This window comes from Rouxiella silvae, from assembly GCF_002093625.1.
In the GTDB taxonomy this organism is placed as follows: Bacteria; Pseudomonadota; Gammaproteobacteria; order Enterobacterales; family Enterobacteriaceae; genus Rouxiella; species Rouxiella silvae.
In genome coordinates, this window is sequence record NZ_MRWD01000047.1 from 1 (window position 1) to 47,222 (window position 47,222).

The 47,222-nt window shown below is 49.5% G+C and carries 50 protein-coding genes and 1 pseudogene; 12 read left to right on the forward strand and 39 right to left on the reverse strand.

Annotated features, from left to right (window positions below):
- The first annotated feature begins 163 nt into the window (after positions 1-163).
- Complete coding sequence (locus BS639_RS17760) at positions 164-1,123, forward strand: NRAMP family divalent metal transporter (protein WP_084983829.1); 960 nt, start codon at positions 164-166, stop codon at positions 1,121-1,123.
- A gap of 656 nt (positions 1,124-1,779) precedes the next feature.
- Here BS639_RS17760 and BS639_RS17765 read toward each other — a convergent pair.
- Entirely contained in the window at positions 1,780-2,538 is a 759-nt protein-coding gene (locus tag BS639_RS17765) for a GntR family transcriptional regulator (RefSeq protein ID WP_226951069.1), read from the reverse strand.
- 174 nt (positions 2,539-2,712) lie between these two features.
- Positions 2,713-3,816: a sugar phosphate isomerase/epimerase family protein gene (locus BS639_RS17770; RefSeq protein ID WP_084983830.1), complete on the reverse strand. Its 1,104-nt coding sequence runs from the start codon at positions 3,814-3,816 to the stop codon at positions 2,713-2,715.
- 626 nt (positions 3,817-4,442) lie between these two features.
- Here BS639_RS17770 and BS639_RS17775 point away from each other — a divergent pair.
- From BS639_RS17775 to BS639_RS17805, 7 genes are all read left to right on the forward strand, one after another.
- Positions 4,443-5,555: an ABC transporter ATP-binding protein gene (locus BS639_RS17775; protein WP_084983831.1), complete on the forward strand. Its 1,113-nt coding sequence runs from the start codon at positions 4,443-4,445 to the stop codon at positions 5,553-5,555.
- Between the two features lie 25 nt (positions 5,556-5,580).
- Entirely contained in the window at positions 5,581-6,630 is a 1,050-nt protein-coding gene (locus tag BS639_RS17780) for an ABC transporter substrate-binding protein (RefSeq protein ID WP_084983832.1), read from the forward strand.
- Positions 6,631-6,640: 10 nt separating this feature from the next.
- The gene (locus tag BS639_RS17785; protein WP_084983833.1) at positions 6,641-7,468 is read left to right on the forward strand and encodes an ABC transporter permease; all 828 of its coding nucleotides are present in this window, start codon (positions 6,641-6,643) and stop codon (positions 7,466-7,468) included.
- Positions 7,461-8,285: an ABC transporter permease gene (locus BS639_RS17790; protein WP_084983834.1), complete on the forward strand. Its 825-nt coding sequence runs from the start codon at positions 7,461-7,463 to the stop codon at positions 8,283-8,285. Before BS639_RS17785 ends, BS639_RS17790 begins: the two co-directional genes overlap by 8 nt.
- 46 nt (positions 8,286-8,331) lie before the next feature.
- Positions 8,332-9,756, forward strand: coding sequence for a M24 family metallopeptidase (locus BS639_RS17795; RefSeq protein WP_084983836.1), 1,425 nt, complete (start codon positions 8,332-8,334; stop codon positions 9,754-9,756).
- A gap of 1 nt (position 9,757) precedes the next feature.
- The gene (locus BS639_RS17800) at positions 9,758-10,432 is read left to right on the forward strand and encodes a flavin reductase family protein (RefSeq protein WP_084983838.1); all 675 of its coding nucleotides are present in this window, start codon (positions 9,758-9,760) and stop codon (positions 10,430-10,432) included.
- Between the two features lie 116 nt (positions 10,433-10,548).
- On the forward strand, positions 10,549-11,622 hold the full coding sequence (locus BS639_RS17805) for a porin (protein ID WP_084983839.1): 1,074 nt from the start codon (positions 10,549-10,551) through the stop codon (positions 11,620-11,622).
- A 256-nt stretch (positions 11,623-11,878) separates the two neighbouring features.
- Here the strand turns inward: BS639_RS17805 and BS639_RS25150 are convergent.
- Together BS639_RS25150 and BS639_RS17815 are read right to left on the reverse strand one after the other, a co-directional pair.
- Positions 11,879-12,085 (reverse strand): annotated as a pseudogene (locus BS639_RS25150) (PLP-dependent aminotransferase family protein); the annotation flags it as partial.
- A gap of 24 nt (positions 12,086-12,109) precedes the next feature.
- Positions 12,110-12,697 (reverse strand): TetR/AcrR family transcriptional regulator, encoded by a 588-nt coding sequence (locus BS639_RS17815; protein ID WP_084983840.1) that lies wholly within the window; start codon positions 12,695-12,697, stop codon positions 12,110-12,112.
- A 110-nt stretch (positions 12,698-12,807) separates the two neighbouring features.
- Here BS639_RS17815 and BS639_RS17820 point away from each other — a divergent pair, with 110 nt between their 5' ends.
- Positions 12,808-13,557 (forward strand): SDR family NAD(P)-dependent oxidoreductase, encoded by a 750-nt coding sequence (locus tag BS639_RS17820; RefSeq protein WP_084983842.1) that lies wholly within the window; start codon positions 12,808-12,810, stop codon positions 13,555-13,557.
- Positions 13,558-13,590: 33 nt separating this feature from the next.
- Positions 13,591-15,030, forward strand: a complete 1,440-nt coding sequence (locus BS639_RS17825; protein WP_084983843.1) for an MDR family MFS transporter — start codon at positions 13,591-13,593, stop codon at positions 15,028-15,030.
- 614 nt (positions 15,031-15,644) lie between these two features.
- Here the strand turns inward: BS639_RS17825 and BS639_RS17830 are convergent.
- Together BS639_RS17830 and BS639_RS17835 are read right to left on the reverse strand one after the other, a co-directional pair.
- A complete protein-coding gene (locus BS639_RS17830) occupies positions 15,645-16,541 on the reverse strand; it encodes an SDR family NAD(P)-dependent oxidoreductase (RefSeq protein WP_084983845.1) in 897 nt (298 codons plus the stop codon).
- Between the two features lie 51 nt (positions 16,542-16,592).
- Positions 16,593-17,330 carry an SDR family oxidoreductase gene (locus tag BS639_RS17835; protein ID WP_084983847.1) on the reverse strand — a complete coding sequence of 246 codons (738 nt, stop codon included), beginning with the start codon at positions 17,328-17,330 and terminating at the stop codon, positions 16,593-16,595.
- A gap of 144 nt (positions 17,331-17,474) precedes the next feature.
- On the opposite strand from BS639_RS17835, the gene BS639_RS17840 reads away from it, so the two are divergent.
- A complete protein-coding gene (locus tag BS639_RS17840; RefSeq protein ID WP_084983848.1) occupies positions 17,475-18,413 on the forward strand; it encodes a LysR family transcriptional regulator in 939 nt (312 codons plus the stop codon).
- A gap of 258 nt (positions 18,414-18,671) precedes the next feature.
- On the opposite strand, the gene BS639_RS17845 is transcribed toward BS639_RS17840, so the two are convergent.
- The 4 genes from BS639_RS17845 to BS639_RS17860 all read right to left on the reverse strand — a co-directional run bounded on the left by BS639_RS17845 (position 18,672) and on the right by BS639_RS17860 (position 22,886).
- Entirely contained in the window at positions 18,672-19,313 is a 642-nt protein-coding gene (locus BS639_RS17845) for an NAD-dependent epimerase/dehydratase family protein (RefSeq protein WP_206601166.1), read from the reverse strand.
- 41 nt (positions 19,314-19,354) lie between these two features.
- The gene (locus tag BS639_RS17850) at positions 19,355-20,515 is read right to left on the reverse strand and encodes an ABC transporter substrate-binding protein (RefSeq protein ID WP_139804134.1); all 1,161 of its coding nucleotides are present in this window, start codon (positions 20,513-20,515) and stop codon (positions 19,355-19,357) included.
- Between the two features lie 65 nt (positions 20,516-20,580).
- Entirely contained in the window at positions 20,581-21,600 is a 1,020-nt protein-coding gene (locus BS639_RS25310; protein WP_084983851.1) for a zinc-dependent alcohol dehydrogenase family protein, read from the reverse strand.
- A 26-nt stretch (positions 21,601-21,626) separates the two neighbouring features.
- The gene (locus tag BS639_RS17860) at positions 21,627-22,886 is read right to left on the reverse strand and encodes a serine hydrolase domain-containing protein (protein WP_084983852.1); all 1,260 of its coding nucleotides are present in this window, start codon (positions 22,884-22,886) and stop codon (positions 21,627-21,629) included.
- Between the two features lie 131 nt (positions 22,887-23,017).
- Between BS639_RS17860 and BS639_RS17865 the strand changes: the two genes are divergently transcribed.
- Positions 23,018-23,905: a LysR family transcriptional regulator gene (locus BS639_RS17865; protein WP_206601167.1), complete on the forward strand. Its 888-nt coding sequence runs from the start codon at positions 23,018-23,020 to the stop codon at positions 23,903-23,905.
- 159 nt (positions 23,906-24,064) lie between these two features.
- On the opposite strand, the gene BS639_RS17870 is transcribed toward BS639_RS17865, so the two are convergent.
- From BS639_RS17870 to BS639_RS18005, 29 genes are all read right to left on the reverse strand, one after another.
- The gene (locus BS639_RS17870) at positions 24,065-24,442 is read right to left on the reverse strand and encodes a hypothetical protein (RefSeq protein ID WP_084983855.1); all 378 of its coding nucleotides are present in this window, start codon (positions 24,440-24,442) and stop codon (positions 24,065-24,067) included.
- An 8-nt stretch (positions 24,443-24,450) separates the two neighbouring features.
- Positions 24,451-24,768 carry a hypothetical protein gene (locus tag BS639_RS17875; RefSeq protein ID WP_139804135.1) on the reverse strand — a complete coding sequence of 106 codons (318 nt, stop codon included), beginning with the start codon at positions 24,766-24,768 and terminating at the stop codon, positions 24,451-24,453.
- A 98-nt stretch (positions 24,769-24,866) separates the two neighbouring features.
- Positions 24,867-27,047, reverse strand: a complete 2,181-nt coding sequence (locus BS639_RS17880) for a hypothetical protein (protein ID WP_084983858.1) — start codon at positions 27,045-27,047, stop codon at positions 24,867-24,869.
- Between the two features lie 44 nt (positions 27,048-27,091).
- Positions 27,092-30,154: a host specificity factor TipJ family phage tail protein gene (locus tag BS639_RS17885; protein ID WP_084983859.1), complete on the reverse strand. Its 3,063-nt coding sequence runs from the start codon at positions 30,152-30,154 to the stop codon at positions 27,092-27,094.
- Positions 30,151-30,531: a nitrite transporter gene (locus BS639_RS17890; RefSeq protein WP_084983860.1), complete on the reverse strand. Its 381-nt coding sequence runs from the start codon at positions 30,529-30,531 to the stop codon at positions 30,151-30,153. Before BS639_RS17890 ends, BS639_RS17885 begins: the two co-directional genes overlap by 4 nt.
- A 9-nt stretch (positions 30,532-30,540) precedes the next feature.
- Entirely contained in the window at positions 30,541-31,032 is a 492-nt protein-coding gene (locus tag BS639_RS17895; protein WP_084983862.1) for a DUF1833 family protein, read from the reverse strand.
- The gene (locus BS639_RS17900; RefSeq protein WP_084983864.1) at positions 31,029-31,499 is read right to left on the reverse strand and encodes a hypothetical protein; all 471 of its coding nucleotides are present in this window, start codon (positions 31,497-31,499) and stop codon (positions 31,029-31,031) included. Before BS639_RS17900 ends, BS639_RS17895 begins: the two co-directional genes overlap by 4 nt.
- A complete protein-coding gene (locus tag BS639_RS17905) occupies positions 31,499-33,919 on the reverse strand; it encodes a phage tail tape measure protein (protein WP_084983865.1) in 2,421 nt (806 codons plus the stop codon). Before BS639_RS17905 ends, BS639_RS17900 begins: the two co-directional genes overlap by 1 nt.
- A gap of 61 nt (positions 33,920-33,980) precedes the next feature.
- Entirely contained in the window at positions 33,981-34,583 is a 603-nt protein-coding gene (locus BS639_RS17910) for a hypothetical protein (protein WP_233427705.1), read from the reverse strand.
- 137 nt (positions 34,584-34,720) lie between these two features.
- Positions 34,721-34,984, reverse strand: coding sequence for a phage tail assembly protein T (locus BS639_RS17915; protein ID WP_084983867.1), 264 nt, complete (start codon positions 34,982-34,984; stop codon positions 34,721-34,723).
- Between the two features lie 32 nt (positions 34,985-35,016).
- Positions 35,017-35,367 (reverse strand): phage tail assembly chaperone family protein, TAC, encoded by a 351-nt coding sequence (locus BS639_RS17920; protein WP_084983868.1) that lies wholly within the window; start codon positions 35,365-35,367, stop codon positions 35,017-35,019.
- Between the two features lie 53 nt (positions 35,368-35,420).
- Entirely contained in the window at positions 35,421-35,912 is a 492-nt protein-coding gene (locus BS639_RS17925) for a phage tail tube protein (RefSeq protein WP_084983870.1), read from the reverse strand.
- A 59-nt stretch (positions 35,913-35,971) separates the two neighbouring features.
- A complete protein-coding gene (locus BS639_RS17930; protein ID WP_084983872.1) occupies positions 35,972-36,337 on the reverse strand; it encodes a DUF3168 domain-containing protein in 366 nt (121 codons plus the stop codon).
- Complete coding sequence (locus tag BS639_RS17935; protein ID WP_084983873.1) at positions 36,334-36,819, reverse strand: HK97-gp10 family putative phage morphogenesis protein; 486 nt, start codon at positions 36,817-36,819, stop codon at positions 36,334-36,336. Before BS639_RS17935 ends, BS639_RS17930 begins: the two co-directional genes overlap by 4 nt.
- Positions 36,812-37,144 (reverse strand): phage head closure protein, encoded by a 333-nt coding sequence (locus BS639_RS17940; RefSeq protein WP_084983874.1) that lies wholly within the window; start codon positions 37,142-37,144, stop codon positions 36,812-36,814. The genes BS639_RS17935 and BS639_RS17940 overlap by 8 nt, the downstream gene beginning before the upstream one ends.
- Before the next feature lies 1 nt (position 37,145).
- On the reverse strand, positions 37,146-37,328 hold the full coding sequence (locus BS639_RS17945; protein WP_084983876.1) for a hypothetical protein: 183 nt from the start codon (positions 37,326-37,328) through the stop codon (positions 37,146-37,148).
- Between the two features lie 75 nt (positions 37,329-37,403).
- Positions 37,404-37,742 carry a head-tail connector protein gene (locus BS639_RS17950; protein WP_084983878.1) on the reverse strand — a complete coding sequence of 113 codons (339 nt, stop codon included), beginning with the start codon at positions 37,740-37,742 and terminating at the stop codon, positions 37,404-37,406.
- Entirely contained in the window at positions 37,742-38,737 is a 996-nt protein-coding gene (locus BS639_RS17955; protein ID WP_084983879.1) for a hypothetical protein, read from the reverse strand. The genes BS639_RS17950 and BS639_RS17955 overlap by 1 nt, the downstream gene beginning before the upstream one ends.
- Complete coding sequence (locus BS639_RS17960) at positions 38,734-40,104, reverse strand: phage portal protein (protein WP_084983881.1); 1,371 nt, start codon at positions 40,102-40,104, stop codon at positions 38,734-38,736. The genes BS639_RS17955 and BS639_RS17960 overlap by 4 nt, the downstream gene beginning before the upstream one ends.
- 216 nt (positions 40,105-40,320) lie before the next feature.
- Entirely contained in the window at positions 40,321-42,288 is a 1,968-nt protein-coding gene (locus BS639_RS17965; RefSeq protein WP_084983883.1) for a phage major capsid protein, read from the reverse strand.
- Between the two features lie 87 nt (positions 42,289-42,375).
- Positions 42,376-44,037 (reverse strand): terminase large subunit, encoded by a 1,662-nt coding sequence (locus BS639_RS17970; RefSeq protein WP_084983885.1) that lies wholly within the window; start codon positions 44,035-44,037, stop codon positions 42,376-42,378.
- A 4-nt stretch (positions 44,038-44,041) separates the two neighbouring features.
- Entirely contained in the window at positions 44,042-44,530 is a 489-nt protein-coding gene (locus tag BS639_RS17975) for a terminase small subunit (RefSeq protein ID WP_084983886.1), read from the reverse strand.
- Between the two features lie 160 nt (positions 44,531-44,690).
- Positions 44,691-45,002 (reverse strand): HNH endonuclease, encoded by a 312-nt coding sequence (locus tag BS639_RS17980; RefSeq protein WP_084983888.1) that lies wholly within the window; start codon positions 45,000-45,002, stop codon positions 44,691-44,693.
- 3 nt (positions 45,003-45,005) lie between these two features.
- Positions 45,006-45,203, reverse strand: a complete 198-nt coding sequence (locus BS639_RS17985; RefSeq protein WP_084983889.1) for a hypothetical protein — start codon at positions 45,201-45,203, stop codon at positions 45,006-45,008.
- A gap of 10 nt (positions 45,204-45,213) precedes the next feature.
- Positions 45,214-45,426, reverse strand: a complete 213-nt coding sequence (gene lysC, locus BS639_RS25360) for an Rz1-like lysis system protein LysC (protein ID WP_456153889.1) — start codon at positions 45,424-45,426, stop codon at positions 45,214-45,216.
- Positions 45,323-45,742, reverse strand: coding sequence for a hypothetical protein (locus tag BS639_RS24935; RefSeq protein WP_158086940.1), 420 nt, complete (start codon positions 45,740-45,742; stop codon positions 45,323-45,325). Before BS639_RS24935 ends, lysC begins: the two co-directional genes overlap by 104 nt.
- Positions 45,739-46,371 carry a glycoside hydrolase family 19 protein gene (locus BS639_RS17995; RefSeq protein ID WP_084983893.1) on the reverse strand — a complete coding sequence of 211 codons (633 nt, stop codon included), beginning with the start codon at positions 46,369-46,371 and terminating at the stop codon, positions 45,739-45,741. The genes BS639_RS24935 and BS639_RS17995 overlap by 4 nt, the downstream gene beginning before the upstream one ends.
- Positions 46,372-46,373: 2 nt before the next feature.
- Entirely contained in the window at positions 46,374-46,655 is a 282-nt protein-coding gene (locus BS639_RS18000; protein ID WP_084983894.1) for a phage holin family protein, read from the reverse strand.
- A complete protein-coding gene (locus BS639_RS18005) occupies positions 46,642-47,022 on the reverse strand; it encodes a phage holin family protein (RefSeq protein ID WP_084983896.1) in 381 nt (126 codons plus the stop codon). Before BS639_RS18005 ends, BS639_RS18000 begins: the two co-directional genes overlap by 14 nt.
- Positions 47,023-47,222 lie beyond the last annotated feature (200 nt).

Genomic DNA, 47,222 nt, shown 5'->3' on the forward strand with positions numbered 1-47,222 from the left:
ATCTTATCTAGGTACTAAAAACCTGTATTTTTATATACATGTAATTTATAGATATCTCCAGTAACAATAAAACCCTACATTCTATGATATTTCTTCATCAATTTGAGATAGATAGTTCCTTGTTACGCTATGCTTAAAAGGATTATTTATCTTTCGAGCCATCATGAAAAACCCCAATGTACGAGATAGTTCCCACATTAAGAAACCTTGGTGGAAAAAGTTAGGGCCTGGGCTTATAACAGGTGCGGCAGATGATGACCCGAGTGGTATAGCAACTTATTCACAAAGTGGCGCACAATTTGGATTTTCAATGTTATGGACCTTAGTCCTAACATATCCGTTAATGGTAGGAATTCAATTAATTAGCGCTAAGATAGGCCGTGTAAGCGGCAAGGGCTTAGCCACCAACATTCGGCTACATTATCCAATGCCACTGCTTTATATAATAATTTTCTTACTATTCATCGCCAATACAATAAATATTGCTGCCGATGTTGCAGCAATGGGTGAGGCATTAAAATTACTTATTGGTGGCTATACTCACCTTTATGCATTCATGTTTGTTGTTATTTCTCTATTACTGCAAGTTTTCATTTCCTACAATAGCTATGTTCGTGTATTAAAGTGGCTAACTTTAGTCCTCTTTGCATATGTAGGTATTATCTTTGTTGTCCATATTCCATGGGGACAAGTGGTTAAGAAAACGCTCATTCCACAAATATCATGGAGTTCAGACTACATCACTGTTGTAGTAGCTATTTTTGGTACCACTATCAGTCCCTATCTTTTTTTCTGGCAAGCATCCCAAGAAGTTGAAGAGTTACGAGAAAATCCAAGTGCTAAGGCTTTGATAGTCGATGCAAAAGGGTCAAAAACCATTTTTAATCGTATAAAAATAGATACAATGATAGGAATGGGTATTTCCAACGTTGTCGCATTTTTCATAATGTTAACAACAGCAGTAACTTTGAATTTGCATCACGTGACTAACATTCAAACTTCTGCGCAAGCAGCTTCTGCGCTTCGGCCTGTTGCTGGCCAATTTGCCTTTTGGTTATTTAGTTTTGGTATCATTGGTACTGGTCTTTTAGCGATCCCAGTACTGGCAGGCTCAGCTGCTTAAAAAGCAGGTGTAAGGATTTTAGGTTTTAATATTCAAAAACAGCCGGTTAAGTCACTTTTTCCGGCTGTTTTACTACCTCCCTGAGTACATAACTCCTTTCAATTAGATCAAATACTTACCATTCGTTTTGGGGAATGATTTCTCTTCATAAATCCAAATCTGTGCATTCCAGATGACGCAGCAGCAGGCGGCAGTCATGACGTTAATTAATTGAATTAAATAATAAAATCACCGGTAATGGCATCGAACTAAGTACAAAAAAAGCAGTTTGTAACCAACTGAATTAACAAGGAATAAATTTAGTTTTGCAGAAGGCTTTTAGTGCGCAGCTCCGCTTATTTTCTTAAATAGGTATTCGCATTTTGCTTGACTGCTTGTTCGCAAATTATTTTTTCGTTTCCAACAAAATTTTAAACAGATGAGGGGAAGTTGACAGGCAGCTTTGAGCGAGGAGCGGACATTGAGCACTTCGATCCCATGGTTTTAGTCAGTCGGAATAAATAAGTAATTCAGAGTGAATTACTGCATTTCCCTGGAACTTACGAGTTTCGTTTTAACCGTAAGCGGATTAGCTTGTCTGTTGCAGTACCGGCAAGTAACCAATATTTATAATAATTCTTCTAATTACAGAGGATTCTTGCCGGCAAGAATAATGTTTATGAGAAGTTTTCCAGGACCGACAGGAACGAATTTCTGTCTCCATGCCCCTCAGTCAGTCTCACTCGCCCTTCAATATCGGCCAGATGGTGATCCATTAACTCACGGGCTTTTATTAAATCCTTAGCTTTGAGGGCGGTGACAATCATGCGATGGTGGTCAGCACCACAGTCATCCTTTCTTTTTTCCTCGTAAAGTGACATCACGAGAGAGAGTCGCGCCACAATCTTGGCCAGCATTTCAGTCAACACCGGATTACCTGCCAGCTCGGCCAATACAATATGAAACTTGCCAGAAAGCACCGTCTTGGATTTTTCATCGCCATGATGATGGGTTTGCTCTTCTTCGTCAGCCAGAATTTCCAGCGCATTTAGCTGCTCCGGCGTTGCGCGCGCAATGACGAACTCCAATAACAGTGATTCAATCCTTCGACGTGCTTCAAAAAGATTTCTGGCCTGCTCAATGCTCGGCTCTGCAACAAAAGTACCTCGATTGCGCTTTCGCTCCAGAAGATGATCGCTTTCCAAAACCCCCAAGGCGCCGCGCACTACCGTTCTGCTGACACCAAAATGTTCGGCAATCGCTTCTTCCAGTATTTTGGTGCCAGGAGTCAGTGCGCCTTCTCCAATCGCGGCGGCTAATGTCATACGAATACGTTCTGAAACATCATCGTGACTGTCAGCGCTGTTTATCGCCTTATTGGCGGCTGACGTCGCTTTATTGCTCGTGCCGCGCGATTTTTTGATTATCTTTTCCACCACAAACCTCTTAAGCACACATGCAGATAACAACGGGTTTTTTTATTATCTCGATAATAATATTTATACGCAAATGTTGATAGCGGCGGTAAATTTTCACGCAGACTGACGTGAGTACTCGCGCCATTATGCTACAGCTTTAGATTTTGCATCCCATCCATAAGATCCGTTCCATTACGAAAGGCCAATGCCTTGTTTATTACAAATGTGCCGAATATGGCGGGACGATTTATTGATGAAATTTATGGCTTCCTGAAAACCATAAGGTTGATGCTGGTAATCTGGATATCCGTAATTATCCCTTTCGTAGACTTCCCAATCGGCTATCTCGCCGGCGATGACTCTCGTTTCGAACGCATCGACCATTGACAGGTAAGCCTGCTCCTCATCTGTCGATAAATCAGGATGGCCGGCACGCCATAACGGATCGTTGAGCTGAATGCACTGCCTTGGATACGCACGTCGAGGATTATCCGCAGTGGATTGTGCAATCTCCAGAGAGAGATTAAGTTGCGGCTTTACTGCTGCCAAAATATGCAAAATGGCTGTGAAATCAACGATACCCTCCCCACAAGGTCGTGGCTGAAAGTCAAAACCGCCGGCCGCTCTTCCGATATATGCATCCTTGATATGCGTTTGGCGGACGTAAGGGGCAAGACGTTTGGTCGCCCACACAGGATGTTCGGCGCGTTGCAGCATGTTTGCCGTGTCGAGCACGACGCCTGTACAATCTTCACCCACGGCTTCTATCAGGCGTAGAATTTCGAACGAGGTGATTTCATCATGCGTTTCGATATTCATGTGGATCCCGAGCGCACGTGCTGCGGGTGCAAGTTTCTTAAGCACTTTTTCGGTAGCGAGCAGCTGCTCTTCCCACGTGACATCGGTGCGGAATCTATCCACCGCCAATCGTCCCCGATAGGCAGGCTTAAAATTTCCCGGCGATACCCAAAGTTCATGACAGCCAATTGCCGCGCTGGCCTCCATCATTTTGGTGAGGCCTGCAATGATATCGCCCTCGCCAATTGCACGCAGCTCCGGAGACTCTGCGCTGCAATAAGGGTTAATTTTGCCTAGTCCGCTCTCCAGATAAAGTCCCAGCTCGTCGGCTTTACTGCGTATTTCTCGAAGCCGGCCGAGGTCGAGTGTCGGGCTCATATCCAGAACGGTACTAAAGAAAACTCCTCCTAGACCGAGCATCTTTACGTGGTCAAGGCTAGCGAGTGGGCCGCGCTTTTTGACTTCGGGTAATTTCAACCCATCAATGCCTAATCTCATTACTGACTCCAAGTTTTATAAATGTCGAAAAAACCGTGCAATCGGCATGCCACTCTTTACTCTCAAGCAAGAAAGAAAAATATAACAATTTGATTTTAATGAATAAATTAAACTAATTATATTATTAATAACTTTCGAAAGTATTTACGAAAGATAGTTTATCAACTGCTTCTGCTTCATTTGCCTGGTTAAATGATATCCTGAATAAATTCAGGAACAGACAAGAAATACTTAACTTATTGAAAATAATAACTTTCTCAGAGTGACTCTCGTCTTCTTGCTACCTTTTCCTTTACCTACTCCCCTTAATCGATGAAAGTTTTGGTATTTGCTGCACCAAAATGATGACGAATGCGCACCAAAATAACAATAAAAACAAAACATAAAGATTCGCATATTTATTATTATTCTTTTAAAAACAAATGTTCGGATGTATTTTTAAATTAAAAATGTTTTAAATCAGTTAGATAAAAACTCACTCTCTACGGAAAATCATATTGGCATGTGGTTTGCTACCTGCTTCCTATGACTCATCATGACTCAATCACTTACTACTTGGTCTCACTCATTTCTTAAGTTTATGGGTTAACAACGGTCCTTGGATACGACTTGAATCAGGAAGCTATATGCCAGATATGCAGAACAACTCGCAAAAAAAACGATTAACTGTTCAGGGGCTTACACACAGTTATGGCGGAAAAAATGCCATAAATGATGTGTCATTCCATATTGAGGCAGGCGAAATCGTTGCCTTGCTGGGCCCAAGCGGCTGCGGCAAATCAACCGTACTGCGCGCCATTGCTGGCCTGATCCAGCCAAAGGCCGGGCAGATAGATCTGGGAGGGCAGAACCTTGCGGTCGTCTCTGCCAGAGCGCGTGGTATTGGGATGGTATTTCAAAATTACGCGTTATTCCCGCATCTGACCGTTGCTGAAAATATTGCCTATCCTCTGGCCTGCCAGCAGATTTCACGCGCCGAACGCAAACAACGCGTAGAAGAGATGCTGGCGCTGGTCAGACTGAATGACTTTGGCAATCGACTGCCCCGCGAGCTGTCGGGCGGACAGCAGCAGCGCGTCGCCGTAGCTCGCGCCATCGCCGGTCGCCCTTCACTGTTGCTTCTTGATGAACCCTTTGGTGCATTGGATCGTGCGCTGCGCTTTGATCTACAGGTTGAACTGCTGCATCTGCAAAAAACGCTGGGCATCACCACGCTTATCGTTACCCACGATCAGGAGGAAGCCCAAAGCCTGGCTAATCGTCTGGTGCTGATGAATAAAGGTCAGGTTGAGCAGATTGATACCCCGATGGCCGTCTACGACAAGCCGAAGACCTTGTTCGTTAACACATTTATTGGTCAAGCTAACATGCTGCACGGCACGGTAGGCCAGCTAGAAAATGACAGCACGCTGATTACCCTGACCGATAATAAAACCCTTCGCTTGCCTCGACGTTTGAATTTCACACAGGGTTCCAGGGTCACTGTGACCTTCCGACCGGAGGAGGTTCGCCTTATTCCCCAGCATGGTGAAAACACGCAGCCCGTTCGTATGACCGTGTCCGTCCCGCTTGGCCCTTCTCTTGTGCACGATCTGGCGCTTGAAGATGGTACCAGCCTGCGCGCATCGGAACTTCGCGGGCCTTCCACCTTTATACCCGCGCCGGGAACTCAACTTTTCGCAGAAATTGACACCACTCGGTGCCACGTTTTTCCGGCTGAACCGGAATTTACCCGCTAATAACAGACTCTCAGAGGTAGGCATAATGAAGGACTTTGAAATCAGTCGTCGTCGGTTCGGTTATTTGGTTGCAGGCGTTGCGGCGTCAACCATGCTGCCGTTTTCCCTGCGCGCCGCTGCTGCGGCTCAAAGCAGTGCGATTGCCGCAGCATTTCCAGGCAACTGGGAAGATGCGTATCGCAACATCCTGACCCCGATGCTGCAGAAAGAAGGCTTTGGCCTGACCATCGCCCCGGTGATGGCGCAGGATCAGTTAGCCAAAACGATGGCCAGCCCGGGCCACCCACCCTATGACACGCTGCTAATGTCGCCGGGGCAAACCACCGTAGCGATACAAAACAACCTGATCCAGAAAATTGATCCCAGCCGGCTCAAGAATTGGTCATTACTGGATCGCTCTTTTCAGGGTGAATATGGCCCAACGGTCACGGTTGAAGTAAACGGTATCGCCTACAACCCGGATCTAGTTCCGCGGCCTAAAGGCTACCGCGATTTGTTTGAAAATCCGGCCTATAAAGGGTTGGTTTCCTGGACGGGCTTTGAGTCAAACACGGCGGTCATGGCCTATACGGAAATGGCCAAAATCTTTGGTACCGGCCCGGAAGATATGCAGGCCGTCTTTGAATTATTCAAAAAACACCCGGACCAGCTCAAGGGCATTGTTGACAGCACCAATCACCAGATGACGCTGTTCCAGCAGGGCGAAATTGCCGTCTTCATGTGCAGCACCAACAACGTTGCCCGCCTGAAAAGCCTGGGGATGAATGCCGAATTTGTTCATCCACAAACCGGCTCACCGGCCGCGCCTGTCAATATCCATTTAACCAAGGGATCGACTAACCTCGATGCCGCTTATGCCTATATGGATGCAGCCATTTCGCAAAGCGTGCAGCAGCAGCTAATGCTGCCGCCGACCGACATGTTCCCGACCAATCAAACGGTGGCACTCTCCCCTGCGATTGCCGCCTATGTCACCCGTGACCAGATTAAGACGCTGGTTTACCCCGACTGGGCGTCGATTAACAAAAATCGCGATAGCTGGATCCGCCAGTTCGACACGCTGGTTGCCGGTTGAGGAAATAAAGATGAAGCAGAGCGGTTTTCCTTATGTCATTCCGATGCTGGTACTTTCCATCGTGTTTTTTGTCACCCCTCTGGCAGTGCTGGTTGGCTACAGCTTTGCCGGTCCGAGTGGCGCAACCCTCGGCCACTATGGGCAATTTTTTGGCGACGATTTTAACTTTCGCGTCCTGATCAATACCGCCCGTCTTGGCATAGAAACGGTGATCGGTACCACCGTGCTTGGCGTACCGATTGCTCTGCTGTACTGGCACAGTGGTAAAAATGTGCGTCAGGTTTTAGTTTTCCTGACCCTCATTCCGATGCTGACCAGCAACGTGGTTCGCACCTTTGCCTGGATAGTGATCCTCGGTCGTCAGGGTCCCATTAGCGAGGCGTTATTCTCACTGGGTATTACTGGGACGCCTACCAGCCTGATGTTTACCGAACTCGGACTGGTGATGGCCATGTGCCAGATTGATCTGCCGCTAATCATCCTGCCGCTGATTGCCGTGCTTTCGCGCACGCCTTTTCAACTCACGGAGGCCGCTCAGGTCTCCGGGGCGGGATCGTGGCGAATCCTGACTACCGTGCTGCTGCCGCTGATGCTGCCGGGCCTGCTGGCCGGCTGGATCCTGGTGTTTGCCAGCACCAGCAGTTCGTTTGTCACCCAGGCGGTGATTGGCGGAGCGCGTAACGTCTACGTGCCGCAGCTGATTTATCGCGAAGTCGGCACGCTGTTTGACTGGCCGCTAGCCTCCGCTATTGCCGTGGTGTTGTTGCTGACTACCGGCTGTTTACTGGTCGCACTGACCATGATCTCACGCCACAGGAGACTGGTCGGCCATGCCTAATCATCGTGATAACCCTATACCGGCCGTGCTTTACAAGATCTTTGTTTACGGCTTTGGCACGCTGTGCGTCATCTATCTGGTTGCGCCGATCGTTATTGCATTGATGATGTCGTTCACCTCGGGGCAAACCTTGAAGTATCCGCCGCAGGGATTTTCTCTGCGCTGGTATGAAGCGCTGCTCGACCCTGTCAGGTCAGGCACCGAGCATATCGCGGCTTGGAACTCGCTGAAAATTGCCGGATGGGCGGTATTCGGCTCGCTGCTGTTTGCGGTGCCCGCCACCATCGGCATGACCCGCATGAAGCGCCGCAGCGTCAACGCCATTGAGCCGTTGCTTCTGGCACCGCTGGTGCTGCCGAGCCTGGTCTATGGTCTGGCCGCGCTGATCGTCGCCAACTTTATCGGCTTTCAGCCTTCGCTTGGGTTAACGGTGATCGGCCATGTTGTGGTGTTTGGCCCGCTGATGTATCGCGCCGTTTCGGTGGTGGCTCAGGGCATGAATCCTTCTTTGGCGGAGGCCTCTACCACCATGGGCGCCAGCTGGTTTATGACGCTGCGTCGCGTAACGCTGCCGCTGCTGACGCCGGGGATCCTCGCCGGGGCCTTCCTGGTATTTATTCAGTCGCTGGACAACGTCACGGTCTCGCTGTTCCTTGCTGATGCCCGCACCACGGTGCTGCCGCTGCGCATGTTTGCGCTGATTGAAGAGTCGCTCGACCCTCGCGTGGCGGCGATTGCCGGAATATTAATCGCCGTGACGCTGCTTGGACTGCTGGTTGCGCGACGCGTGCTGTCGCCCGCGCGACAACAGCCATAAAAGTTAACTTAAAACCTCTTATTATCCGATTTAAAAGGAACAACCCATGAATACTCACGCGACCCCCGCCGCAGGCTATCGCATCGGCTCGCTGCTGTCCGATTTTCAGCCAGATTTCGAATTCTCGGCCCCTTTGCCGCTGCCGCTGGAGGAGTTCGAGGAGCGCCTGCGCCGCATCAGACGCCAGGCCGTCGAAGCAGGACACGACGCGATGATTGTGCATGCGGGCAGCGTCGGCTGGTTCCACGTCTCTAATGCCTACCTGCGCTATATTTGCGACTGGATGCGTGAAGGCGTGCTGATCGTGCCGACCGACTCAGATAAGCCTCTGACTCTGCTTTCATTTTTTACCCAGTCCGTTCTGCTGCCGCCGGGTGGCGAGCCGCTGTTAGTTGACGAAATCTGGCAGATTGGTCCTATTGGCCGTGAATATGCCGACCGCCCGGGCGATTCGGTGATTAAAACGGCTGAGAAGTGTGCTGAAATTTTGGCGCGTTCAGGATTAGCCAATGCGCAGATTGCTCAAATTGGCGATAGAACTTCTCTGACCTTCTGGGCTGCGCTGAATGCACTGGCACCGAAGTGCAAATTCGTTGCTGACAACGGCATTCTCGATCGGCTGCAAAAAGTCCGCTCAGCGCGAGAAATCGCGATGCATCGCGCCGCCGCACAGCTGATTAGCATTGGCACTCAGGCGGCCTATCACGTTGCCAAACCGGGCGTGACCGACCACGAAATCTTTGCCGCCTTTACCGCCGCACAAATGGCCTTCGGTGGCGAAACCGGTGACGGCTACCAGATCGGGATTAACGAATTTGGTACCCACTGCGGCAAGCCCTATGGCCACGTTGTCAGGCCGGGTGACCTGATTAACCTGTATATCTCCAACGTCACCTGGCGCGGCTATACCGCACAGACTGCCCGCATGATTGCCATCGGGGAAATCACCTCGCATCAGGAAGAGGTGCTGGCCGCCTGTACCGAGGGCGTGAAGCGGGCCGAAAAATTGATTAAGCCGGGTGCGTTGATGCGCGACATTAATAACGCCGCCTTTGAGCCGATGATCGCACGCGGCATGCTGAACTCGCCCGAGGCCCGCACCATGCCTTATAACTGGGCACCAGAGGACGACGGTTCGGCACGGCTTATTCCGCGCCAGTATGTCAAAGACATTGACTGGGAAGCCCAGGGCAGAAAACTGATGCACGTTTATCCGGCAACTCACGGCCCGCACAACCCGAATCTTGGCCATTCTGTCGGTATGGCGGGCGGGCAAAACAGCTTTAACATTTCTTCCCATAACTACGATCGTCTGGAAGAAGGCATGGTTTTTGTGCTGCACACCCAATGGCTGGAGCCGCTTGCGGCCGGATGCAACATCGGCGACTGCTATGTGGTAACCGCCGACGGATTCGAGAACCTCAGCCGCCACACGCCGCTTGAAACACACCGTATTCGAACCGGAGCCTGATATGACTAAGCCAACCGCACATACCTATTTTGATTTTGCGTCCTTAACCGAGCGCGAGCGCTATAAAATTCTGATTGGCACGGTGATCCCTCGCCCAATCGCGCTGGTCACCACGCTCAGCAAAGAAGGTTTACCCAATGCCGGTCCTTTTAGTTTTTTTAATGTTCTGACCCACGATCCGGCAATAGTCGCGGTTGGGGTAGAAAATTACTCTGATATGCGCTTCAAGGACACGGCACGTAACATCCGTGAGACCGGCGAATTTACCGTTCATATCGTGGATGACGCCCTCGTCAATCAGATGGAAATCTGCGCCATCAAGTTTGGTCCAGAAGTCGATGAGCTGAAGGAAGCCGGCCTGGAAACCGTGCCCGGCGAAAAGGTGCGCAGCCCACGTATTCTTGCCGCGCCCGCTGCCCTGGAATGCCGCCGTCACACCATTCTTCAGGTAGGGGCCGCCCGCGAAATTATTCTCGGTGAAGTTATCGGCGTCTATGTTCGCAGCGATGCTGTCAATCCCGAAAATCTGCACATCGATCAGCAATTAATGGATGCCGTTGGACGTATGGGAGGTAATACCTACTGTCGAACGCGGGATCAGTTTGATGTTAAAACAATGACCAAAGCACAATGGGAAGCCCGCGAAATGACACAAAGAAATAAGGAAACCGATTAATGGCTAAATAAGTAAAACGCTGAGGAATTTATTTGTAAAGTCAAAATCGTTGCGTTAATTGTGGAAAAGTATAACCCCGCAAAGGGGATAATAATATTTACTGACAGGGTAAAAAAATGATGAAGCGTTCAGTCGTGGCGATAGCAATATCACTACTGCTCGGCATGTGCTCCGCACAAGCTGTCGAAATCTATAATAAAGACGGTAATAAACTCGACTTAAATGACAGAATAAAAGTTTCCCATGTTATATCTGATAATAGTGAGAATAGCGGCGATGCCTCATCAAATATTCAGGGGGGGTTTATCGGTGAAACGAAAATCACCAATAAACTGACGGGTTACGGAACCTGGTCTTATCAATTCAGTTTACGTGACTCAGAGGGGAGCGATGCACAGAATGGCAATGCCACCCGCCTTGGCTTTGCAGGCCTAAAATATGATACCTGGGGTTCCGTTGACTATGGACGTAATTTTGGCCTGATTTACGACGTGATGGCCAATACGGACATGTTACCCTACTTTGGTAGCGACTCTGACTATAACGACGTCTTTCTGGCTGGCCGTTCTTCCGGTTTACTGACCTGGCGTAATAATGGATTTTTCAATCTGGTCAAGGGGTTGAATATTGCCGCTCAGTATGAGGGCAAAAATGACCGCAGCGGCAGCGACAATGGCGTTACGCGTTCGAACGGCGACGGATTTGCCTTATCCGCCTCTTATACCTTCGATTCCGGGATAAGTTTTGGCGGTGCCTATGCCAGTCTAGACCGGACCGAAGCGCAAAATTCATTTGTCCACGGAAAGGGCAATAATGCTCAAAACTGGGCAACCACCGTGAAATATGATGCTAACCAGATTTATCTGGCGGCTGTATATGGTGAAACGCTAAATGCAACACCGATCAGTGGCGGATTTGCCAATAAAGCCAACGTTTTTGAAGCGGTTGCGCAATATCAATTTATTAATGGATGGCGCCCCTCTCTGGCCTATATCTCCTCCAGAGGAAAAGACATTGAGAATATTGGTGATGCCGATATTCTCAAATATGCCGCCCTCGGCACGTATTATTATTTTAATAAAAACATGTCCCTTTTTGCAGAATATCGTCTTAATCTGCTAAAAGACAATAATCCTCTCAATGTTGCTACCGACAACATACTTGCTGCAGGTCTCGCGTATCAATTCTAGTCAGTTGGCAAAGAATTTTCGATATTACGCAATGCGCTTTACCTCGATAGGTCACCCCCTATGGCGTATGTCATAGGGGGTTCAAACCTGCGCGGACCAAGCTCCAATACTGATGGATCATCACGAAGAAGTCGCCTAGCTTGGTTTACTGATATTCATTTTATATTAGAATTTTCGCTTTTTGAACATGGCAGCCGAAGCAATACTCGGGGCTACTTTGAGCGAACAACGGACATGCCATTAAATGAATAACTGGTTAAAGATACTGTTCGTCCTCCACAGCTTCTCGGACTTTAAGCAACGCTTTTTGTAAGCTCTCAATTGTGACAGACCCAAGAGCAATCCTGAGATCCTGTGGAACGACCAGTGACGTGCTAAAGGGTTCTGCAGTTGAAACGGAAATATTGCAGCCCATCAAATCCCTTGCGACCCGGTCCGCTCTTGCTTCATCTGGTAAAGTTAACCCATCCTTTGGGAAACGGCGGGGTTAGCGTGCCTCTACACATGCATTAATAGCCAATGCTGCAATTTGTTTCGCTTCCTTACAAGAAAGCACCTTTGATGCCAGCCTATGACGCATCGTCGCCAGTCCAATGACATAGGAAGCGATCAACGCTGCGCGAGCTTCAGTATCCTTTCCTGACAAAAGTTTGGATAAGGGACTGATAAACTCTGCGTGAAAAGAATCAGCGATTAGCATGGCAATCTTAGGATTTACTGTTTGGTGAAGTAGCATGCCCAGAGCATCAAATGGATGTTGCTCTTCATCATCCTCTATGTCGTCTTTCAGTATCTGGTCGACAAGATAGGCGCCTAAGTTGTCAAGCTCTGGCGGCAAATGCGCTGCCACATCAAATCCGCCTTTGATAGCAGCGGCAAAAAGTTTTTCTTTACTGCCAAAGTACCGATTGATTAATGCAGCGTCGACCCCGGCATCTGCTGCAATGTCACGGGTACCCACACTGTCATAGCCGCATAAGGAGAAGCGGGTTTGTGCAGCAGCAAGGATGCGTTTCTGTGTCTGAGCTGCGTCCCGTACGCTTACCCCTCTCTTTTTATTGCTAATCTCATTCATCTTGGCCTCCTGACTTTGATATTTTCTACATTATGTCATCACGCGTTGACATTAACTATCTTTGTGTTGAACATGCTTGTCATCAACTGATGACAAGCGTGGGTATAGCAATGAACGAGAAAAAAATGATGGGTAAGGTTGTTGTTGTTACAGGAGGAAGTAGCGGTATTGGTCTGGCGGCAAGTTCCTTGTTTATTAAGGAAGGTGCAACGGTGGTAATTGCGGCTCGAAGCAGCGAGGGGCTTAGAAAGGCAAAAGAAAAGCTAGGAGAAAATGCTAAGACCTTCCCTGTTGATGTAGCTGAACCCGAAGAAATCTGTGCCTTGATGGAGCATGTTGGCACCACTTTCGGACATATCGATGTGCTGTTCGCTAATGCAGGGATATCTGAATGTCCTGATATTTTGCAAACTAATGAGACCTTCTTTGATGATCTTATGAACACCAACGTCAAGGGTGTTTTTTATGCTTTCACATATGCGCTGCCTTGGATGTCAGTTGGCGCCTCAGCTGTTTTCACCAGTTCAGTGATCCAACAACGTGGTAAACCAGGTGATGCGCTTTATGCCGCAAGTAAAGCTGCCGTGCGTAGCTTCGCTCGGACATTCGCCGTCGACTCGCATGTTATCCAAAAGAAAGTCCGCGTCAATGTGGTAAGCCCTGGAGCGATCAAGACCCCTTTGACAGTTCAGGCTACTGATAACCCGGAAATATCGGTCTGGGTCAGCGACCAGGTTCCTCTAGGACGCTGGGGAGAGGCGGATGAGGTAGCTCGCGCCGTATTGTTCCTTGCTTCCACTGATGCATCCTATCTGACCGGAAGCGAGATTGCCGTTGACGGCGGTCTTGGTCAAGTTTAGTCCCTTAAGGCTCTTAAAGGCGCATAAATAATTATGCAGGGTTCCTCTATTTCCCCTTCGGGCACAACGCAGATTGGCAAGGTCATGCTGCCTTTACTGCTCGTGTTGTTTATCAGCACGCTAGATCAAACGATTGTTGCTACGGCCTTGGGGCCAATTAGCCTTGTTTTGGGAAACCAATCGCTGGCACCCTGGGTTGCCACCGCCTATCTGTTGACCAGTGCGGTAACGACACTACTTTTCGGTAAACTAAGCGATATTACTGGGCGAAAATTAATGCTTCAGGTCAGTATTGTTATTTTTGTTGTGGGGTCCTTGCTTTGTGCCTTCGCGCCGACCATGTTGTGGTTGATCGTTTTCCGTGCCCTACAGGGAATTGGCGGCGGCGGATTAAACTCACTGGTCATGACGGTCGTTAGTGAGTTGATTGCTGCTCGCGAACGAGCACGTTACCAGGCTATTTTGGGGATGGTGCCTGCACTGGCAGTCATCGCAGGGCCGGTAATGGGCGGCTTTATCGTCGCACATTGGGATTGGATGTGGATTTTCATGATAAATATTCCAGTTGGTGTGCTGGCATTTATGTTATTGGCCGCTCGTTTGCACCTCCCTCACCTCCGCGTGCCGCGTAAGCTCGATATCAGTGGTGGTTTGCTTGTAACGATCTTCACGACAGCTATTCTGCTTTTGGCTACAAAGGATGGTAAAGGTATATGGTCCTCCTGGATTTTAGGTCTTATTGCTGGCTTGTGTTTTTTCGCCTATTTGTTCGTCGAGTCACGTGCTGTTGAACCTATAACTCCGTTGCATTTGTTTAAAAACCGTATTTTTTCTATCGCATCCATTTTATTTTTCCTCTCCACTGCAGTGCTTTTTATATGCATGATCTTTGTTCCTCTTATGCTCCAACAAGTGTTTGGGTTAGGGAGTTTGGGAGCTGGCGGCAGCATTGTCCCTTTGTTACTTGGCCTAATTTTTGGAACCATAGTCAGTGGCGGTGTGATTACTAAAACGGGTTGCTATAAAATATTCCCGGTTCTCGGCGCAATATTCTCCGCTTTGGGGCTTTATGCCATGAGCCTTATCAAACTTCATACTTCGTTGACTATGATAATGCTGTCGTTGGGATTGGTCGGTATCGGCCTGGGTTTTTTCATTCAGGTCACTACTCTGGCCGGGCAAAACGCAGTATCACACCGTGAACTCGGGGTAGCTACCGGGGCGCTCAACTTCTTCAAGACGTTAGGCGGAGCCGTTGGCACGGCGGTTTTTGGTGCCATCCAGACTTCAGCCATGCAGAGTCTGTCGGGAGTAAAGCCTGAACAAATGATTTCTTCTTTCCACGCGGTGTATTTTTGGGCATTGCCGCTTATGGTAATAGCATTAATCCTGGCATTGTTGATGCCGGAGAAACCTCTCTCAGAAAAGGTGTTAGAAATTGCAGAGGGGAAATTCGATGTGCCTGAATATTGAGAAAAAGCAACACAAAATGGCCGCATGGAGCAGGAAGACGATATCAGCATAGGTCAGTCTCGGCCTGAGAAACCGGAGACTGATTTTTACAGCAAACCCATTTCTTGGCGGCTTCAATTACCATTATTGTGCGCCGCATTGCGCATTACCTGAGCACAGGGGTTGAAATAGAGAAAGCTAGTTGATTCCGGCCTATTAACTAAACCCTGAATAGCCGACTGTTCAACGATACTCCCTCAAACGGCTAATGTCCGCACTTGGCACTTAGCAGTCAGCAATGCAGGTGGCGAGAAGTCCGGTTTACTGCTAATTTTCTGCTTGAGGTGGTCAAATTGTTTGTGTACAGACAGTCAAGTAAGATACGAAATGGAGCCTATGTTAGATGAAATTACGCACTTAAACCGTCTGGGGGTTCAAATCCCCCCAGCCCCACCAAAATAGAAAAGGCAGTTACAGATAAACTCAGTAAAACCAGTAAAACCAGTAAATTATGAGCACGGCAAGGACTACACAACGACACCATCGAGACAGAAAAGCTCGTGAGTGGGAAAAGACTGGCCTATGCTAATGTCGGATCAGTCTTTTCATGATCTCCTCTGTATAAAAAACTACCGCTAATGACGCGGTTTTAATAAGTCACCAAGGCCGATCCGCTGTAGAAACTCTTTACGAATACGATCGGCAACTGCGTTAACCACCTCAGCGCCATCGTCAGAGGGATCGACATGAACACGAAACGGACGTTTGCCGTAAGGAGTATTGACAATGTCAACCATCGCAGAGGCAACTGCGGCAACATCGGCATCTTCCGGCTCACAAGCAGCAAGCCCTTTAAGCGACTCGTCACCCAGACCAGCAGTTGGACCATTTTCGGTATACTCTATTTCGCGATGAGTATCGGCAGGTTTACCTGAGTGCAGAAAGTGGTTCGTGCCTTTGGTAAAGGCACCCGGAACAATAATCGATGACTCGATACCCCAGCGTGCCAGTTCCGCTGCGTAGCTGACGGCAATAGCATCCATTGCGGCTTTAGCAGCGAAGTAAGGTGCCAAATACGGCGGTGTGCCACCTCGAGTGCTGCTACTACCGACCCACAATAACAGCCCATTCTTTTGCTTGCGCAACAGCGGAAGGGCGGCACGGTTGACACGCTGGGTACCCAAAACGTTGATGTCATAGATTTGGGAAAACTGTTCCGGAAGGAACGCTTCGGTCGGCCCGTAAACCATATGGCCAGCGTTGTGCACGACAACATCCAGATGTCCCTGTTCTGCTATAATCTGCGCGACGGCCGCATCAGCAGAATCCTGAGACAAGACATCCAGCTCAATGGTTATTAAATCAACGTGATGTTCTTTGGCGTAATCCAGCGTACTGGTTACCTGCGGAGCATTACGGCCAGTTGTATCACGCATGCTGGCGTATACAGTATGGCCCGCATGGGCAAAGGCACGCGCAGACAGTGCACCAAAACCACTGGATGCGCCGGTAATCAAAATCACCTGTTTCATGATAGCTTCCTGGGTATGCGGGTAGCCTGACTATCCGCACTAAATGTAAAATTAAGCAAAACCACCGTTAACGCGAATAACTTGGGAGTTCACCCAGCTACCATCAGGCCCAGCAAGAGTAGAAACTATGCCGGCAATTTCCTCTGGTGCTCCGATACGTTCAAGCGGAGCCAGTTTTGCGATCGTATTGATTTGCTCTTCACTCTTGCCATTGAAGAACAGATCCGTGCCAGTAGGTCCTGGCGCAACAGCGTTAACCGTGATGTTACGACCACGCAGTTCATTGGCAAGAACATGTACCAGCCCCTCTACACCGGCTTTAGAGGCGATATACGGGCCATAAGCAGGGAAGGATTTCGCGATGACGCTGGTAGAAATTGCGATGATCCGGCCATTATCACTTATGGATTCTGCTGCGTTTGCTAGCACCAGGAAGGCCCCACGCAGGTTGGTATAGATCACTTTATCGAAATCGGCGAGACCCGCTGTAACAATTTTAGCCATCGGCATAATTCCGGCGCTATGCACCACTACATCTATCTGCCCGTTAATCGATTTTGCTTCTGAAAACAGGCGACTCACATCGGTTTCGCTGGCAACATCTGCCTGAATAGCGACGGCTTTTCCTCCTTGGGCAGTGATCGCAAGAACGGTTTCTTCCGCACTTGAGAAATTGCCAGCATAGTTGACGATAACCGTAAACCCATCTTTTGCTAGGCGTTCTGCGATCGCGCGGCCAATCCCGCGAGATGCTCCTGTGATCAGAGCTGTTTTGTTTGATGTATTCATTGTTACTCTCGATATTATGTTGAAGCACTATCGTGCGAGGTATGTTCAAGTCATATATTAGTGTTTATCTCAGAAGGATAAAGAGTGGTAATTTGATATAATAATTCCAATATCATTAACAATCGGGATTGTAGAACTAGGACTATGGATAAATTTGACACCTTACAACTCTTCGCCCGTATTGTTGAACTCGGTAGTTTCAGCAGAGCGGCTGACCAGATTGGGATCCCCCGCGCTACGGCAAGTAACGCCATTAAGGAGCTTGAAAATCATCTTGAATGCCGCTTACTGGAACGCACTACCCGCCATGTAAAGCCTTCACTGGATGGTCAGGCTTTTTATGAGCGGTGTATTCATATACTTTCTGAGCTTGATGATGCCGAATCTTCGCTTCGGCATATGGTCGTTAGACCACGTGGTGTTTTACGAATTGATTTACATGGTGCACACGCCACACGCATCGTTTTACCAAATATAGACGAGTTCCATACGAGTTATCCGGATATTGAATTAGTAATCAGTAGCGGTGACCGAATAGTGGATTTGGTTCGCGAAGGGATCGATTGCGTGATCCGCGCAGGTACATTAAATGACTCATCATTAGTGGCTCGCCACTTGGCTGTTATGCCGCAGGTCATTTGTGCCAGTCCAGAATACTTGCGCCGGTATGGCATCCCTCGTCATCCTGAAGAGCTGGGGGCTCATCAGTGTGTGAACTTTTTCTCTACCAATGGTGGAGTGAACTATCCGCTTGAGATAATCATAAATTCTGAGGTACATGAATATTATCTAAAAAGCTGGATGACCGTTAACGATGCAGAGAACTACGTACTATGTGCGCTACGCGGTGCTGGCTTGGTACAATTACCACGTTATCACGTGAAAGACTTGTTGCGTGACGGGGATCTGGTGGAAGTTTTGAGCGGGTGGCAAAGTCCGGGACTGCCAGTATCGGCATTGTATCCGCATCACCGTCAGTTATCTCCGCGAGTGCGTGTTTTTATTGACTGGCTTATAAACATTTATAATGACCAGTTTCCCACTGAATCTAAAGCTAGTAGTACCCACAAATACAATCAGTAAAATTTATGCTTCTGTAATAAGAGGAGTGGGTGTAAGTATCCCGGCTTTGTTCCAGCGACTCCCAGTTTCAGTCTGAAACTAGTACATCCAGGTAAAGTGTCCTAAGCTAAGGCTATTTTCAGATAATTAAATATCAATAACTAAATGAATTGCCTACTTGTATCGTTTCTGCATCCGATAGTGAAGAGGTACATAGCACAGTGCAACACCGGCTCGTGCCGAACATATATTCGGACCTTATCCGGATTTAGCGTAAGTTTACCGACCAACTATATTTCTCGACGTAAGCAAGTAAGTTCCTTTTTCTTTGTATAAAATGCTATCAATCAGAGCGTTGGCAATTTTTTCGGGCGGATTCATGCGCAATCCCAGTGGCAGGATTGGGCGAAGTCTTCTGGCAATGGGGAATATCAATCTTTCAGCCAAGCGAAATTCTTCACGGTGACCGCCAATCATTCCAGGCCGAATAATGGTAAGTGAGCGGAAACCGAGCTTCTTGATGTCCCGCTCAACCTCACCTTTGGTCTGACAATAGAATAGGGGTATTTTCAAAGATGCGCCGGGCGAAGAGATCAAGGCTAATGCGGATGCTCCCTGGGCCAAAGCTGTTTCCGCGAATTTGATAGGCAATACGTAATCAATCTGTCGGAACGCTTGCTTCGAGCCCGCTTTCGCGATTGTTGTTCCAATCGCGCAGATCATCGCATCAATGCTCATGCTTTGAATGTCGTGAAGAGTATGCCCTATATCTTCTGATACAGGGTTACAGAGTTTGGGATGAGCAGGAAGAGCCCGCCGAGTGGGGGCAATTACTTGGGCTATATTCTCATGTGCCAATGCTTGGGTTAGTACGTGTCGCCCCACTTGGCCAGTAGCTCCGAGAATCAATACCTTCATCATAATTTTTATATTCCTTTTGAATGAACTAAAAGCGCTCATATCTATGGTGTGTTGTTGGTCACGCTGTTTATCTGCGTTATCTTACTATCCCGCAAGCCAATTATCTGCAGATTCGTATGTGGATGGTTATGAATGTCCATGGTGAAATTTCCTCCAAGAAGGGATGCCATGTGGGTTGACTTTAACGCATGGTGAATGTCGGCAGGTGTATCGTTTCCAGCCCGTCGTACTGCATCGACGATAAGCAATACAGCCTCATAGGCAAAGATAGATCGCTGCGTTGGTGCTGTACCGTAATTGTGTTGGTAGTTCTGAATGAATGCTGCCAAACCATCTTTGGCCACTGTGGGCATGAATACTGAGATACCCATGGCTTGATCAAATTTTCCGGAGTTGATGAATTTGGGTGTGAGCGTATTGAGCGCCGCAGTGAAATCTATACGCCCGGAAATGGGGATGTCTGTAGCACTCTTCTCATAAGCTTTAAAAAAGGCCTGATTGGAGCGACCTAGCAAAGTTACAATCCTGTCTGGATGCGCTTCCTCCAGTCGCTTTATGGGTGCCGACAGATCAACCTCTCCTTCAGTAATCTCCTCACGCGCGATGACTTCAATACCTACTTCTTTTGCTGCTTTTGCCATTGCGATAGTATTGGCTTGATTGAAAGTATCGCCGTCGGACAAAATAGCGATACTGGTTACATCATGAGTCTTTAGCCACTGCATCATTGCAGTGGCTACATCCCAATCGGATGGGCTTGTTTTAAAAATATAATCGAAACCGCCTACGCCTGCTGCATCTACGAATTCCTGGCCTGCTGAGATATCTATAACTAAGGGGATCCGCGCGGCATTGGCTACCGGCATGATGGCACGGGTGACAGGTGTAGCTAGTGCCCCAATCAATACCGAAACGTGGTCTTTGTCGATGAGTTGTCGCGCAGCCGCAATGCCCTTGTTTACATTAGCCGCATTATCAACATAGATTGCTTCGACCGGCCTACCGAGAACTCCTCCATTTGTATTGATGTGCTTCAGGGCCATTTCGATGGCATTACGTTCACTTAGGCCGCGTTCAGCATTGGGACCGCTGAGAATGGTTGTCACACCGAGCCTTATCGGCTCTGCAGCAACCGCTGTCTCAGCCATGAGTGTAAATGCGTATAAAAATGCAATGAAGGGCAGGCGCATATGTTTATCCAATATCTATACTTGGGTTTATAAAAAGAGCCGGGAAATTGATAGGGATTATCGGAATTCAGCAGAAATTACTGGCTGAAATCAATGACGGTTTTGCCGAAGTGCTGCCCATGGGCAACATAGTCGTATGCCTCGCGCGCCTCACCAAATCCGAAAACTTTGTCGATCGCAGGGTTTATCGAAGCGGAATCGACGAATCGCACCAAGTCTTCCAACATGGAGCGGCTACCGGTGGTGATACCGGTCAGTCGCTTAGCGCCACCGATCAAGGCACCGGGTTCGATCGATACGCCCCCTCCACCGGATACTCTACCAATGACCACCACGGTTCCCCCAGCGCGAGTGGCTTCTAGGGATAGAGCCAATGTTCCCTCACCGCCGACCTCTACGACGAGATCGGCACCCTGGCCTTGGGTGAGCCCGATGACTTCTTTTTGCCACTCAGGCGTATTGCGATAGTTAACGGTAGCACGTGCTCCCAGCGAAACGGCGCGCTCCAGCTTGTCATCCTGAGATGAGGTGATGATGGGGAAAAGACCGGCAGCCGACGCGAGTTGCAATGCCCAAATCGAAACGCCACCCGTTCCCAGTAATAGTACGTTGCTCCCTGGCTGCAGAGTAGAAACGCCGAACAGTGCGTGCCATGCTGTCAGACCCGCGCATGACAGCGTTGCCGCTGCGCAGTCATTGAGTGAGTCGGGGGCTCGCACCAGTCCCTCCTGATCCGTGACCAATTCCTCGGCTAAAGTCCCATTAAGTTGAGCTCCGAATGACAAAGCGGTCTTGGCCTTAGTTATCCCCCCGTCGATCCAGTGTGGGTAGTAGTTGGTGATCACACGTTCACCGATATAGAATCGTGTGACTTCGTTACCCACCTCCACCACTTCGCCGCATCCGTCGACAAGTGGCACGATCGGATGCGATGGTGCGTTGTAGAATGCACCGCGAGCAAAAGCCAGGTCGCGGGCATTGAGTGCAGCGGCTCGCATCCGCACTCGAACGTCATGAGGGCCGAGGGGGCGGGAAGGTAGATCTTTTTGTACTAAGGCGTCGATGCCGGCGCCGGCCTGCAATTGATAAGCTTTCATGGTGGGTCTCCTAAGTGAATTAGAGGTCAACTCGAATAAGCAGCATTACGCGTTGCTAGTGAGAAAGCTCCGGTCATACCGGCTACTGCCGTATTGGTCAGAACAACTACAGACAACTGTGCTGTGGGATCGACCCAAAAGTGGGTGCCGTACACACCAGACCAGCTCCAGGTACCGGACGAGAGAGGGAGATTCGCTGCCTTTGGATCATTGAGAATGGCTACACCAAGCCCCCATCCATAACCGGGACCAGCAGCGCCAATGGTGAGACCTCCCACGGCATTGCGCGTCAGGGCCGCTACGGTCTCCGGCTTGATGACGCCACCGCCCCCAGTGCGCATCGCTTCGACAAAGCGCAGATAATCAGAAGCAGTACCTACCATTCCGGTACCGCCTGAGGGGAAAGCGTTTGGATCGAATGCACGGCTGGGCGAATAATTGATGGCACTTTTGCCGAACGTCAGCGCGAACGGGTCGCTCATTTTCACTGGTTCCGGTGTTGAGTCTCCATAAGCTGTCACCAGCGGAGCACCATAAGTAGCGACGAATCGGACGCTATCCAAGCCTAGGGGGACAGTGACCACGTCGCGCACCACGTCTGCTAACGGGCGCCCGGTTGCCTGTTCGATAACAGCTCCAAGTACGTCAATGGCAACCGAGTAGTGCCAGGCGGTACCGGGTGCGAACAGCAGCGGAGCTTGAGCAATACGACGAACATTCTCTACTAAACTCAGACCAGATGCGTCCATACCATCGGACACACCTAAGCGATGGTATGGGCCGTCTTGCTCTTCCAGAAATCCATATCCCAGCCCCGATGTGTGCGTGAGTAAATGGCGCAGCGTTATCGTTGGGGATCTGCCATCGGCAAGGCGAGGTTGGAAATAGGGAAGCCAATGTGTCACTGGGGCATTGAGTTTTAGAAGACCTCGTTCCGCTAGTGCCAGTACGGTAACGCAGATGATTGGCTTGGTCATGGAGGCCAATCGGTACAAGGAGTCAGCCTGCATGAGTTGCCCGGCCTCACGGTCTGCAAAGCCGAACGCTTTCTTGAAGACAACCTGACCAGCTTGGGCAACAACGGCGGTTACTCCCACGATGTGCTTACTGGAAACAGATTCCCTTAGGACGGCTTCAAAGGCTCTTGCAGCACGCCAGGATCCATTTGGAGACGAGGCTGAAGCCCGAGCAGGTCCGAGCGCAAGCGCAGCGCTGCTTACTGCTGCTCCCATGACTAATTGACGCCGGGAAATCTTGTTTCCGGAAAATATAGGATGCTTGGACATAGGCTCGCTCCAGGATTAAGAAATTAGGTGCTATCTATGATGCATTTAATTCCCCTAGTTGATAATGTGTGATTTAGGATAATTAATTCCAACCCTAGGTGTGAAATGAAATGCTAGATCGAGTGACAAGCATGGAAGTCTTCTGTCGAACTGCACGCGCCGGTAGCTTGTCGGCAGCTGCCCGGCAAATGAACCTGTCTCCCACCATGGCCACAAAGCATGTTGATGCACTGGAGCTGCGATTGGGTGTGAAATTGATCCAGCGTAGTACGCGCCGGTTGACGCTGACCGAAGCGGGACAGCAATACCTTGATATGTGCGTGCGTCTATTGCCTGAACTGGAAGAAACAGAGGCGCTTATCGTGGCTCAGGGCACTGAGGTGTCTGGATTACTTCGTTTGAATGTACCACTATCGTTTGGCGTCCGCTATATCGCTCCGTTGCTGCCAGTGTTCCACGAACGTTATCCTAGAGTCAACGTGGAGCTGGAATTCAACGACAGAGTTGTCGACTTGCTCGAAGAAGGGTGGGATCTAACCATTAGGGTCGGGCATTTGAAGGACAGCAGACTGTTAGCTCGGAAACTTGCCGATAGCACCATGGTAGTGTGCGCTGCACCAGAATATTGGCTGCGCCAGGGGCGTCCGGCCGCCTGGAAAGAGCTGGAGGATCACAACTGCCTCCGTTTCATGCTTTCACCTCTATCATGGCCCAATATGTGGCGCTTCGGCAAGCAGGCAGATCAAAGCGTAGCGATTCGGGGATCACTGTGCACCAATAATGGCGATGCCCTTGTCGCAGCGGCGGTGGCAGGGATGGGAGTGCTCTACGAGCCGGACTTCATAGTTGCTGATGCATTGCGAGCAGGCAGGCTTGAGGCTGTGACTTTGGATAAGCCAGCCGCAGATGTAGGTGGCATTCACTTGCTTCGTTTCGCTGATAGGAAGCCGCCAGCCAAGGTGCGCGCAATGACTGATTTTCTTATTGAGATCTTCACGCAAGGTGCACCTTGGCAATGACGGTGTACCTTGAGTCAGTACTCAGCATTGAAAATGACTTTTGTCATGAACCATGTAGCCGCGCGATTTTTTCTTGCATAAAATTGCGACATTATTTGCATAGAGGGTGGAGATAAGTATTTGCATTGTACAAAATAAATCGCGCAATTAAAATTTTATTCAACTCTCAGTTTTACTATCACTGCTTGTAGCTGCATCATCAGTATCTCCTTGTAACGTTGGGAATAATGCAGTTGATCGCGAGGATATAACGGGCTGAACAATGACCACCGTTTCCTCCTTAATAAAGCCAGGGAACGAATCGCTAGCCAGCGCGGCCTTTTCAAAGTAATCCCACGGTGCTGACGTGCCGTCATAGACAAAGCTCATCATAAAATCGCTGACCGGTAACATACCGATACTGTAGGCCTCTTTAGAGGAGTAAACCGCCAGGGAAACTATTGCGGTATATTGGGTCTTGAACTCCACTGCCTTGATCACGACGTACGCTGCCGCAATCTCCTGGCCGTTAAACGTGTATTTTCCAACAAGTGCCATAATGACTCCTAAGTTTTCGGGGCGGTATACGGGATAAGCGCCTTCTCGTTATGAGCATAGGCAAAGTAGGTGTTGAGCTGGCGAATGATAATGTTTGTCACGATGCTAATGCGGTTAATGGCTTCGGCATGATTCGCAATAATCGTCACCACTTTTGCATCGCTGATCGTTGGGTCGTTAAGTGGTAGGTCATTAATATTGACCAGGTCGATAGAACCCAGCGCTATCTCGCCCGCCTGCTCGTGAATCTTGCTCGCAATACCGTATAATTCACGGAGAATGGAGGGGTCATAAGTCCGCATGGATTTTTGCATCAGTGATGACATCAAAAGTGGCTCCCCCTGGTCTCCCTCCACAATTACCGATACGTTATCTACTGGCTCGTAGGTGTCCTCTGAGTCATATAAAATTCTCGGTTCTGCCATCAGTTTGCCCTCACGATGTTAATTAAAAAATTGATACTCGGCTGCGCCTGCTGGCGAAGCTGGAGCATGATGCCTACCGGCGTCACCCCATCGGAACCCAGTATCTCTACCCAGCGGAATTTAAACGCGCGGTTGAGCATAGTGCGCTTGGTCACTGAGACATTCCCTTCCCCCTTGAGCCAGATATCAAAGGATGCGCCGCAGCCTTGATAGTTTGACTCAATCTCTATGCGATACTTGCTGCCCTCGTCGGCGGTCTTGTCCGTGCCCAGGTCATGAACGGCCAACACGTCAAGGTAGGCGCTGTCGCTGCTCGCCACTGTCGCCAGGACCTCGCTGCCGGTGTATTTACGCTCCTTCATGTAAAATTTGCGGTCGAAGTTGACCCACTTACTGCTCAGGTTGAAAAACGGGTCATCGGAATGCGCCAGATTATGCAGCGACATCACCTCGCCCGAGTTACCGACAGCAAGGCCATTCGTGGAGCTTGAAATACGGTTAAACGAGTTATGGAATCGAATGTCATTGGTGTGCAACATGCTGCCGATAACCGTCGAAAGGTAACCGCAATCAATAGTCATCGCAGAAAAAGGCTGGCCGTCAAAGTCATGAAGGATGTCAAAGAAGTTTGTGCCAGAAGGATTATCTGCACAGACGCTGACGCCATCGAGCGTGAGACTTACTGCAGGCATCGTGGTGCAGGTCAGGACGTCACCGGCCTTATAGCTGCTGCCGCTGCTCTCACCAATGGAGACGTTTCTCCCTTCGGCCAGCACCACATAGATACGGCCCTGAAACGTGTAACGGAACAGGAATTCAGACTGCGTGGTGCCATTGGTAATGCGCAGACCCTTGAGGCCGTCCATCGTGCCAAGATTGGTCTCTGCCGACAGGCGACCTACTGACAGCCAGCGGCCGTTAAAATCAAGGTCTCCCCGGATTTGAGCGTAATGGCCGGATTTACGCATCCATATACCGCCGTAACGGTTGGCGGCCATAAAGCACACCTCAATCTTCCAGCCCTCAACAATCGGTGAGGTGCCCGTCGATAAGCCATTCTCTGCGATCATGCCAATCCAGTTATTCACCCAGTAATAACCGGTGAACTTAATGGAGGCATTCGGCCACAAATGCTGTCCCGAGGCGATAACTCGCACACAGTTGACCGCATAGCCGACATGAATGTGAGAGAGCGCGTAGCCAAAGCCAAAGTTAGCGACCCCGTCTGCACGGTTGTTGCCGTCCAGGTAATCAATGTGAAGATTAACGTTGGCCATGTTGGATGCGTTGTCACCAATGCGCACGGTTGGAGGGGCGTTCCACAGCCCAATTTCTTCTACATTTCCGTCGGCATCCTTGGGTGAAATAAAGGAATCCATGACCTTTAGCTGCATCAGCCGGACGGTTACACCCTGTACTCCCGCGCCAGCAATGAGCAGCGAGTCGCTGATGTTGTAGGCATTACACCCCACCACGGTAGAAATTTTGTTGGCTATCGCAAAATCAATGGCGTTCTGAATCGCCCCCGTATCATCTCCCGTTTTACCTGCGCCAAACAGCTCAGGTGTCACATAGGTTAGAGCCTGGGCAGCGTTCCCGCCCGTAAAGTGACCCAGTAGACTCAGGCCAGTATTTTGCGCCATTTGCGTTTTAAGTTGGCCGTCGCCAATGGCGTAAAACTTGGGTAAGTCCGTCGCCGGCACGCCCGTTAACACATAAGGTATTGGCGTGGTTGGCATGGGCTTATACACCACGCCTTCAACGACAACCACTTTGTTGAAATCAGAAATGACGAGACCGGCGGCGTAAGTGCCCGCCACCTGATATCCCGAAGCTTGGATCATCGAGTAATAATTTAAGGCCTGCTGCTGAAGCGCGCCGGCGGCGGCCAGACGCTGAGACTCGTTCTGAATACGCCAGTCTCTATCCTCTTGTTTGATTTGTGTGTCAAACTTTGCCGCTTGCTGCGTAATTTGGGTGTTGAACTGCAGCGCCTGGCTGACCATCTGCGCAGAGAACTTGACCTGCATACCATTGATAGTGGCCCGTGGGACACCGAAACGGTCTGGATATTCATTAAGGCTTTGACTGTTAGCCAGGTAATCGAGATTTTGAGCATTGTCGAAAAAATCTTTAGCGGCTCCAGAGCCTATAGGATTTCTGGTGTTATATGTGGTCATGCTGGCCTCATAAAAAGAAAAACCCGCCGAAGCGGGTTATGTATTCAGGCGACATCGCCGGGATAAATGGCATCGTCATAATCGTAAAAACTCGCCTTGTACTCTCTGGCGGTCACCTCACAGGTTCCGTCCGATGAAGGCGTAATTTCTGTCATCAACGCGTCATAGCCCTGGCGTTCTGAGGAGCAAAAAATAAGACGAGGCGGCTCAATCGATGCATCTTCCATTTCCCAACTGTCAAAATTAAGCGTATCGGTAAGTGGGAGAAACAGAGTGTATTCGTCCACTTTTGTCGGCGTCAGGAGGGGTGAGGCGCTACCGTCCTGAAAACGGATGAGGCAACGCGGGTTAGCAAAGGACCAGTCGAGCGGCTCGCCGCTGACCAATCGAATATTATTGCCTTCCCTAGCAGCTTCAATGATCAAACTGCTGATTGTGTTATGCCCCGGAATATCGTCAGTGAGCACCAGTCTGTCGCCATAGTTATAGCAAAGCGCATCCATTTCCGTCGTGGTTGTGAAGGTAAGGCGTTGCTGTCGATATTTCATTAGCCGGCGCATCCCGATACGGTAAGCACGGTTACGGTCTGTGACGCCGTAGAGGGTATATGCTTCAATCTTTGAAGGTGTTGGATTTTCCGGCGTACGGCATTGCACAGTTTCTGATGCCCAGGTTGTGCCATCGATATAAGTCACGTCTACACCACCGTAATCATCCTGAGACGGTGCAGAAAACGCTGTTTGAAGATACTCTGTCGTCTCTTGTGGACTGATGATACCCGTCCAGTTTTTAACTCCCTCACGCCCGGCCGAAGCCAAACCATCCGAAAGAAGGAAATAGCTCATTCCAGCATTGGTAATCATCTGTGCCGTTTCAAGCGCCGATTTATCATCGCTGTCCGCTGAAAAGTCAAACGTCTCACCGCGCGGCGTCCAGTATTTTATTTCGAGTGCATCCATCGCCTCCCTGTCAATTTCTCTCGACTTGAACCCCAGCGAAGTAAGGATATGATAAATCGCGCCGCTGATAGTTCGATCACCGCCATTGTCATAATTACGCGTGACAACCATATTGATACGTCTGTCTGACTGCGCGGCAACCTTGCTGCCCGTGACGAACGTAATCCCGATGGTTGTCACACCCGCATAGGATTTAGGCCGAGCCTGAAGACGCGAGCGGAGCGTTTTCCAGTACATGCTGTCACGGGCATTATTGCTTCCCTGATCGTTACGGCGACGACAACGCACCTCCACCAGCCCGGGGGTATCCAACTGGAAATTTTCATTGAACCCCATGCCGTTTGGATTTTGTTCCGCATAGATTCCCTTGCGGCTTTTCCACCCATTACCCTCGGCATAGTTACGCCACTGAATTTCCCATTCAACGTGACGTATACGTTTATTTCCTTTACTGTCGAAGCCACACACACCGTTAGGAAACGAAAAATCCACCTCAAACATGTCGGTTATTTCGTTCTCAGGGCAGGCAAGAAAAGGGCCTAGCCATTTCTCATCGTCGTTGATACCCGATACAACAAAGTCCAGCACAGTACGCGTGTTGAACCCCTGCCACGTATCATCCACCACACCGCTGTTTAATCTGGAAACGGTGATGGTCAACGCGTCCGTGGAAGTTATGCGGTACTGGTTATCTTGCAGACCAATCGCTAGTCTTTCAGAACCCACTGGGAGACCGCTGAATGGCGTGCCAGTTGCTGAATCGTAAGCAAGGGTAATGCTTGTCTTGATCCCAGCTGCTCCCCCGCTTGATGCTGTTCCGCTGATATATTCTGGTGATGCGCCAAAAACGGAAGACGGCAGCGCACTGCTGTTAAGCGAACCTCCAATATATGGACTTGATGCCTCTATAATCGATAGCCGACCAGAGTTATCAACGGCCACCAGTCCAGAATTTGACAGTTGGGTATTCACTGAATCGACCAGGCTGCTCATGTTGGCGTAATTGGCCAGAAGAGAAACGGAATAAGTCGCGCCATCCCATACTAATGTGAACGTCTCTGTGTTCACCGAGAAGTCATAAGTTGATGGTGCAGCACTGGCTTTGATCATTGCTGCACTTCCACCCACACCGGGAATAGGTTCCACAGCAGGGCTATAGCTGGCAATGTACAAATCATAGTCCGAACCGTTGTAATTCAGCGTCACGGGCATGCCAACGAAAGCCTGTAGCTCAGAAAGACTCCCTCCTGAAATCAGGCTAAACAATCCCGTGGTTCCAACTGTGAAAGTATCAGGGGCAATAATGGTTAAGATTGTGCCTTCCGCCCAATTTTTCGGAAGATCGCTTGTTTCATTATCACCCATCGTCGCAGCAATTAAAGATACAAACGTACCCGAGAATGTTGCCGCGTCGGCTGAAACAGTATCTTCGTCAGGTGAAGAAGTTCCCATATCCAAACCCGTGCCGCCGCCAGACGTACTGCCCACTTCTGTACTGTTAAACCAATTCTCAGAACGTTCGTCACTCGACACGTCAGCGCCAGGAGGATAAACGGTGTAACTGAAATCATTACCGAAAGATGAAATCGGCGTTGATCCAACTTTTATGTCACCGTTCGTTAGAGAAAATTGGCCACGGCCTAAACACAGAAACATTTTTGTTTCATAGGACGTCTTGTCTACGAAACGAGAGACTGGCTGAACGATATAGTCGGGGAAAATTCTATAGCGCCCAAAGACCTCACGAATGGGATCACCAAGTTTGGCAGTATTGGCCTGCGCCGGATTAAGACTCAGAGCATCACTGCCTGATGCAGTCCCGCCTCCCGTATCTAGCGTGCTCATCATATATATAGAATATGCTGCCGAGGCGACGGCAACGGCGATAGCTGCCCATGCTGCAAATTCAAGACCAGTGCCGTAGGGTGTAGGATAAATTTTTATCTGACTGTCTGGCTTAAGAAAGCAAAGTGGCCACTCATTACCCGATATCCTTTTCCCGTTTACCTCTGCAATAACTGGCTGACGGATATCCTGTTCATATCCCGCTACATTTTTACTAAACCACTCATGCAGAGTCATCGCGCCGTGTTCATGCACTTCCAGCGGCTCACCAGGCAGATGTGAAGGAAATATTTTAACCGTCATTGCCAGAACTCCACCTTAATAAAACGTCGCTGAAATCGAACGAGTGGGAGAAAGGTCACATTCGATTTAGGATTGCACTCGGCAACAAAAAGCTCGCCATTCAACAGCACCACAATGCCAACATGTGTGACCAGACTTCCTGCATAACAGGCTACGCCAGCGCCCTCATGGGGTGTGCAGGCGGTCAAATCCTGCATAAATCCGCGTGCCTCTTTATCCAGCCCGTCTCCATCTTTGGTGACACCGGCAAAATCAGGCCAGGCGGGAAGACCCAAATCACGCCTTATTTCCGTAATGACTCCATAACAGTCCAATTCAGGATATGATCTGCCGCCCTTCAGCCAAGTGACCGAAAGGTATTTATCAGGGTTGAACATAATTGTTCCTTATTGCATATAACGCAGACCAGGGTACTCAGGGAGGGTGTAACGGTGACGCGGCCAGGCTGTATCAAGAATGTTCATGTAGCCTGCAGTGATCTGCACTTCTGGTGCAGTCCAATAGCCCGATTTTATGTTCAGTGTAAAAGGAGGTTTTGCCGGGGCCGTTAAATCCTTATCAAGGTAACAACGATAAGTCAGCGAGGCATTCTCAAGGTTATCGAGAGATTTTCGGATTGCAGTCGAAACTACACCATCAATATTCCCAATGGCGAATTTCAGATCTTGCGTACCGTCGGCGTTTCTTGCGGGTAGCGCAATATCACATCCCGAAGCCGTAAATTCATGCATAGTCCCATCTTCCAACCTTGCCGTGATGTCATCCCAACCATTTGCAAGCCGATAAGTCGTATCACCAACATTGATTTCAAGAGTCTGAATAAGCACTTCTTTACCGCTTGATGCATAGATTCGGTTAAGAATCGTTGAGGTTGTCATGACTGTGGCCACTCCCTATTGGCTGCAATATCAATGATATCTGCATTGACAATGTAGTCAGGAAACTCAGTAGAACCAGGCGGAAGAACAGGCCTTTCCCATAGTTCAAGAGTGGCCGTGAACTGCCAATATTTCCCCCCCACGAGTACCGGCCCATCATAGATATCTGTAAACCGGCAAACGTAGTCACCGAGACCAAGCGGCGTTCTTAATGGCATATTGAACCAGGAAACACCGTCTGTTAGCCCCTCGCTGAACCAGGCTTCAAAAAGCTGTGACTCACCTTCAGTAAATAACCATGTTACAGCTGCCTGCGTTGGCGTCGATTTATAAAGGCGTCGCTGCCGGGCGCGGCCTGAAGTGAACTGCGTTCGTAAAAGTGGACTTATTGGGGTTAATCCGAAACCATCTTGCAGCGGCGTGGGTAGATAGTCAGCTGGATAATTTATATTCGAGGTTTTAGCCATTAACCTGTCTTCCTTTTGGTATTCCAACCCATGCCAACTGCTTTGCCGACATGTCCAGTTCCAGTGGCAATTTGATACCCGGCTTTTTGAAGCGCTTCGTTAACAGCAGATTTCTGAGTTTCTTTCAGCGCACGAAGAGTCCTGGCATCAAGATCACCATTTACTGTCATTGGGATATTTATTTGAGTCGGCATGCTCGGAGCAGACTGAGTGCTAACGCGGTCAAGAGTGGCATCAAGTTTTGCACTTGTTTGAGCCGTCGTAACACGCTCACCTTTCTGCAACAACCAAGTGCCGGTTTCCGGAACAGAGTCGATACCGTCGTGCGCCTGACCTTTCAGCGCCGAACTAACGCCGAGCATCAGCACTCCGGCGCCTGCCGCTGCGGCAGTTGCTGCAGCTGGTGCAATCGCAGGACCCACATAAGGTACGCCAATCATTCCTGAAAAAGCTTGAAGAGCAGCCATCGCAACTTGTGCAGCGGCATACTGTAAAAGAGCGGCACCCATTGACTGCAGGAAAGTAGCGGCAAAATCTTTAACATTCATTTTGCCGGTTTCTGCCCACTCGATGATCATGTCTGTAAGGCTACTAAAGGCCTGACTTCCCACCTGCTGCATATTGGCATAGAGATTGGCTGATGCCTCAATCTGAGTCTGCAAGCCAGACATAAACCCAGCGGTCCCATTATTTTGAAGGTCGTCTACATCCTTATAATGCTTTTTCTGAAGCTCAAGCCGCTCTTCTAAAGAATCGCTTAGCGCCTGCGTTTTTCTGTCATAAATATCTTTATCAATATCACCGCTATCAAACTGCTTCTGCAAGTCAGCTTGTTTATCCAAATAATCCTTTTGGATACCCAACAACTCCTTCATTCGGCTTCTTGTATTTTCCCCCTGAGAAGCCCCTATGATATCTATATCCAGTGTTTGCTTAGCGTTTGAGTTTTCTTTTTGAAGATTGGCGACAAATTCAGCCACCTTGATATTATCCTCATTGGCTTTCTTAACAAAATTTAAACGGTCTACTTCTTTTGCGAGTAATTCTAATCTCTGTTTTTGCTTGTCATTAAGGCCAGCTAACTTACCATCAGCAAAATCAAAGGCGAGTTTCTGTTGCTCAGTAACTATTACGGTTTTTTTACCGGTAGTGTCAATTAAAGCAATTTGACGCTGATAAGCCATCTCCGTGGCTTTGAATGAATTCTCTAACTTTATACCAGCTGTATCTTTTTTAGCATGTGTTTTTTGGTTGCTTTCACCTGGGGCTAACTTGTAGTCTGAATTTCCACTTAGCGTCGCTAAACCCGTCGGTAGTTGGTGGCGTTCGCTAAAGTTGGATATCAATTTCTCATTCTTGGCTATTTCGGCCTGAATTTCTTTTGAACTACGGACAACCCCCGCAGCTGCATCAATTTTTCCAAGGAATGACTCTGAGTACGCGAGGGATTCGTTAAGCTCATTTCTTTTTGCCAGCAAATCATTAAGGTTTGAATCGTTCGTTGTTTGCGCAGTTTTATTCCATCCATAGGCGATATCGTTAGCGAATTTGGCCCCTTGGGCCAAAAGTGCAACCATTTTAGAAAGGCCGGTAATTATATTAGATATACCCTGCAGTACTTGAGGGTCTGTGAATACTTTCTCAATGTCGTTTAAAGAACTGACCAGACCACTGAGGTCAATTTGTGAAAGTCCCACTGCCATTTTATTTTTAAAACCATCCCAGGAAGTCTCAATATCCTGAATGATTAAATTAAATTTCAACATCTTATCGATATCATCTTGAGGTAATGCTATACCTGAGTCAGCAGCTTGTTTAGCCAACTTCTGAAAACCAGCAGCGCCATTATCGAGCAAGGTAATTAATTTTGATAAATCATTACCGAGAGCTTCATAAATCGTCGTTTTCTGGGCCGTATTCATGCCTGCCATCGCGCCTGAAATCGCTAACAACTGTTTATCAGGTGATAAATTTTGAAGCTTTTTAGCCGACAGCCCAAGCGTATCCAATGCCTGCGCAGCTTCCCCACTCTTATTGAGAACTGCATCACCTATCTTGTCATTAAGGTCTTTGAATATATCAGCAATTTTATCGCCTTCGACTCCAGCCTTACTGGCGGCATACTGCCATTTTTGCAGCTCCGTGGTGCTTAATCCAAGCGACTTCGCCCAGCGGTCGGTCTCTGTTACAGAGTCGGAAACGCTTTTAGTTATTGCAAAAGCAGACACTCCGATCCCTATCGCGGCAGCGCCCAAAGCAACAGTGGCTTTACCTATAGCAGCACCTACAGCTTCGGCATCTTTTTCGACCTGCTTACGCCACTTATCAGATGACCTTTCCGCCTGATTCATGCCTGATACAAATCCGCCAACTTTTGCAATTAAATCGATAGTCAAAGTGCCGAGTGATTTGCTGGCCATATAAACTCCGGGCATAAAAAAACCCCGCCGAAGCGAGGTCTTTTTTATAATTTAGCAATAATTATGATTTAAAATTGCTCAATAATTTATAAGTTATACTTTGATTGGAAGCTTCTATCACTTCAATCCTAGCGCCCTTATAACCAATAATTTTTGACTCAGATAGATCATACTCAACATCATTATTAAAAGCAGGACGAGCCATATTGTTAGACAGCTCCCTGTATCCAATGTTTATCTTATTTCCCACCCTTCCGTTATATAACAATGTTTGCTGAAAACTGTTATCGCTTGATATGGTTAGCACCGTCTTCTCAAAGGGCATATTATCTGCACAGCTGGACAAGTTGAAAACGGTCACGACACACAATGTGTGTGTGTTCTTCTTCACCATTACGGCCTGCCAGGGATCAGCGAAAAATGACTTATCTATGCTTGCTGAATCAGCACCACCCGTAGGAAGGTAAAATTCGCCCTTTTCATCATCCCCTTTCTTTGCTAAAAATCCAGGAGTAATAGTGTAGGCAATACCAAGCTTGGCGGGAGATTTGATTTTTATACCTTCATATTGGCTTGTATTACCCTGCCTAACCAGTTCATCGCCGACATAAGCAGTGTTGGTACTTCCGATTGCTGGCTTGCTGACAAACTCTGATTTTGGCAAGTAGTTATACTTTGGGACAGCACACCCTGCTAGGACTGCAGAAATCAAAAGAACTGTAATTATTTAAATCATTAAATATAATCCCAGAATTTTACAATAAGACTAATCTTATCCACAAGAGCGCCAAAATGGAAGTATCACACCCACTGTTCCATTGCCTGTTCGAGGCTAACAGGGGCTTCTTGAAGGTGCGGCGCAAAATCAGAAATTCTGAAAGGCGGGGAATTTTTGGTGCGATTGACGTTGGCTATAGTGCTGGCCACGACTGCTGCAGCCCACTCCGTTCGCATCATAGAATTAAGGCCACCATACTTTTCACGGTATTTTAGCCAGAGCTCAAATTCTGCAACGCTCATTCGTTCTTGCGCCTCAGCAATGGTTCTCCCACCAATACCGTTCATTACCAACTCACACCAGATTTCATCCTCTGCTGTTAGGGCTTCTCCTTTCCCAGGTTGTTTACCTCCTGAATAACCACCAACAAGGCAATAGTTAAATTGCCATCAAGGGCACCGCGCTCAGGGTCGGCTTCACCGGTAATATCTTCTGGCGTGAAAACAGGGTGACCCGCTTCATCACAAACCGATGCCGCGATGCGACCTGCAACATTATCGACCTTTCCGGCATGTGCCAGAATGTCAGACTTTGCCGAGTGATATCCCAATGGCCGGATGAACACCGTTGCGGTAAATTCTTTGTCACCTTGCTTCCAGGCCACTTCTTTTTCAATTGGGCGGCCCGTGAATGCGCCGGTAGTTTGCAAAGCTTCAACGGTTAATTTCATAGTTGCACCAAAGTTCAGATTAGTTTCGGGGGGAATTCACCCCGGTGATAAATTTAGGCGGGCGCTTTTGGTACCCATACTGCAGGACCAGAACGCTGAATCGTGGCCGTAGTGCTGACAACGGTGTTGGCCTGGAAGTCAAACGGGAAGTCTGAGACGTAACCCTGAAAAACAAACCAGGTTCGGTCTTCTGGAAGCGTCAACCCATCCACAGAACCCGCACCGCCATTCGCCGAAACTGTTGGCAAAGACTCGCCATCCGCCCAACCAACAGCAAAGCTCAGTAAGGTGTCATCGTCCAACTCAGCCAGGTTATGTAATTTAAGATGGCTGGCATTTTTCGGATCGGCATTGAGCGTTACAGAGGCTGACGCTGGTGTGCGGAGCCCCTTCTTATAAGTGCGGCTGTTACGCTCGCTCAGGCAAGTATCTTCAATCTGGTCGGCGGGGTTGCCGCCAGGGGTAAAGGAGGTGATGCATTCAACTTCGATGACGACGCCTGAGGCGAGGACAAAAAACTGCGTGCCTTGGGTTAATACAGACATGGGCTTTCTCCGGGCATAAAAAAACCGGCTCATGGCCGGCGGGTTAAAGTTTCGGTGTTCTAACGCTTCACTATCCAGTCAACGTCGAAAGAGTAGTGATAGCGCTTTGTATCGGGGTCTCGGTCCTGATTGCCCCACCGCGTGATGTACGCATGAGGCTCAATGGCGTCACGTAGCGCTTTTGCCACTGCAAGCACCTGAACCGGCGTATCTGCATAGACATCGATCTGAATGGAGAAGCTGTCCACGTCGGGGCGATTGCCGAGGAACATGGCAGGCAGGCCACCAATGTTTTGCCACACCGCGTAGGGGTAGATAACGTCGTCGGTATTCTCACCAAACGGATAAAGCCTGACATCATCGCCGCCCAATATCGCCATGACGGCGGGTGAGGTGGCACAGACAGAATAAATCGGCGCTATCATGGTTTTACACCTCGCTTCTGCGCTCTGGAAATAGCACGATCAATGGCCCTTTCATATTCCGTCACAAAGGTGGTTACCACCTTGTCCACCGTCGAAGCGATTGCCGGTCGCATAATTGGCTGGGCGGCCATTTTTTCGGTACCAAACTCCAGCAGACGCCAGTGCGGCGTGGGCGCATTTTTTGCCTTATCCGGATGGTTTTTCAAAACAGCACCGTGGAGCACGCCTACCCGAAACGCCAGGTCACCCGTTTGCTTGAAAATCTTTCCGTTCCACCGTAACGCAATGTTATCCGCAATACTCCGGCCGGTATGGGCGTCGTCCACCCTTTGAGCGTTTGTTTTGGCCTGCTGCACGATAACATTGGCCGCCCTGCGAAGCGCCGCCCTACCCCCCTTTTTACGCAAGTCGAGACTGATGGTATCCAGCTTTCCTAGCAGGGAATCAATACCAATAAGAGAAAAATCAACGCCGTCAGCCATCGTTAGCCCCCTCTGAACAGGGCAGCGTAAGGTATTCCAGCCCGCTTACTGGATCCGGAAGCACGCCCTCTATGTTGTAAACCTGCCCCCTGAAAAGAATGCGGTGTTTGTTCGTCACATCACTTCGTTTTCGGATGGTAATGCGCGTGGTCACTTCGCTTTGAACGGCCTGGGATGCAACAAACTCTCGTGCCGAAAGCGGCACAACGTCGGCCCAGATTTTTTTAACGTTTTCCCAGCCAGGGATGGCGGCGCCCGTCTGCGGATCGCGATGGTTAACACGCTTTTGTAGCGTGACGCGATGGCGGAGTTTTCCGGCCTGCATATTACCCCCTGGGTTTACCGCTGAGGTAATTACCACCTAAAGAGGTAGTATCAATGCCTTCCTCTTCTTCCAGCGTCTGAACAATTATGGTGACAAGCGCCTCATTTGACTCCGCCAGGCGGTTCATTGCTTTTGTCTGTGCTGCCATCGCCTGCAGCAGCTGGCTTACCTGTTGCTCGTTCATAGGCAATTTTACTCCACTTTTTTAGCCACTCTCGGCGGCGTTCACATCCTGAACAAGCCATAGCATCTCTCCTGACTAAACCACACTCGGCTGGCGCAGATCGTAAATCAGCATCGTGACCGCAAAGGGAAGATTACCCTGACTCAGTTTTTCCCCGTCCTCTCCACCTCGGTTCCGGTCCATATACCCCAGCAAAACCAGCAGCGCCGATTTCATTCGGGAAAGCTCGTTCGTTTCCTCAATAAGTTCACCAGCCGAGTTAACGATCAAGTCGCGACTGCCCTGAATGTATGAAAGTAAAGCTGCGCTGGCGCCCTGGATTTTTAGCGTCAAATCAGGGTCACCGTCGTCTTCATCAATACGCAGGTGATCTTTAGCTTCCTGAAGCGTGACAAGCATGATTGGGGTTGCCATTATTTATCCTTGCCGTCTCGGCCTCGTTTGGCGGCCAACGTCCAGCCTTTGGATCCAATCTCGCCAGGCTTGTCCGCCGTTTCATCGTCACAGTGCCAGAGCGAGCCACCCCAAGTGACGGTGTCGCCCGGTTGATACCCTTCACCATTTTTAAACACACCACGGTAAATAAGCACCGGCACGGAAAAGGTTTTTTCAACCATGACACCATCTGATAGGGACAGGTTGATGCTAAATTCCCGTTGTGCGTTCTGGATGACATCAATGCTGTGTACACCAGAAACTACGCATTCCCACCCAGATAGGCCCATCGTTTTCTGATAAGCACGCCATAGACCACCTTTGAACAAGGCATAGGTGCCACGAGGGTATGATTTTTCCTCGTTGATACCCGGGAGAACCTCAAGTTGCAGCGCGTCTTTGCCGTCTGCGCCGTTATGAACCTCAGGCAATGCGCTGACAGAAGCAGATACCTGTTCCTTTACCATTTTTTCTATATCGGGCAATTCAGGCAACTCAATACGCCCAATCGCGTCGGCCACCATTTTTTCAATATCAGGTAATTCCGGCGCAACCGGTAGTTCGATCCGCGACACGGCGTCCTGCACCATCCTCTCGATATCCGGCAATTCCGGCGCAACAGGCAACTCAATACGCCCAATCACGTCGGCCACCATTTTTTCAATATCGGGTAATTCCGGCGCAACCGGCAGTTCGATCCGCGATACGGCGCCCTGCACCATCTTTTCAATGTCGGGAAGCTTTGGCGCCGCTGGCTCCGGCAAGGTTGATACAGCAGCTGCAATCATGCCTTTGAAATCCGGAGGGGTCGCTTTAGCAAGAACATGCAGTTCTTCCCCCATGCTGGCCAGCTTCTCACCCACCAGCGTCATATGCTCCTGCAAGGCTTTATTGAACTGAATATTAATGTCAGAAATATGCGAGAAAAAGACCTCACCCATATGTTTTATAAGGGATAATTCACGCTCGTTCATGGGTTTATTATTCCTTTAAGCATGCTCTTCAGAATAAAGGCTTCTGTTTCAGACAGGGCCTTACGGCCCGAATTGTCTTCTGGCTTCACGGGTTCATTTTGTATTTCGGGGACTGCCGCCGGCGTACTGCTGCCCGTCTTAAACGGGTCGTCTTTAGCATCGCGCTTGGCCAGTGCTGCAAGGCTATAATTTTGCTGCTGAATGAGCGGCGATCCGCCACCGGTAACCGGCGGAAGATTCTCTTTTTTACGGGCCTCATTCGGTGCAAGCCAGCCACCACTGATCCCATCGCTGTGCGATTTGTAGCGGGCGCCGGTATCCATTCGAAGCAAAACGTTAAGGTCAAACTCGACGCCTACCTTACTGTCTAGGTCGAGGCCCTCATCGAGAAGAAGTTCTATTGACTCGATGTGTGTCTGCAAACACTGGGAGTAGTACTGCTGATCCAGCGCTTCAATATTGTTGTACGTTGGGGCACTGCCCAGCCCTACCTTATAGAGCGGGACATGAAAGGTGGAACAGACTATTTCAGCAGTGAGCTTGAGTTGCTCGACAACCTGAGAGTCGGTTGCACTCATGGCAAGGGGCACATATCCGGCACCGTCGGAAAGAACGGCTGTACGTCCTGCATTCTCTCCGGCATAGCCCGCCTCCCAGCCCTGCTTTAGCTCTCTCGCTTTATCAACACTTAATGAGCCGGGCACCGTTATGACGCCTGCCGGTTTTCCACCGTTCTTAAAAAAGTTGGCATTGCTGTTTTGAATATAATGCCCGTGCATCGCCGACACGCCGCAGGCGAAGATGGGAGAAAGCCCCACGAGGGGATGAAAGAGACAATTAAAACGGTCGTGGATAATTTCTCGCGCCGGTACCGTGACGGGCTCCAGCAGCCCGGCCACGTTATCAGCCATCAGTTGGTAAAATATTGCACCATCATCAGAAATGAGGGGCTGCACTCGGCTGGGGTCGAGAATTCTTAACTGTTCAATATCCCCGGCTGCATTCCTGATTTTCAGAACGTAGGTATTGCCATTAGTCAGTTTTGACACCATCCAGTTTTCATAAAACTGAATGCGCGTCTGAATAAAGTTTGGCTTTAAAAGCAGGCTGGAGACGGTCTTTTTTTCGATATCCTGCCAGGTGCCGTCGGAGTTTTTCCCCTTGAGCAGCACGGGCATCTTGCCAATATCGCCCGCAATCAGGCCTATCGACGAGAACACGGCATGTGAGGCAAGGACCACATCTTGCTTTACCTCAATATTCTTTTGCCAGGCCCCGGTAAAAGCCTCGCGAATTATCGAGACCCAGCCGCTCCCAGATGAAGGAGGTTGCATGGCTTTTTCTTTTCGACGAAACCAGTTACGCATTGCCGTTGCCCTTTTTATTACTGCCTCTGGCGCGTGCTCGCCTAGGTCGGTGATATTCCGCATAACCAAGAATCACCAATATTTCGGCGTCTCGCGCTGACAAAGTTCTGACCCGGCCTACGTGGGAGTCGTGGGTTTTTTTAAGATATTTAATTTCTTTCATATCACGCTCGATCCCAAAAAGAGGGGCCGAAGCCCCTCACGTTTTACAGGGTATTATTCGCCCGCTGGCGCAGTGGTTGTGGTTGTGCCTGAGCTGGTCGTATAGGCAACCGCAGTAATGACCGCAACGGCCGCCGTGCGGCGACGCTTCCAGTTAATCCAGCGTTCGGCACGGATAGCCACGCTGTTGGTCTGGAACATTGAGACCATTTCAGTTGCGCCAACCCCTGTGCCACTGTTACCTACCGGATCGCTGAGCATTTCCAGCGATGCTTCGCGAGACATATCGACCGCAACGCCTCCATCATCGGCAAGATAGATATCCGAGGCGTTTACCAGCACGAGAATGTTGCCCACATATTGAGAAACCACTGCGGGTAACCCCTGGAACGTACCGCCGAGCAAGGTCATATCCGGGTATTCTTTCTGTCCAAGCGCGTTCTTTCTCATCGAAAGAGCCAGCGCCGTTGATGCAGACATCAGCCAAACGGCACCTGTTGGTTGCAGATCATTATCAACAAACTGCTGGAATGCCGCTGCTGCATCCGTATCTGGGTCCCCTGTCGATGCAACGCCGACAATGCCATTGGTAATTGATGCCGGAGAAACATCGGCTACTGCCGCCTTAGCCGGATTAACAAAGTCCGTATCCAGACGGGCAATCACGGCCTCGGCCAGCGCATTACGAACCAGTGCATCAGCTGCAGGATTTGAGAAACGGATCAGCTCGTCGGTCAACACCGCAATTGCTGCCACCTTGGAAAAGCCGAACGTGACAGATTCGAAATCAAACTTGGTTAGTGGCTTGGCCTTTCCCTGCCCAACCCAGTTCGCCGAGCCGCCGGACGTCTGCGCCGGAATGCGCACGTTGAACGGTACCTGACGCAGGGAAGGAATATTGCCCTGTCCAAAGCGCCCGATAATGGTCTGCGGTCGCAGGAATTCGATAAAGTCGTTGGCATACTCCTGATACTCCACCAGACTTCCCGCCCACTTCGGATCGGTTGTGGTGCCCGCACCTACCGCGGCTTTCAGCACATGGTGAAGTTTGGCGTCATTGGGATATTGTTTACGCGCGATTTCTAAAGCCTCTGAACGACTGCCATTAGCAGCGGCAAGGGATTTCGCGAACCGCGCAAAGGCGATCCCTTTCTCCAGCTTTTGTTCGACGTGAATGATGCCAGGCGCGCGACTTCCAATAACTGGAACTTCTCCACCTGCAGCCTTAGTAACAGGCTTGGCTGATTTTGCCTGGTTATTTTCCATTTCATGCAAGCGGCCCAGATGCACGTCTACAGATTTGATTTCAGAAGAATTCAGGTCGTACTGTTCTTCTTCTTCAGCGTCTAGCGTTCGACCATCTTCTGCCGCTTTGGACATCACAGTATCTAATGCCGCTGCCAGCGCCGCGCGTTTTGCTTCAAAGCTTTTAATCTGCTCTGCGATATTCATGGTTTTTCCTTGAGTTTGAGGTGTTTTTTTTGCTGTAGCGCCAGCGGGGGATGGTGTTTTTACAACCGGCTTCTCTATACCTGACGCGGTTTGAGGTCGCAGATCGTATGATTTAATGGTTTGAATTGAACACTCAGCGTTAGCCGGAATAGTGACTGCTGAAACCTCAAGCAGGTCCCAGGTCAGAAAGCGAATGCCGGCATCGTCGAGAAAGGAATACTCCAAAGGCTTAAAGCCAATGGATAAGCCGCGAACAAGGCCTGATTTAATCGACGCCCAGGCTTCGTCAAGTCGTGCTGCTAGCTGTGACGGCATATCCGCCGTGGGCTTGACCAGTGTTGCGACAATCTCCAACCCGTTCTTTACCCGCTTGGGGGTGCAGGTGCCAATCGGCTGATTGCTGTCGTGCTGCCAGAGAAACGGCGTCTCTGCGTTAAACTTGGCCCCGTCTGGCTCCATGACGTCACCGTAACGATCGGGTGAAGGCGTCGAGGCAATGCCGGTTATGACCCGCTTGTCCTCATCAACGGCCTTTATCGTCATGAGGCTATAAGCACGTTGCTTTGCCATTTACTGACCTCCTGAAACGAAAAAACCCGCCGAGGCGGGTACATGGGTGAAGCTTTTATTCAAAGGAGTCACTGATTACCAGGACGCCTAAATAAAATGAATTTGATAATCTTTTTTGGTCGATTCCGGATTGAGCGCCATAAGTGACACGGCGTTAAAAAGCGCCATCAGCGGATCAATCTTCCCGGCACCGCTGACCTGCTTGGTGATCAATATGGCATTTCCCCGAGGTTCGACCCTGGCATTGCCTACGCACCAGTTCATCATTGCCTGCCCACCGTGAACAAGCCCCCCTTCTGCGAGCTTCCTTTCCGTGGTTTTTATAGCACCACCCAAACGCCATCCCTGACTGATGCCGACCACTTTCTCCTGGTCAATGTCGGCGGCCACCAACTCGTCAAGGATCGCGCCAATTCCCGAGGGGTCAATACCGATTTTATCCAGCAACTCAGCATCTTTTATCATGCACACAATCTCTGCAATTTCTTCAGTGTCCTGGCCGATGTATTGCACCAGCGTCAGATTGCCGGCAGCTGCAAAGTCATTAAGCTTTGAGGCTTCGCTCTTACGCCGCTCAAGCACAGACTCATGCGCCCAGGCGTGCGTCCAGGCCAACCACTTTCGCGTGTCTTTTTCACGACCGACAATGGCCAGCCCCAATAGGTCATCAAGGCCGCCACCGTCAATGCCGACGGTTATCACTTCGGCACGGCGGATAATGTCCTCCAAACTGACATTTTGAACGGCCTGCCCTTCCCAATAATCAACGCCTGCCCAGCGATCGCTGCGCAAGTTCATACCGATTTCGATATTTAGGTGTTTAGCCAGAAACTGCTGCAGCGCCCCGTCTATTTTGGGCAAGTTCTTTCTCAACTGATCCTCAAGCCACTCATTGCTGACAGAGCGACCAAGGTTGGGATTCGTTATGTAGAAATTTTTGGCTTGCAGATAACCTTTATCTTTAATCATCTGCTCGGGGAATTCGTAAAGAATACCCAGCGTTTTCGGGTCGTGAATTTTACCGTCACGCACGTCTCGCCAGTATTGAAGCTTTTGTTTGAAGATGCCTGCCGGCGGCTCATCACTTTGCGTGGTGAGGTAAATTACCCATCCCTCATCGCGTGATACCTGACCGCCCAGCGCTTCCATAAACATGGCTTCGGCTTTTTGCCGCTTACCGAATAACCAAAGCTCGTCCACGAGTACGCGGCCCGCTTTTTTACCCGACACAGTATCCGTATCGGCGGCGACCACTTTTAAGGTATTGCGCGTCACTCGGTGGGTAATGGTCCTGATATGGTCCTGAATCTGGAACATATCCATTAATTCTTCGTCAGCGCGGATCATGCCTGCAGCCGGTTTAAAGCTGTTGTCGGCGACTTCCTTGGTGGGTGCGAGGATTAAGTGCTCCTCATCTTCTCGCCAGCAAATTATCAGCGCCGTGAGCATAATTCCCGCTGCAATGGTAGATTTCGTGTTCTTTTTTGAAATAAGCAGCCCGTATTCACGGATCAGCTGCTTACCCGTCTCGGCGTCATATCCGCCGAAAATAGCATTCACGAAATCGAATACGAACTGGTCTGCACACTCACCAAAGGTGGGTTTGCCTGGTAAGTCAGAAACGCGCAATTCTTTAAATATAGAGAGTGCATGTGCAGCAGTTTCTTTAAAAATAGGTTCGGGGATGATGGATTGGCGATTGACCAGCCGTTTTTCCCAGTCGAGACATGCCGTCGCCCAGCTCACCATATTTTTACCCCTTGTTATTCACAACGAGCTTTGGCGCGGCCATTGCCCCGAATTTACTGGCCGCGACTTTCGCTGCGGCGTTTTGGGCAACCTTCTTCCCGCCCTCACCTTTTTTCGGATGAACATAAGGCAACATGGCCTTAGCAGCATCTTTTCTCACTTCTATCTCTTTTTGCGGGTCGTTCATGATTGATTTCAGGAACTCCAGCGGGTCGTCATAATCATCCGCTTTTGCACTCTCACTGGTCGGGCGTTCAGCGGGGATGTTTACCGTTGGGGTATTAACATTTCGGCGATATTCAGGAACGTCATCTACTTCTACTTTTTCATTCTTTTTACGCTCAATAAATGCGATGACCTCCGCGTCCTTTGAAAGCTGCGAACCCTTGGAGCGTGCGGAGTTCTCAGAATATCCTGCTTCAATGGCTGCATCTTTTTTAGACCTGCCGGACATCAGCGCCAGAGCGAACTTTCGCTTCTGGGCTGTTAACATGTTAATACCCTCCAAATGGGATTTTTTCTGCGCGTGAGAGGGGGCGAGGTTTCGTAGGCAAGGGCACCGGAAACTTTTTGATACCCCCCACCCCTGACGATGCAAATGAGAATCAATATCACCTAATCCAACAATGAATAGATACAAACGAGAACTAATATCATTTCAATTGATTCATGTCGTCTCGCGTCTTCTTGCCGTGGCACCCTTCAGGTCCGTTGCACAAAATCTGGCAGTTGCCGTCAGCATCTTCACCACCCAGATAGAGTGGCACAATGTGGTCCAGCTCAAATCCATGAGGGTACTCGGTCACGCGCCCACACTTCACACAGCATGGATTGTGGCGCCAAAGGCGCATACGTCGCTGCTGCAACTTATAGCCAGTCATTCGGTTATCAGCGATCACCATAGGCTTGACGATGCGCACGTCCATTGTCTGCACTCTTGGCCGTAGTGTCTTAAGCTTACCCATAGGTCAATCCAGATGGATAATGATAGGGTTTTCAGCCTGCTGCTCTTTGAGGTAGAACTGAGCATTAATCTTTGGAAGCTCGTTAGGGTTGGTGCTGATGGTCGTGCTTTCCTGCTGGTTGAGCAGTTCGCCATCAACGGCTAGCCCGTAACCAAAGAACTGGCCTTGCTTATACAATTTCGCTAACTGAATATGTTTCATGCTTCCTCACTTAACGTTTGGCTTCAACTCTTCGAATGCCATCTATCTGGCTATTACAGTTCTGCAGGTCGGTCAGCAGCAACTCATTCCACAGCACGCTAGCGCCGTATGTGATCGGGTCACTTGGCGGGGGTGATGGTCGGCACTGCTGTAGAAGACTTGCTGGTATCGGCGTTACCGGAACCTGAACGTATTGCGTTGTAGTGTGAGTACAGGCTGTCAGAAGCGGCAGAAGGAATATTAACCACAGCGCACGACTCTTTCTGAAGAACCGTTTTAATGATGAGCTGCCTGTTCTGACTTGCAGCTTCATTCTTTTTCTGGTCATTGAGCGTGGCTCCGGCAATGAGATTGAATATGCCGACACTCAGCGCCTGTGATTTGGTGATGAATTCGGCTTCGTTCTTCTGTTTGGTCAGCGTGGTTATCTCGCCCGCCAGGACGACAGATTTGCCGTGATAATGCAGCGCGGCCCAAACCAGAAGCGATAAGAGGGTTACCCCAACGATTGCGGAAATTACCGCCACTTTGTTAATCATACCGCCGCCAGCGCTTTGGTTGCGATAACCAGCCGGGCTTTGCGGTCTGCTAATCCGTTTGTGCCACCGTTAATACGTTGGGTGAGGCCGAGAAAATCACCGGAATCGGCAAAGCTGTTGCAGTTGTTTGCCTTCCAGAACCAGCCCGCCGAACGTGCTGCATATTCATCTTGCAGCAGCAGATCGGGATTAGTGATCAAATCAATGCCGAGCGCGCGGCCGCATGCCAGATAATTATCCAGGAAGGTGATTTGCTTAAGCCCGCGACCACGGAATTTATAACCATCACCTGCAGCCTTATTACCATAGCGGCCACCGTAAACCAGATTAGCTATGGCGCGCTGGCGCTCTATAGGCAGTGCACTTTCGCCATTACGGCGGCCGAGTTGTTCGCGCTGTGATGCAGTGAGGCGGCCACCAAAGGTAGAGAGCCCTGCAATTGAATAATTGAATGACTCTGAGAGGGTTATAAATCCACCAGATTCAGTACCGATCTGCGCAATGAATGCTGCCTGTCGCGCTGGCGTCGTAATGCCAAACTCGTTCATGGCTGCATAGACGTGCGGAAACCAGCGTGCAGCAAGCTCGGCGCTTATACCAGCCGCCTTTTGAAAGGTTTTTTCATTCATTGTTAATGTCTCAGCGCACTAATGAGTTTTGCGACATTTCCCCGCACTGCAAATACTGCAATACAGATCACGATATTCAATAAGAAGATTGCCCAGCGCGTCCCATCGTAATGATCAAACAGGAAACGCAGCGGAACATGCCCATAAATTAGGATAAGCAGGTAGGCAAGCCATGATGCCCAGCGGCGGTGCGTGGCACCGTTTTTACGAAAGAAGCTCAGCCGGATCACAACTAGCGTGCACACCACCACGTTCATGATTACCAGCGGGTTATTTATTTCCATTTTGCCCCCTCCACCGATCAATCAGTGACGTTGGGTTCTTTGCCCGGTTACTGGCGAACGTAAGCAGCTGCACTGCCAGTGCGGAGATAATCACCGCGCCCAGGGCGTCCAATGGTTTATCAGGGTAGCTGAGCCAAGCGGCCAGTTTAGCGCCAGCTACTCCGGCACCCAGCAGGCCGCACATGAATGACACGCCAAAATAAGAAATACGACGCCATGCGGACAGGTCAGCGGCGGATGTGACATAGAAGACTGCGCCAGCAAAGGCACCGAAGACTACACCGTAATCCAGCCCAGTGAACCAGCCGAACAGACCCACCGTGGCGAGCGCCGTTGAAGCCGCAGTAGCTGATACCGGCTCGGACATTGATAAACCCCTTATCGCTGTAGGTGTCCTCACAACCGAATTGAGGGCATAAAAAAAGCCGCCTAAGCGACCTTTAAACGAAAAAAACCCCGCCGAAGCGAGGTCTTTAAATTGTGTAAGCTACGTGACTAAGTAACCAATCTTAACAGATTACAATAGTTTTTGCGTACGCGTTAACTTTTTTGTATTGTGGATAAAAT

Excerpts from the sequence above, each read along its gene's own strand:
- BS639_RS17760 (WP_084983829.1), top strand. The coding sequence starts at position 164 with ATGAAAAACCCCAATGTACGAGATAGTTCCCACATTAAGAAACCTTGG.
- BS639_RS17770 (WP_084983830.1), bottom strand. The coding sequence starts at position 3,816 with ATGAGATTAGGCATTGATGGGTTGAAATTACCCGAAGTCAAAAAGCGC.
- BS639_RS17775 (WP_084983831.1), top strand. The coding sequence starts at position 4,443 with ATGCCAGATATGCAGAACAACTCGCAAAAAAAACGATTAACTGTTCAG.
- BS639_RS17780 (WP_084983832.1), top strand. The coding sequence starts at position 5,581 with ATGAAGGACTTTGAAATCAGTCGTCGTCGGTTCGGTTATTTGGTTGCA.
- BS639_RS17785 (WP_084983833.1), top strand. The coding sequence starts at position 6,641 with ATGAAGCAGAGCGGTTTTCCTTATGTCATTCCGATGCTGGTACTTTCC.
- BS639_RS17790 (WP_084983834.1), top strand. The coding sequence starts at position 7,461 with ATGCCTAATCATCGTGATAACCCTATACCGGCCGTGCTTTACAAGATC.
- BS639_RS17795 (WP_084983836.1), top strand. The coding sequence starts at position 8,332 with ATGAATACTCACGCGACCCCCGCCGCAGGCTATCGCATCGGCTCGCTG.
- BS639_RS17800 (WP_084983838.1), top strand. The coding sequence starts at position 9,758 with ATGACTAAGCCAACCGCACATACCTATTTTGATTTTGCGTCCTTAACC.
- BS639_RS17805 (WP_084983839.1), top strand. The coding sequence starts at position 10,549 with ATGATGAAGCGTTCAGTCGTGGCGATAGCAATATCACTACTGCTCGGC.
- BS639_RS17815 (WP_084983840.1), bottom strand. The coding sequence starts at position 12,697 with ATGAATGAGATTAGCAATAAAAAGAGAGGGGTAAGCGTACGGGACGCA.
- BS639_RS17820 (WP_084983842.1), top strand. The coding sequence starts at position 12,808 with ATGAACGAGAAAAAAATGATGGGTAAGGTTGTTGTTGTTACAGGAGGA.
- BS639_RS17825 (WP_084983843.1), top strand. The coding sequence starts at position 13,591 with ATGCAGGGTTCCTCTATTTCCCCTTCGGGCACAACGCAGATTGGCAAG.
- BS639_RS17830 (WP_084983845.1), bottom strand. The coding sequence starts at position 16,541 with ATGAAACAGGTGATTTTGATTACCGGCGCATCCAGTGGTTTTGGTGCA.
- BS639_RS17835 (WP_084983847.1), bottom strand. The coding sequence starts at position 17,330 with ATGAATACATCAAACAAAACAGCTCTGATCACAGGAGCATCTCGCGGG.
- BS639_RS17840 (WP_084983848.1), top strand. The coding sequence starts at position 17,475 with ATGGATAAATTTGACACCTTACAACTCTTCGCCCGTATTGTTGAACTC.
- BS639_RS17845 (WP_206601166.1), bottom strand. The coding sequence starts at position 19,313 with ATGATGAAGGTATTGATTCTCGGAGCTACTGGCCAAGTGGGGCGACAC.
- BS639_RS25310 (WP_084983851.1), bottom strand. The coding sequence starts at position 21,600 with ATGAAAGCTTATCAATTGCAGGCCGGCGCCGGCATCGACGCCTTAGTA.
- BS639_RS17860 (WP_084983852.1), bottom strand. The coding sequence starts at position 22,886 with ATGTCCAAGCATCCTATATTTTCCGGAAACAAGATTTCCCGGCGTCAA.
- BS639_RS17865 (WP_206601167.1), top strand. The coding sequence starts at position 23,018 with ATGGAAGTCTTCTGTCGAACTGCACGCGCCGGTAGCTTGTCGGCAGCT.
- BS639_RS17870 (WP_084983855.1), bottom strand. The coding sequence starts at position 24,442 with ATGGCACTTGTTGGAAAATACACGTTTAACGGCCAGGAGATTGCGGCA.
- BS639_RS17875 (WP_139804135.1), bottom strand. The coding sequence starts at position 24,768 with ATGTCATCACTGATGCAAAAATCCATGCGGACTTATGACCCCTCCATT.
- BS639_RS17880 (WP_084983858.1), bottom strand. The coding sequence starts at position 27,047 with ATGACCACATATAACACCAGAAATCCTATAGGCTCTGGAGCCGCTAAA.
- BS639_RS17885 (WP_084983859.1), bottom strand. The coding sequence starts at position 30,154 with ATGACGGTTAAAATATTTCCTTCACATCTGCCTGGTGAGCCGCTGGAA.
- BS639_RS17890 (WP_084983860.1), bottom strand. The coding sequence starts at position 30,531 with ATGTTCAACCCTGATAAATACCTTTCGGTCACTTGGCTGAAGGGCGGC.
- BS639_RS17895 (WP_084983862.1), bottom strand. The coding sequence starts at position 31,032 with ATGACAACCTCAACGATTCTTAACCGAATCTATGCATCAAGCGGTAAA.
- BS639_RS17900 (WP_084983864.1), bottom strand. The coding sequence starts at position 31,499 with ATGGCTAAAACCTCGAATATAAATTATCCAGCTGACTATCTACCCACG.
- BS639_RS17905 (WP_084983865.1), bottom strand. The coding sequence starts at position 33,919 with ATGGCCAGCAAATCACTCGGCACTTTGACTATCGATTTAATTGCAAAA.
- BS639_RS17915 (WP_084983867.1), bottom strand. The coding sequence starts at position 34,984 with ATGAACGGTATTGGTGGGAGAACCATTGCTGAGGCGCAAGAACGAATG.
- BS639_RS17920 (WP_084983868.1), bottom strand. The coding sequence starts at position 35,367 with ATGAAATTAACCGTTGAAGCTTTGCAAACTACCGGCGCATTCACGGGC.
- BS639_RS17925 (WP_084983870.1), bottom strand. The coding sequence starts at position 35,912 with ATGTCTGTATTAACCCAAGGCACGCAGTTTTTTGTCCTCGCCTCAGGC.
- BS639_RS17930 (WP_084983872.1), bottom strand. The coding sequence starts at position 36,337 with ATGATAGCGCCGATTTATTCTGTCTGTGCCACCTCACCCGCCGTCATG.
- BS639_RS17935 (WP_084983873.1), bottom strand. The coding sequence starts at position 36,819 with ATGGCTGACGGCGTTGATTTTTCTCTTATTGGTATTGATTCCCTGCTA.
- BS639_RS17940 (WP_084983874.1), bottom strand. The coding sequence starts at position 37,144 with ATGCAGGCCGGAAAACTCCGCCATCGCGTCACGCTACAAAAGCGTGTT.
- BS639_RS17945 (WP_084983876.1), bottom strand. The coding sequence starts at position 37,328 with ATGAACGAGCAACAGGTAAGCCAGCTGCTGCAGGCGATGGCAGCACAG.
- BS639_RS17950 (WP_084983878.1), bottom strand. The coding sequence starts at position 37,742 with ATGGCAACCCCAATCATGCTTGTCACGCTTCAGGAAGCTAAAGATCAC.
- BS639_RS17955 (WP_084983879.1), bottom strand. The coding sequence starts at position 38,737 with ATGAACGAGCGTGAATTATCCCTTATAAAACATATGGGTGAGGTCTTT.
- BS639_RS17960 (WP_084983881.1), bottom strand. The coding sequence starts at position 40,104 with ATGCGTAACTGGTTTCGTCGAAAAGAAAAAGCCATGCAACCTCCTTCA.
- BS639_RS17965 (WP_084983883.1), bottom strand. The coding sequence starts at position 42,288 with ATGGCAAAGCAACGTGCTTATAGCCTCATGACGATAAAGGCCGTTGAT.
- BS639_RS17970 (WP_084983885.1), bottom strand. The coding sequence starts at position 44,037 with ATGGTGAGCTGGGCGACGGCATGTCTCGACTGGGAAAAACGGCTGGTC.
- BS639_RS17975 (WP_084983886.1), bottom strand. The coding sequence starts at position 44,530 with ATGTTAACAGCCCAGAAGCGAAAGTTCGCTCTGGCGCTGATGTCCGGC.
- BS639_RS17980 (WP_084983888.1), bottom strand. The coding sequence starts at position 45,002 with ATGGGTAAGCTTAAGACACTACGGCCAAGAGTGCAGACAATGGACGTG.
- BS639_RS17985 (WP_084983889.1), bottom strand. The coding sequence starts at position 45,203 with ATGAAACATATTCAGTTAGCGAAATTGTATAAGCAAGGCCAGTTCTTT.
- BS639_RS24935 (WP_158086940.1), bottom strand. The coding sequence starts at position 45,742 with ATGATTAACAAAGTGGCGGTAATTTCCGCAATCGTTGGGGTAACCCTC.
- BS639_RS17995 (WP_084983893.1), bottom strand. The coding sequence starts at position 46,371 with ATGAATGAAAAAACCTTTCAAAAGGCGGCTGGTATAAGCGCCGAGCTT.
- BS639_RS18000 (WP_084983894.1), bottom strand. The coding sequence starts at position 46,655 with ATGGAAATAAATAACCCGCTGGTAATCATGAACGTGGTGGTGTGCACG.
- BS639_RS18005 (WP_084983896.1), bottom strand. The coding sequence starts at position 47,022 with ATGTCCGAGCCGGTATCAGCTACTGCGGCTTCAACGGCGCTCGCCACG.